Here is a 56,620-nt window from a genome sequence, read left to right on the forward strand (position 1 = left end):
GACACCTCGGTGGAGACCATCGAGCTGACCCGTACCCTCGGCGCGATCCCGATCTTCTACGGCGACCCGATGCGCCCGGAGATCCTTCGCGCGGCCCAGGTAGAGAAGGCCGAGTTCTTCGTCATCGCCACCGATGACCCGGAGACCAACATCGAGACGGCCAAGCGCGTGCGCAAGCTGTATCCGCACCTGAAGATCATCGCCCGCGCGCGTAACCGCCAGCACGTCCACCTGCTGCTCGACGCCGGGGTCGAGCCGGTGCGCGAGACCTTCTTCTCCAGCCTGGAGATGAGCCGCATGGTGCTCTGCGGCCTGGGTCTGAGCGAGGAACAGGCGGACGCGCGGATCCGTCGTTTCCGTCGGCACGACGAAGAGGTCCTGGCCTCCCAGCACCTGTTCTACAACGACCGCGACGCGCTGATCAAAAGCGCTCGCGAGGCGCGGGTCGAGCTGGAGACGCTGTTCCAGACCGACCAGTTGGAAGACCGTGGCGCAGTAGCGGCGGAGACCCCGGAGAAACCTTCCCGCGCGTCCTAGCGCCCGACCCATGCCGGTACGCCGGCATGGGTGATTCCCACGCCTGGGTCCATACTTTGCGGATATCGCAGTACGAAGGTTGGGATACCCGCGCGGCATCCCCTCTGTAGGGTGGAGGGCATCAGCCCAGCAGACGGCTGGACGCTTCCGCCGATCGAGGAACCTTATGCCTGTCGAACACCTGGACGTACTCATCGTCGGCGCCGGATTGTCCGGCGTCGGCGCCGCCTACCACCTGATGAAGCATTGCCCCGGCAAGAGCTTCGCCCTGCTCGAAGGGCGCGCGGCGATGGGCGGTACCTGGGACCTGTTCCGCTACCCCGGCATCCGTTCCGACTCGGACATGTTCACCCTCGGCTACAACTTCAAGCCATGGAGCGATCCCAAGGCCATCGCCGACGGTCCGTCGATCCGCCGCTACATCGAGGAGACCGCGCGGGAGAACGGCATCGACCGGAAGATCCGCTACCGCCACCGGGTGCTCAGGGCCGACTGGGACTCCGCCAATGCGCGCTGGAACCTCGACGTGCAACGCGGCGACGAGCCCGAGCCGCTGCGCATGACCGCGCAGTTCCTGCTGATGTGCACCGGCTACTACCGCTACGAGGCCGGCTATACCCCGGAATTCGTCGGTCGCGAGGACTTCGCCGGGCAGGTCGTCCATCCGCAGCTGTGGCCCGAGGACCTCGACTACAGCGGCAAGAAGGTGGTGGTGATCGGCAGCGGCGCGACCGCCGTGACCCTGGTGCCGTCGCTGACCGACAAGGCCGCCCACGTCACCATGCTGCAGCGCTCGCCGTCCTACGTGATCACCCTGCCGCAGAAGGACGCGATCTCCAATTTCCTCCGCCGCTTCCTTCCGGAAACCTGGATCTACCGCCAGGCGCGGGCGCGCAACGTGGCCATGCAGATGGTCTTCTTCATGCTCGCCAGGACCTTCCCCGGCCTGGTCCGCAAGGTCCTGCTCAAGCTGGCCAGCCTGCAACTGGGCAAGCGCTTCGACATGCGTCACTTCAGCCCGCGCTACAAGCCGTGGGACGAGCGGGTCTGCGCGGTGCCGGACGGCGACCTGTTCAAGGTGCTGCGCCAGGGCAAGGCGTCGGTGGTCACCGAGCACATCGACCGCTTCGTCGAGCGGGGCATTCGCCTGAAGACCGGCGAGGTGCTGGAGGCGGACATCATCGTCACCGCCACCGGTCTCGACCTGGTGATGTTCGGCGGCGCCGAGCTGGCGGTCGACGGCAAGCCGTTCCAGGTCAACCAGAGCATGGGCTACCGCGGCATCATGCTGCGCGACCTGCCGAACCTGGCGGCGGTGGTCGGCTATACCAACGCCAGCTGGACGCTCAAGGCGGACCTCTCCAGCGAATACTTCTGCCGCCTGATCAATCACATGGACGCCACCGGCATGCGCCAGGTGACCGCCCGCGACAGCACCGGCGACGTGCGCGAGGAGCCCTTCCTCAACCTCGACTCCGGCTACATCCAGCGCGCCGCCGAGCGCATGCCCAAGCAGGGCGACCGGATGCCCTGGAAGCTTTACCAGAACTACGTCCTCGACCTGGCGCTGCTGCGCTACGGCAAGGTCGAGGACGGCTACCTGGTGTTCTCCTCGCCGGCGCCGCAGCGGCAAGCCGGCGGCGCGGCGGTGCAGGCCCTGGGCTGAACCCGGCGGGCACCGCTCAGGCGTTCGCCGCGACCTGCCCGTAGGCCTTGCGCCAGGCGTCCAGGCCGCCGGCCAGCGCCCAGGTGCGGGTGAAGCCGGAGGCGTTGAGGCGCTGGGCGAGCATCGCGGCGGAAAGTTCGTGGGGACAGGCGCAATAGATGACGATGCTGGCGTCCCTGAGGTCGCCGGGCAGGTCCTTCAGCGACACGTTCAGCTCCACCGGGATGGCTCCCGGAATGCCGCTCGGCTCGTCTTCGTGATGGGCGCGGACATCGAGGATCACCGGCAATTGCCCCTGTTCGCGAAGGCTTTCCAGTTCCTCCACGCTGATTCGCGGAATCCGCCGGCTGCGCGACAGCAGGCGCTGGCGTTGCCAGAGCTTCCAGGCGATGAAGGCGGCGAAGGCGCCGGCGATCAGCAGCGCGCCGATGGCCGCGTAGTCGCTGAGCAGGGCCAGCAGGTGGTCCACCGCATCGCTGAAGATCACCCCCAGCAGCAGCGCGGAACCGGCCCAGAGTGCCGAGCCGGCGGCGTCGTAGGCGAGGAAGCGGCGCAGGCGGGTGCGGGTCATGCCGGCCAGGGTGGTGGACAACGCACTGGCGCCGGGCAGGAACTTCGACATCAGCAGCGCCCTCGGACCGACCCGCAGGTACATGTTCTGGCTCTGGCGGATGCAACTGTCCTGGGACAGCGAGACCTTGCAGATGCTGCGCAGGAGGAAGCCGCCGTAGCGGCGCCCGGCCAGGTACCAGGCGACGTCCGCCAGCAGGCAGGCGAGCACCACCACCAGCAGCACCACGCCCAGCGGCGCGCCGACGCCCTGCATGGCCAGCGCGCCGGCGACGATCAGCGCCGGGTAGGCGGGGATCGGCAGCCCGGCCTGTTCGCAGAGCACGTTGAGGAACAGCAGGAGCAGCCCGTGGTTCTCCAGCAGGGGTTGCAGTTCACGCATGGCGGAGCCTCTCGAATTCTTCTGCGGGTAGTGTGAGCGCGAAGCGTGAAGCTGGGAAGAACCAAGTCGGCAGGGCCGGAGGCGTTGCGGCGGATAACGCCGCTGCGTCGAGAGAGGCGGCCCTGGGCTGGGGCGAAACGAAAGCAGCCCCTCGCCCGTGGGGGGCGAGGGGCTGTCGGGTCAGGCCACTTCCACCAGCAGCACTTCGCTGTCTTCCAGGGCCGTGACCTTCAGGGTCGGTTCGTCGCGTACCGCCAGGCCATCGCGGGCCTCGGCGCGCACGCCGTTGACCTCGATGCTGCCGGTGGCCGGCACCAGGTAGGCGCGGCGACCGTTTTCCAGGGCGTACTCGGCGCTCTGGCCGGCCTTCAGGGTCACCGCGGCGACCTCGGCGTCGGCGCGGATGTGCAGCGCTTCGCTGTCCTGCTCGTCGCCGCTGGCGAGAGTGACGAAACGACCGTCGCGCTCGGCCTTCGGGAACGGTTTGGAGCCCCAGCGCGGCTGGTCGCCGCGGCGGTCCGGGATGATCCAGATCTGGAAGATCCGGGTGGTCTCGGCTTCCAGGTTGTACTCCGAATGGACGATGCCGGTGCCGGCGCTCATCACCTGCACGTCGCCGGCCTCGGTGCGGCCCTTGTTGCCCAGGCTGTCCTGGTGGGTGATCGCGCCTTCGCGGACATAGGTGATGATCTCCATGTCGCGGTGCGGGTGCGGCGGGAAGCCGCTGCCGGCGGCGATCTCGTCATCGTTCCAGACCCGCAGGCGGCCCCAGTCCTCGCGCTCCGGGTCATAGTAGTCGGCGAAGGAAAAATGATGACGCGCGTTCAGCCAGCCGTGGTCGGCATGGCCCAGACGGTCGAAGGGACGACGTTCGATCATGATCGGATCTCCATTGGGCCCGTCGCCGCTCGTTTGCGCGAGGGGGCGGGCGGTTGATGGGGTCATCATCCGTCAGATCGTTACGATAAAAAAGTGCGTATTTTCGGATTTATCTATCTAATTATTAGATTCGATAAGGGCGCGAAGGAAGCGCGGGTCCGCCAGTGCGGCGAGGTGCCCGCCCGGGTATTCCCGCACCCGAGCGTCCAGGCGACGGGCGAAGGAACGTTGCAGCGACGGCGGGCTGAGCCGGTCGGCGGCCGCCACCACGTAGGTGACCGGGCAGGCTGGACGAACCTGCCGCGGTGGGTCGACCAGCAATTGCGCGGGTTCGCTGGCGCTGGTCGGCACCTCGGCGCCGAGCAGTTCGAGGAAGCCGGCGCGGTCTTCCAGGCGGACCCGCCCTCCGAGCGGGTCGAGGCGGCATAGCCCGAGGAGATTGTCCTGGCCGCTGTCCTGGTAGCTTTCCAGCGCGCCGCCGCCCTCGCTGACCAGCGCGCTGAACAGGTACAGGTGCGCGGCGCGCTCGCCCAGGCGGGCCGCCAGGCATTGCGCCAGGTAGCCGCCGAAGCTGTGGCCGCAGAGTATCACCCGCTCCTCGCCGGCCAGCGTGGCGGCGGCCTGGTCCAGCCAATGCGCCAGGTCGCATCCGGGTGCGTCGCGCAGATGGTCGCAGCTTCGCCAGCCGGCGCCTTCCACGGACCAGGCGGAGCGGCGCAGGAAAAATCCCGAGACCAGCAGCGCGCCGCTCATCCGCCGGCCCGCTCGGCCTGGCGCAGGCCGACCGCGCCGACCTGCAGCAGCATGATCACCCCGCACAGCGCGGCCAGGCCGAGGTACAGCGCCTGGCTGCCGGCATGGTCGAGCATGATCCCGCCGTACAGCGGCGCCAGCGCGGTGCCGAGGCTGTAGAGATTGGCCGCGCCGAAATAGCTGCCGCGGAGGTCGTCGGGGGTCAGTTGGTCGACCTCCACGCTGAAGGTCGGGAACACGATCAGTTCGCCGAGGCTGAGCACCACCGTGGCCAGCGCCAGGCCGGCGAACAGGGTCACCGGGGTCCAGGCGAAGCCTAGCTGGGCCAGGAGCATGAGCAGCATGCCGAGCATCAGGCGGCCGCCGGTGCCGGTGTTTTCCAGCAGGCGGAGGAGGGGAAACTGGGCGACCACTATGGTCAGCGCGTTGATGGTCACCAGCAGGGCGATGCTGTTGACCACGTCGGGCAAACCGCTGCGGGTGAGGTACTGCACGAGGGTCGAATCGAAGGTGGCGTAGATCAGCGCGGCCAGCATGTTGCACAGCAACAGCAGGGTGAAGGCGCGATGCCGGGCCATGCTCAGGCAGGCTTCGAGGAACCCCGTCGAGGATCGCGGGGCAAGGCTGCGCCGCTTCAGTTCGAGGTGGTGCAGCAGGCGCCAGAGCAGCAGGCCGTAGCAGAAGTAGACCAGCGCGGTGACCAGGAAGGTGCCGGCCTGGGCGGCGACGCCGAGGGTCAGGCCGATCAGCGGGCCGAGGGCGGCGCCCAGGTTGATCAGGAAGTACCGGCAGTAGAGCGCCAGTTCCCGCGAGCGGCGATCCTCGACGCGGTCGCCGATCAGCGCCTTGCAACTGGATTCGAGCAGGGCGCAGCCGATGCTCACCCCGGAGATCGCCAGTCCGTAGGACAGCGGCTGGCCGCTGAAGCCCAGCAGCACGAAGGAAAGCCCGCTGAGGCTGGTGCCGAAGAAGATCAGGCGCTTGCGCCCGAAACGGTCCGACAGCCAGCCGGTATAGATGCCGCTGAGCGCGCCGCAGACGGTCGCCAGCGCCAGCAGCAGGCCGATGGCACTGGCGGACAGCCGGAACTCGCGCCACAGCAGCAATGCCAGGAACGGCCAGACCATGAAGTAGGCGCCGCGGGTCAGCAGCGTACCGACGAGCATCACGTGGATTTCCGTCGGCAGGGCGCGGAAGCGTTGTACGCTGAAGGTGTTGTCGCTCACGGGCGGGGCTCCTGGGCGAGGGGACGGATGCCGCCGCGCAGGCTGCCGGCGGCTACCTGGTGGAACAGCGGCAGGAAGCTTTCCGGCAGTTCGCGGGTGAATTCGCTGCTCAGCCAGCAGCGCAGCAGGCAGCGGCGCTGCTGCTCGTCGTCGCTGAACTCGGTGCGCGCGTGCAGGGTGGTGTGGTTGTTCACCAGCACCAGCATGCCCTTGCTGAAGTCCAGTTCGGCATAGCCGTCGGCGCGTTCGATCGCCTCGTCCAGCGCGTCGAGCATGCTTCGCACCTGCGGGGCGAGGCTTAGCCCGTGGCGCGTCACCGATTCGTTGAACTTGCGGATATAGCGCAAGACGAAGGTCCGTGGGTTTTCCGTGAGCAGTGGCACCAGCGCGTAGTCGGCGTCGCCTTCGTCGCGCAGGTCGTGGGGGATCGGCTGGCCGAGCAGGGGCAGCCAGGCCGGATTGGCGGCTTCCAGGGTGGCGAGGACGTCGGCCGAGGAACGGATGCGGAAGGCGCCGCCCCGACGCGCCGGCGACCAGCAGGCGAGCACGGTGAGGTCGGCGCGATCGGAGTGGAAGGCCAGTTCCTGACTGGTCAGGTGGCCGCGCTGCGGCGCGTCGCGGGCGTCGCGCAGGCCGAGGTCGCGCACTTCCTTGAGGTACTCGCCGTTGCGGTTGATCGCCACGGTGCGTCCCAGCCATTGGCAGAATGCGCGGAACACCCGCTGGAATTCGTCCTCGGCGAGTCCGCGCAGCAGCGCGGAATCGTGCAGCAGCACGCCGCTGCCATGCTCCAGTTCGTGATGCAGGCGCTGGCGCAGGAGAGCCTCCGCGCTATCCGCGGGACGCCGCTCCAGCAGGCGCGCGAACAGCGTTTCCAGGCCGGCGGCGAAAGCGGCCGAAGCGCAGAACACCGCGTTGCCCCGCCAGGGCGCGGGGCGACGATGGATGGTTGTCATAGCGAGGCTCCGTATTCCTGCTGCCAGAGCGACAGGGTGGTGAGGGTGAACAACTGGTCGCCGGGCAGCGCCGCGACGCTCGGTGCGTCCAGGCCTTCCAGGCCGAGGTCGTGGAGCGCCGGCAGGCGTTCGGCGAGGTGCCGGCGCATTTCCCCGAGGGCCTGCGGCCACCGTTCGAACGGCAGGCGGAAATGCCGTTTCGGCTGCGCCTGCCAGCGTTTCTCGCGCTGCTCCAGGAGCGCCACCAGCGGTGCCTTGGCGGTGTCGCCGACGATCCGCTGGAGGCGCCCGGCGCGCTGCGCCAGGGCGCCATGCAGGTAGGGGGTGCGCGCTTCGATGGTGCGCGACATCAGCAGATGGTCGGCGCGTCGCAGCAGCGGCTCCAGCGAGTAGTGCAGGTCGAACTGGCCGATCGCCGCCTCGAGGCCCTGGCCGAGGGCCTCGTGGGCGAGTTCCTCGATCCGCTCGGCGACCCGTCGGCCCGCCGGCTCCGCCAGCAGCGCGGCCTTGCGCCGGTACTCGCCGAACCAGGCGGCGGCGAAGCGCCGCGGTTCCGGTGCGTCGCGCCGGCGCCAGAGTTCGAGATGGCGCGGGTAGCCCCAGAACAGTTCGTCGGCGCCTTCGCCGAGAAGCACGCAGTGATAGCCCTGCTCGCCGATACCGTCGGCCAGGCGCTGGTACATCAGTAGGCTGGACATCCGTGTCGCCCCGCCGAAGTTGCCGACCGCGCGACGCAGCAGCGGCATGAAGGCTTCCTGGCGCAGCTCGAAGCGTTGCAGCCGAGGGTGTGGCAGCAGGCTTTCCTCGTCGCCTTCCAGGCACAGGTGGAAGCGTTGCAACTGCGGGTCCAGGTAGCTGCCGAGCAGGTTGGAATCGACCCCGCCGCTGACCAGCAGGGCGCAGGGGCGGAAGGTCTGGCGGCAGCGTTCGAGGGTTTCGCCGAGCTGCTCGTCGAGGCTGTCCGCCTCGCTGGCCGGGGCGGTGGCCAGCCGCTGGCGCTGGCAGAGGCGCGGACGCTCCTGGGAGAGATCGAAGCGCAACACCTCGCCGGGCAGCAGCAGACGGACCTGCTGGAACAGGGTCTGGCCTTCCAGCGGCACGCCGGCGGCGACCACCTGGGCGATCGCCTCGGCGTCGGCGCGGGCGCCGCCGAGCAGGTGCAGCAGCGCCCGCGGCTCGGAGGCGAAGGCCAGCAGGCCGCGCTCGGGCTGGTAGCTGTAGTACAGCGGCTTGATGCCGAACTCGTCGCGCAGCAGGGTCAATTGCCGGGTCTGCGGGTCCCAGCTGGCGAGGGCGTACATGCCGTCCGGCAGTACCCCGCGCTGCAAGCCGTCGAGCAGCAGGCGGATCTCGCCATGGATTTCGCAGCCGGCCTGGTAGACCTCGCCGTTGTAGGCGACCCGCCGCTGGCCCTCCTGCGGCGGCAGCGGTACCGCCGCGGCGCCGGACATCGGCAGGCGGGTCATGCCGATGGCGCCGTTCGGCAGGGCCGCGATGCCCTCGCCGAACGGACCCCGATGGGCCAGCAGGCGTAGCGCTCCGGCGAAGCGCGAGACACTGAAACCGGTGCCGACGTAACCGAGGATGCCGCACATCACGAGGCTTCCCGTTGCAGCAGGGCGGCGAGCGCACGGCGGTCGTGCTTGCCGGCGCCGTTCAGCGGCAGGGCCTGGTGCGACAGCACCACGCGCTGTGGCGCGCGGAGGGTGCCGAGCTGCTGCTGGAGCCAGGGCAGGAAGGCGAACTCGACCTGCGGCGCGGTGTGGATCACGGCGACATAGTCTTCGCCATAGAGCGGGCAGTCGACCTTCAGGCAGCAGACGTCGATCACCTCGTCCAGGCCGTTGAGCGCCCGTTCGCATTCATTCAGGTGGAACAGGTTGCCGCCCTTGTTGATGGTGCCGTCGCAACGGCCGAGGACGTGCACGCAGCGGTCCTCGTCGAAGTAGGCGAGGTCCTGGGTGTTCAGCCAGCCGTCCTCGAGCACCTGGGCGGTCAGGTCGGGGCGGTTGACGTAGCCGGAGAACAGGCTCGGCGTGCGCACCCACAGGCGCCCGCGTTCGCCGCTGCCCTCCAGCGGGCGGCCGTCGGGGTCGGTCAGCTTGAGTTCCAGGCCGACGGCCGGTCCCACCGAGTTGTCGAACGCGTCGCCGCGACGCTTGCCGAAGAGGAAGGCGAAGCCGCACTCGCTGAGGCCGTAGATGTTCGCCAGCGCCGCGTAGTCGCGCTGGAAGGCCGCCTGCAGGTCGGCGTCCAGGCGCGCCGAGCCGGCGACGCAGAGCAGGCGCTGCAACGGCAAGCGGCGCGGCGGCGGGGAGCCTTCCTTGACCATGTGGTTGACCACCGGCGGCACCAGGTAGAGGAAACTGATGCCGAAGCGTTCCACGTATTCCCAGAAGCCTTCGCTGTCGGCCCAGCAGTGCAGCGGCAGGAGCACCGCGCTGCCGCCGTACAGCAGCGGGAAGAGGAAATTGATGCCGAGGATGCCCAGGCCGCTGATCCGGTAGAAGCAACCGGAGCGCGTGTGCTCGCCGATGCCCAGGCAGTCGCGGCCGATGCGGTAGGCATGGAGCATGGCCTGCTGGCTGAGTTCGATGCCTTTCGGCTGGCCGGTGGTGCCCGAGGTGAACAGGATCATGTGGCTGTGCGCGGCGCGGTCGAGCCGGCGCGTCGCGCGGCGCTCGAAGTCCAGCGCCAGGCGCAGCCCGGCCAGCGCGCCCTCGAGCGGATGTTCGCTGGCCAGCGCTTCCAGGCGCATCTCGTCGACGATGGCCTGCTTCGCGGCCTCCCCCCACTCGGGATCGATCAGCACCAGATGCTTGCCCGCGCGCATGACCGCATAGATCAGGCAGAGGTTGCGGTAGCTGTTGTCGAGCAGCACGCCGACACTGCGGCAGGCATGCGCGGCGATCTGCTCGGCGAGGGCATCGACCTGGCGGTCGGCGTCGCCCCAGGTGTATTCCAGCGGGCGCTCCGGCTCGCGGGCGTCGATCAGGAACGGCCGCCGCGGGTCGGCGCTGCCGAGATGGCGGAGGGTGCTGTCGAGCGATACGGGTACGGGGAGGCTGCTCATGCCGGCTCCTCAGCGATTCAGCGCGGTGAAGGCGTGGATGTCGAAGTTCACCGCCACCTGCGGCGCGCTCTCGATCTCGCGCACCGCGGCGATGAAGCGGTCGGCGTAGTCTTCGCCGCCTTCCTGCTCGATGTAGCGGGTCACGTAGCTGGTGGAGAGGAAGAACAGCGCGACCTCCTCCGGGCTGAGGAAGATGATGTTGGCGAACACTTCGCGGCGGCAGTCGCGCAGGTGCGGGCAACTGCCCATGATCTCCAGGGTGTCGTCATAGCGGGTCAGGCGCGGGTCGCGGTGTTTGGCCCACTTGTTCACCAGTTCGTGCTCGATGAAGTCGCGCAGCGGCCCGTAGGCGATCGGGAAGTCGTACTTGTAGGCGCAGAACAACCCGCCGGGGGTCAGCCAGTCGGCCATGCGCGTCAGCACCTGCTTGCGGTCCATCCAGTAGAAGGAGGTGGCGCTGGTGACCAGGTCGAAGCGGCGTTGCGGCGCGAAGGTTTCCGCCGGCGACACGCTGAAGCGGATCTCCGGGTAGTTCTCGCGGGCCTTGGCGATCAGCGCCTCGCCCAGGTCGCTGCCTTCCACGTAGCGGAACCAGGGTTGCAGGCGGACGGTCGAGACGCCGTTGCCGCAGCCGATGTCCAGCGCCGCTTCGCGTGCCGGGGCGCGTTCGGCGAGGTTGCGGTAGAGCGAATCCGGATAGGCGATCTTGCCGCGGACCACGTTGTAGGCGTCTGCGTGCTTGTCGAACTGCTTCATTGGGTAATCTCCAGTAGGCTCTCGTGGTAATCGCCCTTGTGGACGAAATTGATGTAGGTGCCGCTGCCGCCGAGGTAGCGGTAGCTGTGCTCGACGCCGGCGGGGATGAACACGCTGGCCGGGCTCTGCAAACGGCGCAGCTGGCCGCCGAGCAGGACTTCCACCTCCAGGCCGCGGTAGTCCTCGTCGCTGCCGAGGAACAGGAACACCGAGTCGCAGTTGTGTACGTGGCTGTCGACGTGGCCCGGCCCGCCGTCGCCGACGTCGTGGAACTGGCGGGCGATGAAGTAGAACGGCGAGCCGTCGAGCAGGCGCCGGTCGAGCATGACGAAGCGCTTGCCGGGGCCGTGGCGGTGGTACTTCAGTTCGCTGGCGGACTTCTCGAAAGGCGTGAGGAACAGGGATTGGCGGTGCATCGGCGTGTAGCGTTGCAGCGAGACGCGGCCGTTGATCAGTTCCGGATCGAAGGCGCTGTAGGCGTCCTGGTTTTCCTGCATGGCCAGCTGGTGCAGGCGGGCGACATGGACGAAGGCGTTCTCGCCGACCACCGGGTGCATCGGCGAACGCTTGATCCGGCTGTGCGCCTCGACCAGTTCGGAGACCGCGAGGACGTTCTTCAGGTTGAAGCGGTCGGCGGCGAACTTGGTGTGCAGCAGGGTCAGCAACTGGAAGGTGTCGGTGATCCCGGCGCGTTCGCCGATCCCGTTGCAGCTCGCCGAGTGCCACTGGACCCCGGCCTGGATCGCCGCCAGGGTGTTGCCCAGGGCCAGGCCGCGGTCGTTGTGCACGTGGTACTCGAAGACCACGTCGGGGAACTCGTGGCGCAGCAGAGAGAGCACGTCGAAGGTCTCGTCCGGCAGCAGGATGCCCACGCTGTCGGCGAAGCAGATGCGATCGGCGCCGGCGTCGCGCGCGGTGGCGATCATGCTGACCAGGTCGCTGACCGAGGTGCGCGCGGCGTCTTCCACCGTGGCCCGGACCCGCAGGCCGCGTTCGCGGGCGTAGCGGATCGCGTCGTGGAACAGTTCGAGCACCTCCTCGCGGTTCATGCCCTTGAACTTGGTTTCCAGCGAGATCGCGTTGATCGAGGCGAACAGCCCGACCCACTGGGCACCGGTTTCCAGCACCGCGTCGATATCCTCCCGGCGCGCCCGGGCGTGGGCCAGCACCGGCGTGGAAACCGCCGCCACCACGGCGCGTACCCGCTCGCGTTCGTCCGCGGAAATCCGCGGGTGGCCGCACTCGATCATATCCACCCCCAGCGCCGCGATTTCCCTCGCCAGCTGGACCGACTGCGCGCTGTCGAAGCTGCACTGGCGGGCCTGGCACCCCTCGCGCAGGGTGCAGTCGATGACCCGGATCATCGTCTCGCTCCCGCGTCCGAGGCCGACAGCGTCGCCAGCCGCGGCTCCCTGATGAAGTCGTGGATCTTCGGCGCATGGCCGAACTGGCGGGAGAAACGGGCGAGGAAGGTGACCATCTTCAGCGAGTAGTCGCACAGCTGCGGGAGATAGTGGTCGAGGTTGTCCTCGGTGATTGCTTCGTCCGGGAACACGCTTTTCAGGTTGGAAGCGATCCAGGTTTTCATGCTGTCCTCTCGATTCAGTTGGTGGAATTCGTCGTCGTCGACGAAGACGATCGGCATGCCGATGCGCAGCTGGCCGCTGCGGTTGTTGTGGCTGCCATGTGCGGTGCGGGCGGGCCAGACCAGGACGTCGCCGGCGTCCAGCTCGGCATCCACCAGTTGCTCGCGGGAAATGCCGTTGGCCTGGAGGTCGATGCACTTGAACATCGGGTAGGCGAGGTCGAACTCGTGGGGGAAGATGGTGCGGTCGTCGGGGTAATAGAACATCCCTCCGTTGTCGTTCCGCGATGGGGTCAGGGCGACCCAGAAGGTCTGCGCGCTTTCGTAGCGCTTCTCCCACAGCGCGATGTCCTGGTGCAGCGGGATGTAGGACTCGTCGGCATGGCGCTTGATGAACGCCGCGTGGCGCAGCAGGCGCGGCTTGCGCAGATGGTCGCGGACCAGCGCGTCGAGCCCGGAACGGGCGAACCAGTCGTCCCAGAAGAGCGGATCGTGGCGGTGCAGGTTGCGCACCTTCTTCGCCTCGCGGCGCTCGTCGTCGGCGATGTCGAATTCCGGTTCCAGCGCCGGGTCTGGCCGCTGCGCCGCGGCGAGGATCCAGTCCAGCGCCTGTTGGCGCAATTGCGGGGATACCACCTGCCGATAGTGTTTCATTGGACGGACTCCTTGCTGACGGTGTGGACGATGAAATCGATCACCGCCGGGTCCTGCAGGGCCAGGTGGTGCGGACGCTCGCAGGGGAAGGTGTCGAGCCGCTCGATCAGGTCGCACCAGCGTTCGGCGGCCGGGTCGCGGCCGGCGTCGTCCCGGCAGCGCACCCAACTGGCGCGGGCGAGGCGATGGCGGGGCTGCCAGCGGCCGAACAGCTCGACATTGCGCAGCAGGACCTCTTCGCGCAGTTCGCCAAGCTCGCTCATCAGGGCGATCCACTCGCGCATCTCGGCGCTCAGCCAGCGCTGGTATTGCTCGCTTGGCGGCATCCGCCGCAGGGCCGGCCAGGGCAGGTGGCTGTCGATCATCAGCAGGCGGCTGGCCGGCAACTGGCGGGCCATCTCGTAGCCGACCAGGCCGCCGAAGGAATAGCCGATCAGCCAGTCCGGTTCTTCCGCCAGGCCGTCGAGTACCTGGCTGGCGAGGGCTTCGATGCTGGCGTAGGCATCCAGCCGGTGGTAGTCGACCGGCCGGCAGTCCGTTGCGCCGAGGCGTGCCAGCAGCCCGCGGAAGCAGCTCGGGTGGCCGATGAAGTCAGGCAGCAGGATCAGCATGGGCGCAGCGCCTCGGCCATGGCCGCCGCCAGCGCCTGGGTCCGTTCGCGGCCGAAGCGGCTGGCCAGGCTGGCGTCCCAGCCGCCGTCGTCGCGCCGGACCAGGGTCAGGGTCAGCGGCAGGCGGCTCTTCAGCGTCGGCCGGTGGATGAACCCGGCGCTGCGGAATGGCTGGTCGATGACATTGATCATCACCTGGGCGTCGGCATAGCGCAGCCCGGCCCGTTCGGCGATGGCCTCTGCCGGCAGCAGGCTGTGCTCGAAGGCCTCGAGCCTGTGTCGTTCGAAGGTGTCCTCGGCGATCGCGGCGTCCAGCAACAGCGGCACCAGGTTCAGCCAGCAACCGGAAACCGCCGTGCCTCGGCGACTGCGCAGGCTGACCGGGGTCAGCGCCAGGACCTTGCCGGTGGCGCCCTGGCTGGCCAGGGCGAGAGCCAGGGCGCAGGCGAGCCGGGTCAGCAGGGCGGCTTCGCCGTCTCCTGGCGTGGCGGCCAAGCGGAAATCCTCGCAATGGCTGGCGCGCTCCGCCCAGGGCAGGCTCGCCAGTTCACGGAACGCCTCGCCGCGCTCGCTCCAGTAGTCTTCCAGCCTGGTCCTGCGCTCCCGCAGCTGGCGCTCCAGGCGCCATTGCTGCTGGAGGAAGCCGAACTCGGGGGCCGCCGCTTCGGTCGTGGGGTCGGCGTTGAGCACGGCCAGGCGGGCCAGCAGCACGCTGGCGAAGTCGGCGTCGGCGACCAGGTGATGCAGCCAGACGCCCCAGCGCGCACGTCCTCCGCAGCGCCCGTGGAACAGTCGCAGCAGGCCGCGCTCGAACAGGGAATGCGGGTGTTGCAGCAGCGCTGCGATGAGCGCGTCTTCGTCGGCGAAGGGGCCGACTTCCAGCGCCGGGCTCTCCTCGGGCCGCCCGTGGACGACCAGTTCGAAACCTTCCGCGCCGCTGTCCACCTGGCTGTCGAGCAACGGGAACTCTTCGCGCAGGCGCCGACCCAGGCGCGTCAGGTCGGATGCCGGCACCTCGGCCGGAGCCAGGTAGCAGAGGCCGAAGCGGGTCAGGTCGGCGCCGAGCAGCTCGCTGAAGACCATCCCGCAGGACCAGGGCGACAGGTCGACGCGCAAGGACTGCGCGGCCTCATCCGGCATCGGTTGGTGCCGCAGGCGGTCGCGCTCGGAGGGGGACAGGCGGTGCCAATCGCCGACCACCACCAGGTGCTCGCGGAACCAGTGGTAGCGCACCTCCGCGGAGAGACCGACGTTCATGCCGCGCTCCTCGACAGCACCAGCGGCTGCTCCGGCGTCGCCGCCCGTTCCAGCAGACGCTCCGGCGCCAGGCCGTGGCTGCGCAGGAGACGGCTGAACTGGTCGAGGCGCGAGTTTGCCTGCAAGTCGGCGAGTCCCAGGTTTGCTCCCGCACCTGCCGATTGACAGAGGGCGACCAGTTGCAGGGCGAGCAACGAGTTGCCGCCGCAGAGGAAGAAATCCTGGTCGGCGGCGCCGACCTCGCAACCCAGCAATTCGCTCCACAGCTGCGCGCAGCCGCGTTGGTCGGGATCGAGCGCGCTGGCGCAGCGCTCCAGCGGTTCTTCCAGGCGGCGCAGCAGGGCGGCGCGGTCCAGCTTGCCGTGCGCCGTCAAGGGCAAGGCCTCGACCCGGACGCAGGCATGCGGGCGCTGCCAGGTGGGCAGTTGGCGGAGCAGGGCCTGCGGGCTGGCGTCGGCTTTTCCCGTCCAGGCGCAGAGCAGTTGCTTGACGCCGTTGCGCTCGCGGACCAGCAGGGCGCAGTCGAGGATGCCCGGCTGGCGGCGGAAGCGCTGTTCCAGGGCGGGGAGGTCGAGGCGATAGCCGTTCAGCTTGACCTGGCCATCGCCGCGGCCGATGAAGCGCAGCCGACCCTGCTCGTCGTAGCGAGCGCGGTCGCCGGTACGGTAGGCACGCAGCAGGCGGCCGCGATAGGGCAACTCGACGAAGCTGGCGCGGGTGCGCGCCGCATCGTTCCGATAACCCTGCGCCAGGCCGGCGCCGAAGGCGACGATCTCCCCGGCCCGGTCGGGCTCGGCGATCTCCTGTCCGTGCTCGTCGAGCAGGAGCACCGCGGTGCCGGCGATGGCCTTGCCGATGGGGATGTCGTCTTCCTCGAGGTCGTCGTCGGTGACGACATGGCAGCAGGTGAAGGTGGTGTTCTCCGTCGGTCCGTAGCCATTCACCAGGTGCAGTCGCGGATGCCGCAGCAGCGCCCGGCGCACGTGCGGCACCGAGAGGATGTCGCCGCCGGTGAGCAACTGGCGAAGGCCGCCGAGGCAGTCCGGGTCGAGGTCCACCAGGGTGTTGAACAGCGAGGCGGTGAGCCAGGCGCTGTCGGCTCCGCGCTCGTCGATCAGCCGGCGCAGCACGCCCGGGTCGAGGGGGCCGAGGTCGTTCAGCACGCAGCAGCCGCCGTTGAGCAGCGCGCCCCAGATCTCCAGGGTCGCCGCATCGAAGGACAGCGGCGAGTTCACCAGGAAGCGCATCTGCGGAGCGAACGCGAGGAACGACTGGCCCAGGCACAGACGGGTAATGCCGGCGTGGATGCAGGCGATGGCTTTCGGGCGGCCGGTGGTGCCCGAGGAGAAGTTGATGTAGGCGATCTGGTCCGCCGCGAAGCATGGCCGGGCGACCGAGGCTGGAGCGGCAGGCAGGTGCCTGACCGGGACGCAGGGAAGACCGTTGGCGGGCGTCGGCGTGGTCGAGCAGTCGAGGATCAGGCGGCAGTCGACCTGCCGGCACAACTCTGCATTCCAGGCCGCCGGTTGTTTCAGGTCTATATATAAGTAGTGATGGCCGGATAATAGTATGGCGAGCAGGCAGACAATGCTTTCACGAGAATATTCGCCGTACACTCCAAGACAAACTCCCGGCTGCGGATAATGCTCGAGAAGATAGTCTGAAAGTTGTTCGGCGCTATGCAGGAGTTGCCGATAGTCGACACTTCCGAAACGGTCCCTGATGGCTTCGCGATGGGGATGAAGCGCTGCCATTTCGCTGAAGCGGGCCACCACCGTTGGGTGCGCGTACAGGTCGAGCAGGGAGTTCTGGGACATTCTGGCGATCGCCTTTTTTCGAAAAAATGAGTCCATCTGCCGGCTTCTTCGGCTAAATGAAGGGTTTTTGGTTTTTCGTGAGGACGGCGGCCGAGTCTTCCCGGGAACTGCCAGTCGTCCGCCGCCCACCGGCTCACTCACGCGAGCGGCAAGCGTCGAGGCGCCTTGCCCGGAAAAACGTTATGGAAATACGGAGTGCCGTCGACTCAAGGGCAGTCAACTGCTGCCATGCAGACTTATCGTCAGGAAAGAGAGAAAAGCGATGAGAATGGATTCACGGTCACGCATTGCACTTCCACCTTGCGTTGGGTTTCCGAAGTGTTTCGCTGTGTGTGTTTTTATATGTTTCGTGGGTATTTAAAATAAGATACAAATTTCCCCTCACAACTATGAGAATTGGTAGTTGGCGAAAGGGCGGTATGAGGGGCGTCGAAGCGCGCCGGCTGATGGCTTTTTGCCGAGGCAGGCGGCCGCGGCTACGCCTGCCGGGGGTAGCACGGACAGGTGGTGTCGGGGGGCCTGGCCGCTGCGGCGAGGCGCGGAGGTCCGGCTGGTGCGGCGATCATCACAGAAGATTCTGCGGCGTCATTCATCGCTTGAATGGTTGCTGCCGCAAGCGCGCCCGGCGCCGTCGATGCTGGTCGGCGGTGTCGGGCGCTCGCTGGCGTTGCGTTGGCCAGCCGTCCCGGCCGGGTGCGTAGGCACCGGCCGGAGGTTTTCAGGAGGCGGGCAGCGGCGCGCCCTTGGGCCATAACAGCCAGAGCCGGCCCGGCTGCTTCATGTGTCCGGCGAGTTCGCCGGCGGCGTCGCCGGTGCCCCAGAACAGATCGGCGCGGACCTCGCCGACGATGGCCCCGCCGGTATCCTGGGCCGCCACCGGACGGACCACCGCGCTGCCGTCGTCAGGGCGGGTGGTGGACAGCCACATCAGGCTGCCCAGCGGAATCACCTTGCGGTCGATGGCTACGCTGTAGCCGTCGGTCAGCGGTACGTTCAGCGAGCCGCGCGGACCTTCGTCGCTGTCCGGGCGCAGGCTGAAGAACACGAAGCTGGGATTGCTCGCCAGCAGTTCGGAGACCCGCTGCGGATTGGCCTCGGCCCAGTCGCGGATGCGCTTCATGCTGATCTCTTCCTTCGGCACCAGGCCCTGCTCGACCAGCCAGCGGCCGACCGGCTTGTACGGGTGGCCATTCTGGTCGCCGTAGCCGATGCGCAGTTGCCGGCCGTCTTCCAGCTGGATGCGCCCGGAACCCTGGATCTGCAGGAACTGCAGGTCCATCGGGTCGCCCAGCCAGGCGAGCACCGGCGCGCTGGAGCCGTTGTCGCGGATCGTCGCGGCGTCGTCGTAGGGTTTCAGCACCCGGCCTTCCAGGCGTCCGCGCAGGCGCTTGCCCTTGAGTTCCGGGTAGACGCTTTCCAGCGCGACCACCACCAGGTCGTCCGGTACGCCGTAGACCGGCACCGGGGTTTTTTCGCCCTGGCTCAGGCTGCCGTGGTAGACCGGTTCGTAGTAGCCGGTGATCAGGCCCTGGTCGCCGTTGCTGGAGGAGCGCAGGCTATAGACCTGCATCCGCTCCTGGAGGAACGCGCGTACCGCCGTCGGATCGGCGGCGACCGTCGTGGCGCTCGCACAGGGCTCGCCCCATACCGGGTCCTTGGCCAGCCGCGCGCAGGCCGAGCGCCAGGCATTGAAGCCGGCGAGCAGGTCGGCGTCGCTGGTAGCCGGCAGGGCGTCCCAGGGCACGCTGTTGTAGGTGGTGACTTCGGCGGGTTTGGGCGGGGGCTCTTTCTTGCCGTCGTCGCATGCCGTCAGCAGGGCGGCGAAAGGGAGCGCGCAGAGCAGCAGGCGGCGCCAGGGATGGAACGGAAACTTCACGCCAAGGACTTCCTGGTGGTGGATCGAAGCCCGCTAGCTTGGGCAAAGCGCGACGGTGCGTCAAACCGCGGCGACGACCGAAGCGTATCGCCGCGTTACACCGAGGCGGCGATGAGTTCGCGCAGCCAGCGATGGGCCGGATCGCGGTGCGAGCGCTCGTGCCAGAGCATGGCCAGGTCGTAGCCGGGCACCTCCAGAGGCGCCTCGACCACCCGCAACCTGTCGCGCTCGCGTACCAGTCGCGACGGCAGCAGCGCCACCAGGTCGGTGCTTTCCAGCACCGCGCGGAGGAACAGGAAGTGCGGCACCGACAACGCCACCCGGCGTTCCGCGCCGAGTTCGGCGAGCGCCTGGTCGGTGGGACCTAGGAAGCCGCCGCCGTCGGGCGAGACGATCGCCTGCTCGAGGCGGCAGAACTGCTTCAGCGTCGGTCGCCGACGCAGCCCCGGATGCCCGGCGCGCCCGGCCAGCACATAGCGCTCGCTGAACAGCCGGCGACAGCGCAGTCCCGGCGGCGCTTCTTCGAGGGTGTGGAAGGCCAGGTCGATCTCGCCGCGTTCCGCCTGCCTGACGATTCGCGTCGGCGCCAGCTCCAGCACCGCCAGGCGGCTGCCCGGCGCCTGGCGGCGAAGACTGGCGAGGATCGGCAGGAGTATCGCCGACTCGGCGTAGTCGGTGGCGGCGACGCGCCAGGTATGCCGTGACTGCGTCGGATCGAACGGCGCGGCCGGTGCCACCGCCTGCTCCAGGGCTTCCAGGGCCAGGCGTAACGGCTCGCGCAGCTCCTCCGCCCGCGCCGTCGGGCGCATCCCGCGCGGGCCGGGAAGCAGCAAGGGATCGTCGAAGATCGCCCGCAGCTTGGCCAGGTGCACGCTCACCGAGGGTTGGGAAAAATTCAGGCGTTCCGCCGCGCGCGTCACATTGTGTTCGGTGAGCAGCACGTCGAGGGTCACCAGCAGGTTCAGGTCCAGTCGCCGGAGATTAATCATCCATATACCTGGAATTTCGGATATTCATTTCAACTATATCCGGCGATGGCCGATCCTGCGCCCACCTTTTGCCGGAGACCCGCCATGAACGTACTCATCGTCTATGCCCATCCCGAGCCGCGCTCCCTCAACGGTGCGCTCAAGGACTTCGCGGTCGCCCGCCTCGAGGCGGCCGGCCATGCGGTGCAGGTTTCGGACCTCTACGCGATGGGCTGGAAGGCCGTGCTCGATGCCGGCGACAGCCTCGAGCGCGAGGCCAGCGAACGCTTCGATCCTTCCGCAACTTCCCTGCGCGCCTTCGAGAACGGTTGGCAGAGCGTCGACATCGCCGGTGAGCAGGACAAGCTGCGCTGGGCCGATACGCTGATCCTGCAATTCCCGCTCTGGTGGTTCAGCATGCCGGCGATCCTCAAGGGTTGGATCGATCGCGTCTATGCCTGCGGCTTCGCCTACGGGGTCGGCGAACATTCCGACAGCCACTGGGGCGACCGCTACGGCGAGGGCCGGATGCAGGGCAAGCGGGCGATGCTGGTAGTCACCGCCGGCGGCTGGGAGTCGCACTACGCCGCGCGCGGTATCAACGGACCGATGGACGACCTGCTGTTCCCCATCCACCACGGCATCCTGCATTACCCCGGCTTCGAGGTATTGCCGCCTTTCGTCGTCTATCGCAGCAGCCGGATCGACGCGGAGCGTTTCGCCGCGCTGAGCGAGCAGTTGGGCCGGCGCCTCGATGACCTGCAGCGCACTGCGCCGATCCCGTTCCGCCGGCAGAACGGCGGCGACTACCTGATCCCGGCGCTGACCCTGCGCGACGAACTTGCCCCGCAGCGGGCCGGTTTCGCCATGCACCTGGCCGAATGACCTGGGGTCAGGCCTCCAGCGGCTGCGCCTGGGCGGCCCCCTGCGCGCCGCGTGCGGCGAAGAGCTGGCTGCCGATGTGCAGGGCCTGGTCCAGATGCCGGATCGGATCGGCGCTCTCCGACTCCAGCAACAGTTCGGAACGGACCACCCGTGCGCCGCAGTAATCGAAGATGCCATGGTCGATCTGGGTGCGCATCGCCCCGGCGTAGCCGTGCCGCTCGAAGGTGCCGGCATCGGCGCCGCCGACACCGACCAGCACCACGCGCAGGCGCTGCAGCTTTTTCCGCAGGTCGCCGCCGATGCTGTAGTCGAAGGCCCAGCCATTGGAGAACACGCGATCGATCCAGCCCTTGAGCAGGGCCGGCATCGACCACCAGTAGATCGGGTAGACCAGCACCAGGGTATCGGCGCGATCGATGCGCGCCTGCTCGGCGAGGACGTCGGCGGGAGGCGACGCCTGGCCGCGATGCACGGCGTGGTCGGCCAGGCCGAAGCGCGGCTCGAAGCCTTCCGCCGCCAGATCGGCGGTTTCCGCGGAATGGCCGGCGCGGACTACGCCTTCGGCGATGTGGGCGGCGAGGGCATGTGTGAGAGAGCGAGGATGGTGATGGGCGACGACGATCAGGGCATGCATGGGCGAATTCCTCCGGGAATTGCGGGAAGGGGGGCAAGTCGATAGTCTGGGTAAAACCTACCTTTTGTAGGTTACCTTTAGTAAGTTACTTTTAGTAGGTTATCTATGTCAATGCACTCCCCAGACGACCCGTCGCCACGCCGCCGCCTGTCCCGCGACGAGCGCCAGCGCCAGTTGCTCGAGGTGGCCTGGCGGCTGGTCCGCGAAGAAGGCACCGAGGCGCTGACCCTCGGTCGCCTGGCCGAGCAGGCCGGGGTGACCAAGCCGGTGGTCTATGACCACTTCGGCACCCGCGCCGGCCTGCTGGCGGCGCTCTACCAGGATTACGACCTGCGCCAGACGGCGCTGATGGAGGCTGCCCTGGAAGCGAGCGAGGCGACCCTGGAGGGGCGCGCTGACGTCATCGCCCGCGCCTATGTCGACTGCGTGATGCAACAAGGCCGTGAGATTCCCGGGGTGGTCGCGGCCCTCGCCAGCTCGCCGGAGCTGGAGCGGATCAAGCGCGACTACGAGGTTCTCTTCATGGACAAGTGCCGCGCCGTGCTGGAGCCCTTCGCCGGCGGCGGACGGCTGACCGTCGCCGCTCTGCGCGCAATGATCGGCGCCGCCGAAGCGCTGTCGCACGCGGCCGCCACCGAAGAGATCGCCCCGGAAGAGGCGCGGCGGGAACTGTACGAGGCGATCGTGGCGATGGTCGCGCGGAGTCGTCGGTGAAGGAACCGCGTGCCCTGGAGGAATATCGCCGGGCGATAGTGGCGGCCTGTCCGGAGCTGGTGGACGCCACGTTCGCCATCTTGGCCTCGGGCTGGCATTCCACGGCGGTGGAGGTCGGAGGGCGCTGGGTGTTCAAGTTTCCGCGCGGCGCGGAGGCCGAGGCGGCGCTGCTGCGCGAGGCCGCCGTGCTACGCCTGGTGCGTCCGGCGGTGAGCCTGGCGGTGCCGGCGCCGCAGGTGTTTGCGGGACCGCCGCTGTTTTCCCGCCACGAGAAACTGCCTGGCGGTTACCTCCTGGGCGAGGACTATCGGCGCCTGGACGAACCCGCACGGCAGGCGGTCGGCGATGCGTTGGGGCGCTTCTACGCCGAGCTGCATCGGCTGCCACCGGCGCGCATGCAGGCGGTTGGAGCCTTGCCGGTGCGTCCCTGGGAGTCGCCCACGGCGATGCGCAGGCGCGCCTTGCCGCTGCTGCCTGCGGCCTGGCGCGAACGCGCGGAACGCTTGGTGCGGGAATACGCCAAGCTGCCTGCCGATCCGCTGGGTTCGATCTTCGGCTTCTTCGACGGCCATGGCTGGAACATGGCATTCGATAGCGAGGCCGGGCGGCTGAACGGTGTGTACGACTTCGCCGACGCGGGCATCGGTCCGCTGCACCAGGAATTCATCTATTCCGCGTTCATCGATGCCGACCTCACCGAGCGCATCGTCGCCGCCTACGAGCGCTTCAGCGGTCGGCGCCTGGAGCGTCGGCGGATCGCCTTGCTGACGGCGGCGCATCGGTTGTCGGAGCTGGCCGAGCTGGCCGACGAGCCGCGCCATCTGCCGGACATGCTCGCCGGCGCCCTCGACGGCCTGGCCCTGGCGGAGGCGCAGGGCCTGGCCTGATGAGGGGACGCGCGGTCGTGCTGGGCAGGACGGATATGACCGCGTGCGGACATCCGCCGCGAAGTACCGCTACCGCTCAGAGATAGGCTTGCGCGCGGCGCCGCGAGCGCGGCATGCGGTTCTTCCCGGATAATTCGTTGAGACGCGCCTGCCAGGCCTTGCGGGCGGCATCGCGGTCCTGGCGCTGCGCGGCGGCGGGCCTGGCCTCGGCTTTCGGCCGCGGCGCGGCCTTGTCGATCACTGGCGCAGCGGCGGTGGGGGTGACAGGGGCACTGGCCGGAGCGGCGTTTTCCTGGGCCTGGGCGAAGGCGTTGGTGCGCCGGCAGGTCTTGCAACTGACCTGGCCGACGTCGCTCGAGCCGTTCACGTTGCTGTCGCCGCGCCCGCAGGCTGCCTGGCCGGATTCGCTCAAGAAGTGCGTAACCATCTGATCCTCCTGGAGAAAAAAGGGCGGCATTATTCCCAGAAGTGCCTTCGAGTGCCAGTCTCGGGGGAGAACAGCTGACGAACTGCAAGGCCGTTCCGTCGACCTCCGTTCAGTCGGCTGGCCGCCGCATGCTGTCGCGCACGTAGCGGGCCGGGGGGCTGCCGAGCGCCTTGCGGAACATGCCGATGAACGAGCTGACCGACTCGTAGCCGAGGATCTCGGCGGTGCGTTGCACCGAAACTCCGGCGGACAGTTGCTGCAGGGCGATGATGATCTGCAATTGCTGGCGCCACTGGCCGAAGGTCATGCCGGTCTCCCGGCGCACCATCCGCGCCAGGGACCGCTCGCTCATCGCTACTCGCCTGGCCCATTCGGCCATGCTGGCGCGGTCGCCGGGGGCGCGGGTCAGTTCGTCGGCGATGCGGCGCAGGCCGCGGTTGTCCGGCAGCGGCAGGTAGAGCTGTTCGGTCGGCGCCTGTTCCAGGAGTTCCAGCAGCACCCCGGCGAGACGTGCGAGCGGGCCGTCGTGCGGATAGTCCTGCAGTTGCGCGCTCAGGTGCAGGATCAGTTCGAGGACCAGCGGCGACAGGGCCAGGGTGCAGCAGTCGCTCGGCAGGCGTGCCGCCCCCGGCTCGACGAAGAGGAAGCAGACCTTGCCGTTGGCGGTGACCCGGTTGCTATGGGCGATGCCGCCGGGAATCCACACACCGAACCCGGCCGGCACCATCCACAGGCCATCGGGCACCGTGCAGGTGATGCCGCCGCGGCAGGCCACCACCAGCTGGCCCTTGCGATGCCGGTGCACCGGCACCTCGGTGTCGTTGTGCCGGGCCTCCAGCTGCAGGGCCAGGGCCGGCTGGCCGAGCGCGTCGGGATCGAAGCGTTGGGCGAGGTAGGTCTGCGGTTCACGGCTCACGGCAGGTCCTGCGGGTTGTCCGAATTCGATTATTTTCTGGCTGAGTAGTCGATATTTGCAAATCGCCACGACCCGTAGCCTGTGCTCGTCAACCCGACAGGAGCGGCCGACCGCTCCGCGCCCTCGATACCCTGGTGCCCTGCATGCTGAGCGAAGTCTCCGTTTCCGGCCTCTACGTGCCGCCATTGTTCCTCTACCTGTGCCTGGCGATGCCGCTCTACCTGCTGCTGGAGCGCCTCGCCTGGCGCTGGCTGGAATGCGCCTGGCATCCCGGCCTGCTGCGTTTCTTCCTGTCGTTCATCGTGCTGTCCGCGCTGGTGCTGAAGTTCTGAGCCGAGGTCCCCATGTCCATCGTTCGTCTTTCCAAGGTGGCTGCGACCTTCGCCTGCGGCCTGCTCGCCCTGTGCCTGGCGTTGCAGTTGTGGCAAGCCTACGTGCTGGCGCCCTGGACCCGCGACGGGCGGGTCAGCGCGCAGGTGATCCGCATCGCGCCGGAAGTCTCCGGCAGCGTCGAGGCGGTGTTCGTCGCAGATAACCAGCGCGTGGCCCGCGGCGATCCGCTGTACCGCATCGATCCGCGCAGCTATCGCCTGGCCGTGCGTCAGCGCGAGGCGGAGCTGGAGCAGGCGCGGGAAACCCTGCGCCAACGTGACGAGCAATGGCGCCGACGCATGCAGTTGGCCGGCGCGGTTTCGCGCGAGGAGGTCGCCAACGCCGGTCGCGCCCTGCGTATCGCCCGCGCCCGCGCCGAGGCCGCTGGGGCGGCGCTCGACCAGGCGCGGCTGGACCTGCGGCGCAGCGAGTTGCGCTCGCCGGTGGACGGCTATGTGACGCAGTTGCGCGTGCAGCCCGGCGATTACGCGGCGGCGGGCCGGACCAACATCTTCATCGTCGATCGGCGAAGCTTCTGGGTCACCGGCTATTTCGAGGAAACCAAGCTGCGCAATGTACAGGTCGGCGCGCCGGCGTCGATCAAGCTGATGGGGTTCGATCCGCTGCTCGACGGCCATGTCGCGAGCATCGGTCGCGGTGTCGCCGACCTCAACGAAAGCCGTGCCGACAGCGGCCTGCCGCAGGTCAGCCCGAACTTCAGCTGGATACGCCTGGCGCAGCGCGTGCCGGTGCGCATCGAACTCGACCGGGTACCGGCGGGCGTGGTGCTTGCCGCCGGCATGACCGGCAGTGTCGAGGTGCTGCAGGCGGGGACCGCGCGGCACTGGCGGCTGACCCGCTGGTTGCAGGAGTACCTTTGATGGCGGCGTCGGCGTCCGGCGGGCGCGATTGGTACGCGGCGTTGCCGTTGCCCTGGCGGACCGACAGCCTGGGCTACGTGCTGCGCAGCATCGGCGCTGCCGCTCTGGCGCTCGGCCTGGGACTCTACCTGCAACTGGATTCGCCGTTTTCCGCGGCGTCCACTGTGCTGTTGCTGATCAATCCGGTGCAGGGGGCGGTGGTCGGCAAGGGCTGGTGGCGCGCCGTGGGTACCCTGGTCGGCACGCTCGCTGCCTTCGTCCTGACCGCGCTGTTCGCCCAGAAGATGCTGCTGTTCGTCGTCGCCCTGGGTTTCTGGCTGGGTCTCTGCGTCGGCGTCATGAGCCTGGTCCGGCACTTCTACGCCACCGCCGCGGTGGTCGCCGGCTACACCGTGTGCCTGGCGCTGGGACCGGCCATGGTCGAGCCCGAGGCGGCCTTCGAGCACATCGTCACCCGCGCCTCGGCGGTAATCGTCGGGGTCTGCTGCCTGAGCCTGGTGACCGTGCTCTTCAGCCGCAGGACCGTGTCCGGGCGGGTGCGCCAGCGTCTCGTCTCGCTCTGCGCGGCGACGCTGGCGCTGGTCGCTGCGCGGCACGCCGGTGCGGCTGACGGGGGACTGGAGCGCCGTCGCCGGACGCTGGCCGGCGAGGTCTACGCGGTAGACGACCTGCTGGGCGTCGGTCGCGCCGAGTCGCGGGTGCTGAGCGCTGCGCTCCCGGCGATCCGCGGTGGCCTGGCGGCGCTGTTTTCCACGCTGATGGAGTTCCGCTTCGCCGGCGAGACGCATTGGGCCCGGCGCTTGGCGGAGCGCGGACTGGCGCTGCCGATGGCCGACGACCTGCGCCTGCTGGGCGGCCAACTGGAGCGCGGCGAGCTCGACTTCGCCGGCGCCGCGCGACGGCTCGCGAGCTTGCGCGGTCGCCTGGCGGCGATTCGGCGCGGACTTCCGACAGACCAAGCGGATGCCTGTCGCGAAGGGCTGTTCATGGAGCGTCTCGACGAGCAACTGGATGACCTGCAGGCCGCCCTGCGGGGGTTCGCCCGGCTCGACGGCCGGGCCCGCGCCGACGTCCGCCCAGCGGCCTTCCATCGACATTACCGCGAGGCCTTGCGCAACGGCGCGCGAGCCTGGCTGGCGATGCTGGTCGGCGGCGCCCTGTGGTTCCTCAGCGGGTGGGACCAGGGGCCGACCCTGCTGGCGGTGCTCGGCCCCTACTGCACGCTGCTGGCAGCCTCGCCCTTTCCCGCCGAGGGCACGCGCAATTTCATTCGCGGCACGCTCTGCGCGATACCTGCCGCATTGCTCTGCAAATTCCTTCTGCTACCGCTGATCAACGGCTTTCCATTGCTGCTGCTGTGCCTCGCCTTCTTCTGGTCGTTCGGTATCCAGGCCACCACAGTGCCCAGGCGGGCGTTGCAGGGAATCGCCTACCTGATCGCCTTCAACACCCTGGTCGCCACCGGCAATCTCGCCCGCTTCGATTTCGGCGACTTCGTCAACCAGTCCTGCGCCTGGGTGCTGGCGCTCTGCATCAGCCTGCTGGTCTACCGCCTGCTGCCGAAGGACCTGGAACGGCATTCGGCGTCGCTGCTCGACCATCTGCGCCGCGAGACCCTCGCCTTGCTGCGTCGTCGCGCCGGTTTCGACGCGCATGCCTGGCAGGCCCGCCAGCAGCATCGCATCGCCCAGCTGGGCGCGTTGCATGGCATGGAACATCCGCGCAGCGCGCTGGCCCTGCGCCTGGGCTTCGTATCCCTGCAACTCGGCCGCGAGTCGCGGCGCCTGTGGCGCGCCCTGGCCGGGCTCGACCCGGCCGCCGCGGAGGCGCGGTGGATCGAGCGCGCACTGCGAGCCATCGCCGTCCGCCATCGCGATCCGCCGCTCGCCGCGCGGCACGCACGCCGTGCCGGCGCCCGCCTGGCGGCCGCCGGCGAATGGCGCCTGGCCGCGATCCTCACCGACCTCGCCTGGTTGCTCCGGGCCTATTCGCAAAGCGTCTCGTCCGACGGGGCGCAGCATGGAGAAAAGACCTCATGAAAACCTCGTTCTTGCTGGCCTTGCTGCTGTCCTGCTGGTCCCAGGTCCAGGCGGCGGACGACGACGGGAAAGAGTTGCCGCCGATCGAGCGCTACGACTACGGCATGCCGCTGGACATCGAGCGGGTGCTTTCCGTCACGCCGGTGCCGGCCACCTGTGGCGTGGTGCCGCTGGTGATGCTCTATCGCGACAGCGCCGGACGCCTACATCGCTTGTAGTACCGAGGCCTTGGCGCGGGCTGTTCGCGGCACTGAGAAGCGGGCGCAGGCGCTGTCTCAGCGCGCCGCGCCTTCGATGATCGCCAGGACGTCGCCGATGGCGTGCTCCAGGTAGTCGCCCGCCTTGTACGCCGCAAGCGCCTGCGGACCGCCGTCGAGCACCGCCTGCGGCCGTTCGACGAAGCGTCCGAGCAGGTTGAACTCCTCGTCCAGCACCAGTACCAGCGGAATCGGGATTCGCTCCAGCGCCAGGCGCTGGCGCAGGTCGTCCTCGGCGCGGCCCTTGGAAATGATTGCCAGCTCGATATTCGGTTGCAGGCGCTGCGCGAAGTCCAGCGCGGCCAGGTTGATCTGGCAGTCCGGGCACCACATTTCCCCGGCGACCAGCAGGCGATAGCGCCGTTCGATGCGTTGCAGGCGTTCCGTCAGCGCGCTCGGCAGCCCGTTGCTTTCCAGCTTCTGCCGGAACCGCGCGACCGCGCCCTGTTCCGTGGCCAGGCCATGGCCGACGAAGGCGGCGAAGTCTTCTCCGATATCGAACAGTTCCGCGTAAGAGGCCATGCTGGTTTCGCTCCTGTGCTTGGGGAGGGATGGCGCGGCGGATATGCCAGGCAGTCGCGCCACGCCGGGGCGGCCAGGGTAGCGCGCTCGCCGCGTCGCGGCGAGCGCCGGCGTGCTTCGCCGGGTCTGGTCGTTAGCATGGCGCGGCTGGTAAAAAGACAGCGCCCCCACTGCCCGCCAAGGCCCGCCCGATGCTGATCGACCTGCCTTCCACCCGTCCGGTCTTCGCCTATGCCCAGGATTATCTCCACGGCGAGCGCGTCGAGCTGCACCGGCATTCGCGCGCGCAATTGATCCATGCGCTCAGCGGGGTGGTCACGGTCGGCACCGCCGAGGGCACCTGGGTGGTGCCGCCGGGACGCGGTGTCTGGTTGCCGGCCGGTATCGAGCATGCCCTGCGTTTCGCCGGCCAGGTGCGCATGCGCACCTTGTTCATCGCCCCGCAGGCGCGCCACGACCTGCCGCAGGATTGCCGGGTGGTGGACGTGCCGCCGTTGCTGCGGCAATTGATCGTCGCGGCGATGCGGATCGCCCCGGACTACCCGCCGGGCGGCCGCGACGAGCGGGTGATGGAGCTGATCCTCGATGAACTGCGGGTGCTGCCGATCCTCGCCCTGCACGTGCCGCAGCCGGTCGATCCGCGACTGGCGGCGCTGTGCCGCAGCCTGCGCGCCGAGCCGGCCGCCGACTGGAGCCTGGGCGATGCCGCGCGTCGCCTGGGCGTCAGCCCGCGGACCCTGACCCGCGCCTTCCAGCGCGAAACCGGTCTCAGCTTCGTCCAGTGGCTGCGGCGCATGCGCCTGCTCGCCAGCCTCGATGCGCTGGCGGCAGGGCATTCGATCCTCGAGGTCGCACTGGACCTCGGCTACGACAGCCAGAGCGCCTTCAGCGCCATGTTCCGCCGGACCCTGGGCGTTTCGCCGAGCCTCTACTTCGGCCGCGGCGCCGCCTACGGGGTGGCCGAGGGCGACTGAGTTCAGTCCTTCTGGCGCAGCATCAGCGAGGCCAGGGCGCAGGCCAGGAGCGCCACGCAGGAAAGGTAGAAGGCGTCGGAGTAGGCCATCAGGTAGGCCTGCTGGCGCACCCCGTGGTCGAGCAGGGCCAGCGCCTGCTGCTGCTCCGGCAGTTGTATCCGCACCTGGCCACCGCCCAGGCGCTGCTGCAGGGCGCCGTCGAAGATCGTCAGGGTCTCGCCGATCCGCTCGGAGTGGAAGCGCTCGCGCAGCGAGACCAGTTGCGTCAGCAGCGCGGTGCCGATCGCGCCGCCGAGGTTGCGCAGCATCGAGATCAGCGCCGAGGCCGAGCCGGCCTGGGCCTTGTCCAGGCCCTTCACCGCCAGTACCGAGAGCGCGACCATGATCAGCGGCTGGCCGATGCCGCGCACGATGATGGAGGGGATGATCACGTTGCGTCCCGCGTCGGCGTTCAGGTGCGCGCCCATCCAGCAGCCCAGGGCCATGATCGCGAAGCCGCCGGCCACCAGCAGCTTGGGGTTCAGCCAGCGCATCAGGCGCGGCAGCAGCGGCGCCAGGAGCAGTTGCACGAGGCCGTAGAGGATCAGGCTGTCGCCGATCTGCCGGGCGTTGAAACCCTGCAACTGGGACAGGTAGTTGGGCACCAGGAACACCAGGCCGAAGGTCGCCGCGCCGAACACCGCCATCGCCAGGCTGGACACGCCGAAGTTGTAGCTGCCCAGCAGGCGCAGGTTGATGAACGGCCGCGCGCCCCACAGTTGGCGCTGTACGAAGAGCAGCAGGGCGAGCACGGCGAGGACGGCGAAGGCGCGGATGAAGCCGGACTCGAACCAGTCGCGGCGGCCACCTTCCTCCAGCACGATCTGCAGCGCGCCGAGGCCGGCGACCATCGCGCCGATGCCGAGCCAGTCGGCCTGGCGCAGGCGTTCGCGGTCGCCGTCGCGGGGGCGGATCGACCAGGCCACCGCGGCCAGCAGGGCGATCCCCGGCAACAGTTGCAGGAGAAAGATCCAGCGCCAGGAATAGGCATCCGCCAGCCAGCCGCCGATCGACGGGCCGGCGGCCTGGGCCACGCTGTTGGAAAGGCTGAACAGCGCCATGCCGAGGGGTATCCGGCTGGACGGCAGCTCGGTGAGGATCAGTTGCATCGACAGCGGGATCAGCACCGCCCCCGAAGCCCCCTGGATCACCCGGATCAGGATTAGCGTCGACAGGTTCGGCGCCAGCGCGCAGCTCAGCGAACTGAGCAGGAACACCAGCGAGCCGAGGAGCATCACCCGGCGCAAGGAGAACACTTCCACCAGCCAGGCGGTGAGCGGGATCATGCTGATTTCCGCGACCAGGTAGGCGGTGGAGATCCACGAGCCCTCCTCGAAGGTGGCTCCCAGCGCGCCTTCTATCTCCGGCAGCGCCGCGCTGGTGACGTGCACGTTCATGCCGGCCATGAAGCAGCCGAACAGGCCGCCGGTGACGGCGACCCAGGCACGCAGCGATACCTTGTCGTCAGCGCTCATCGGCGGAGGCTCCGTCCGGTTCGCGAGTGTCCACGGTGGCGATCACCGACATCCCCGGAAGCAGCCGGCCCCGCTCGGCGGCGTCGGCGTCCAGGCGGATACGCACCGGGAAGCGCTGGACGATCTTGGTGAAGTTGCCGGTGGCGTTGTCCGGCGGCAGCAGCGCGAATACCGCGCCGGAGGCCGGCGCCACGCTGTCGACGCGGCCGCGCCAGCGGCGGCCGAACGTGTCCACCTCCAGTTCCACCGGTTGCCCGGGGCGGATGCGTTCGAGCTGGGTCTCCTTGTAGTTGGCCACCACGTAGGCCTGCTCCAGCGGCACCACCGCCAGCAGCGGCAGCCCCGGCGTGACGTACTGGCGCAGGCGCACCTTGCGCTGGCCGACGCGGCCGGCGAATGGGGCGCGGATCTCGGTATCGGCCAGGGCGTGGCGCGCCAGTTCGCGCGCCGCCGCGGCTTCCTCCAGCTCCGCCTGGCGCTGGGCGAGCGCCGCCTCCGCCTCGCGTCGCCGGCTCTTCAGCACGTCCCTGGCGGCGCGTTGGCGGCCTTCCTCGGCGCTTGCCCGCCGCGCCGCCGCCCGCGCTCGCTGGTGCACCGCGTCGGCATTCTCCAGGCGCTGGCGACTGGTGGCATGCTCGTCGGCCAGTTGCCGGTAGCGTCGCCAGTCGGTCTCGGCGCGGCGCCATTCGGCTCGCGCCGCTTCGCCATCGGCGCGGGCGCGGCTGATCGTCTGCGCCTGCTCCAGCCGTTGCCGGTCGAGGGTCTCCAGCTTCGCGCGCTGGGCTTCCAGCGCCGCCTGCGCCGCCGCTTCGCGGGCCTCGGCGGCGCGCAGGCGCTGGCGGAAGTCGCGCGGGTCCAGGCGCAGCAGCAGGTCGCCGGCCTGGACGTCGGCGTCGTCGGCCACCAGCACCTCGGCGACGTAGCCGGAGACCTGCGCGCTGACCGCCACCCAGTCGGCGCGTACATAGGCATCGTCGGTGCCCTCCAGGAAGCGTCCGCTGCTCCACCACCAGGCCAGCAGGGCGGCGAGCGCGATGGTGCCGGCGAGGGCGCCCAGCAGCCAGGTTCGGCGTCGGCGCGTGGCTGCTGGCATGGTTTCGCCAGTGGTGTGTTCGATGGGTTCCCTGATTGCCTGGTTCATTGTCCGTTTTCCTGGTGGGAGGGGCTGGGAGCGGCTTGCCAGCCGCCGCCGAGGGCCCGGAACAGTTCGACCTGGCGCTCGGCGACGCGCATCTCGGCGTCGACCAGGCGCGCCCGGTCGGCGACCAGGCTGCGTTGGCTGTCGAGCAGCTCGAGGGCATCGAGGGCGCCGGCGCGATAGTTGCTGCGCGCCAACCGGTAGGCGTGGCGCTGTTCGTCGAGGGCGCGCTGGAGGTCGGCACGCCGCTGGCGCTCGCCGGCATACAGCGCCAGGGCACGCTCGACCTCGCGCAGGGCGCCGAGCACCGCTCCGTCGAAGCGCGCCAGGGCGGCGTCGCGCTCTGCTGCGGCGCTGTCCAGGCGGCCTCGCGCGCTTTCCCGGTTGGGGAAGCGCCAGCTCAGTAGCGGGCCGGCCGCGTAGGCCAGCGCGCCGCTGGCGCCGAGGCCGGCGAGGGTCGCTGCGGAGGTTTCGGCGCCGACGGCGAAGCTGATGCGCGGGTACAGCTCGGCTTCGGCCAGCGCGCGCCGGGCATCGGCGGCGGCGAGCCGGCGCTCGGCCGCGCGGATGTCCGGGCGGCGCGCCAGCAGGCTCCAGCCGTCGCCGGTGGGCAGGGCACGGCGCAGTTGCGGTATGCCGGCGCAGGTCGCGGCAGGAGCGTCCAACTGGCGCGGCGAGCGCCCGCTGAGCAGCGCCAGTTCGTAGAGTGCCGCGCGCCGCCGCGCCTCGAGCATCGGCAGCGCGGCGCGGGTCCGCTCGCGCAAGGCCAGCAGCCGGCGTCGCTGCAGCTCGCTGGAAAGGCCGGCGGCGAGCTGGCGTTCGCTCAGCGCCAGGCTCGCGTCGAGCAGGCCGACCGATCGGCGTTGTACCTCTGCCCGTCGCGCCAGGGCGCAGGCGCGGACGTAGGCGAGGGTGGTCTGGCTGGCCACGCTGACCCTGAGCAGGTCGCGCGCCGCTTGCGCCGCTTCGGCATCCGCCTTCGCCGCGGCGATGCGGGCGCGGACTTCGCCCCACAGGTCCAGCTGGTAGGACAGGTCGAGGCGGGCGGTGTGTTTCCACTGGCTGCGTACGTCCTCGTCGGTGGCTTCGGCGAGGGTCTGGTCGTCGCCGTCGCGCCCATACTGGTAGCCATAGCCGACCTCGGTCCGTGGCCAGCGTTCGCCCTGTGCGCCGCGCAGATGGCCGAGGAGCGCGCGGGCATGGGCATCGGCTGCGGCCAGGTCGCGGTTGTGGCGCAGCGCGGCGGCCACCAGGTGGTTCAGCCCAGGGTCCTGGTAGAGCGTCCACCACTGGGCGGGCAGCGCGTCGCCGCGGGTTCCCGCCACCCTCGACAGGCCAGGGTCGAGGCTTTCCGCGCGTGGCGCGGGTTGGTTGCGGTTCGCGCAGCCCAGCGCGGTGGAGATCCCCAGCGCCAGCGCCACGCAACGCAGATGACTGGCAAGCGGCATTGCCCTGCTCCCGTGTCTGAAAGAGCGGGGAACGGTAAGGCAGGCGCGGGCGGCCTGCGCCGGCAAAAGCGCCAGTCATCGTCGCGAAATGGACAGTCGGCGGATCTTCAACGTTGCCGCATCAGGTACGGGCCAGCAGCCCGGCCGGGAGGGCCAGCAGGGAGATGCGGTGGATCTGCCGGGAGCAGCGGTTCACCCCGCCTTCGGCGAGGCGCAGGCGCTGGAACAACTGGCGGACTAGCCTGCGCCTCGGCGTGGCCGGGGCCCGCCTTCAACCTGAACGAAGCGTTTCGCCAGGCGGTCGGAACAACAGGTCCCCGTTCCGGAAGCCGAGTCCATGCCGCTGCGCCGTGCCGTTTTCGCCATCCTTTTCGCGTCCCTGGGCAGTCCTTTGGTAGCCGCCGAAACACCCCTGCGCCTGGAGCGCCTGGAGCGCTGCGGCGATCTCCTGGCCAGCGAGCGGCAGGAGTGGTGCCTGCGCGTGCGCGGCCTGGGCGCCGGCCTGCCGCGCCTGTTGCTGGACGGCCGCGAACTGCCGGCCACCGCCCTGCGGCGCGAGGGCGACGGCCTGCGGCTCCGCCTGGACCGCCGTGGCCACGCCAGCGGTCCGCTTTGGCTGGAGCAGGGCGGGCGCAGCAGCAATCCGGTATGGCTGACCCTGAACGGCAGCCATGTGCTCGCCGCCGGTCCCGACGAGGTGGCGAAGAACATGGATGGCCTGACCACCTACGTCGACCTGGTCAGCCTGTTGATCGAGGAGAACCACGACGGTCGCCGGGAGGCCGAACGCCTGGCCGATAAATATGGCGCGCGGGTGGTCGGCGCGATCCCGCCGTTGAACCTCTACCAGTTGCGCCTGCCGGCGCGCGACCTCGTCCAGCGCGACGCGCTGGTCCTCCGCATCGGCAGCGAGACCAGCGTGGACGCCGTGGTGGTGGAGGAGTCCGCGCCGGAGAAGGGCGAGGAAACCGAGGCGGCGCGCCGGCCCGTGGACAAGCCGGACAGCGACTCCGACGAGTGGGCGGCCAATCGTTTCATGGACGCGGTGAACTATTACCAGCGTCGGGTCCGCGCCCGCCAGGCCCCGCTGGAGACCCGCCCGGTGCGCATCGGGGTGATCGAGCGCGACGTCGACTTCGACGCCCCCGACTTCGCCGACTACCTCGGTCCCTGCAAGGCGCCCGCGCCGCGTACCTGCCTCTACGCGCGCGATGCCGAACGTCCCGACAACCACGGTTCGACGGTCGCCGGCATCCTCGCCGCGCGCTGGGACCAGGGCGGCAACAGTGGCTTCCTGCGTGGGCTGGACCGCGCCAGCCAGGGTTTCGAAGTGATCGTCGAGCGCAATTCGGACGCTGGCATCACGGCCAACGTCGCCGCCTCGGTGAACCTGGTGGAGGATGGCGTGCGGGTGCTCAACTGGAGCTGGGGCATCCACCGCGTCGGCGCTCGCGACGTCGACGGCGACGAGGTGGATTCGCTGGTGCGCTCGGGGATCGCCATGAGCGGCTACGAGGAGTTGCTCGAGGAATTCTTCCTCTGGCTGCGCAAGGAGCATCCGGACGTGCTGGTGGTCAACTCCGCCGGCAACGGCTCGTCCTACTCCGGTACCGACGAATACCGCCTGCCGTCCTCCTTCGTCACCGAGCAGTTGCTGGTGGTGGGCGGCCACCAGCGCAGCGAGCGCCAAGGCCTGGCGGTGGACGACCCGGCCTACGCGGTCAAGCGCAGCACCTCGAACGTCGACATGCGGGTGGATGTCACCGCCGCCGCCTGTACCCATGCCTCGACCCTGGAGCGGGACGCGCGGGGCGAGGTGCACTGCGGCACCTCCTATGCCACGCCGATGGTCGCCGGCACGGTCGCCGCCATGCTTTCCCTCAACCCGCGGCTGCGACCCGAGGAGATCCGCATGCTGCTCCGGCGCAGCGCCATGACCATCGGCGGCGACTACGATTTCGAGCCGGCCGATGCCGAGGACCTCACCGCACCGATCCTGCCCTCGGAGCGCGGCTACCGCCTGGACCACCGCGACGTCGGCCGCTCGGCGCGGCTGGACATGCAGAAAGCCCTGGACCTGGCGGTGAAGAGCCGCGAGCGGGTGCGCTGAGGCGTTCCGCCGGCCCGGGGCCTCACGGCGAGGCTTCCAGCAGCCGGGCGAGGCGTTCGGCGAGTTCGTTGTGGCGGAACGGCTTGGTCAACACCTCGAAGCCGTTGAGTTGCTCGGGCCTGAGGTTGGCGTAGCCGGTGATGACCAGCACCGGCAATTGTGGGAAGCGCTGGCGCAGTTCCTCGGCAAGCTGCACGCCGGTCTTGTCGGCCATGAGATGGTCGGTGACCAGCAGGTCGGGCGCCAGGCCGCGCTCGACCTCGCCCAGGGCTTCCTCCGCCGACGCCGCCTCGCTGACCTGGTAGCCGAGATCGCCGAGCAGCAGCGCGGTGGTGTAGCGCACCATCCTGTCGTCGTCGACCAGCAGCACGTGGGTCGGCCGCAACGCTTCCGGTGCGTCCGGGCAGCTTTCTGCGGTGGATTGCGTCTGCTCCGCGGTGATCGGCAGCCAGATGCTCACCCGGGTCCCCTTGCCGATCTCCGAGTGGATCCCCAGGCCGCCGCCGGACTGGGCGACCAGGCCCTGGACCATCGACAGGCCGAGGCCGGTGCCCTTGCCCACGCCCTTGGTGGAAAAGAACGGCTCCATGCAGCGGGCCAGCACCTCGGCGGGCATGCCTCCGCCGTTGTCGGCGACTTCCAGGCACACGTAGCGGCCGGCGCCGAGACCGTCCACCGCGCCGTCGATCACCAGGTCGGTCCGCGCGCCTATTTCCAGGCGGCCGCCTTCGCCCATGGCGTCGCGGGCGTTCACCGCGAGGTTGAGGATGGCCAGTTCGAACTGGTGCGGATCCACCACCACCGCCGGCAGGCGTTCCGGGATCTCGATGCGGACCTCGATGGTCGGGCCGAGCGAGCGCTCGATCAGGTCGTGCATGCCTTCGACCAGCTCGCGCAGGGCCACCGCCTGCGGCTTGAGGGTTTGCCGGCGGGCGAAGGTGAGCAGGCGACCGACGAGGTTCCGCGCCCGTTCGGCGGACTGTAGCGCGCCGTCGATGAGGTCGGTGGAGCGGGCGTCGTCGAGCCGCCGGCGGATCAGTTCCAGCGAGGCCATGATCGGCGTCAGCAGGTTGTTGAAGTCATGGGCGATGCCGCCGGTCAACTGGCCGACCATCTCCATCTTGCGTGCCTCGTGAAGCTGCGCCAGGGCGCTTTCGCGCTGGGCGAGCATGGTCGCGACACGTTCTTCCAGGCTTTCGTTGAGTTCGCGCAGCTCGTTCTCGGCGCGTACCCGCGCGCTGATGTCCATGCACACGCAGAGCAGGCCGCTGGCGGCATGCTGCTCGTCCACCAGCGGCGTGACCTGGTTCTGCACCCACACCGTATCGCCGTCGGGGCGAACGTAGCGGCCGCTCATCTCGAACGCCGCGCCGGTCGCTCCGCCTGGCGCCGCGGGGAGGGCGAAGTCGGCGGGGTCGAGGATGTCCTGCATGCGCAGGCCGAGCAGGGTCTCGCGCGAACGGCCGGCGATCTCGCAGTAGCGATCGTTGACCCGGGTGAAGCGCCAGTTCCGGTCGCATACCGCGATGCCCGCGCTGGCCTGGTCGAACATCGCCGCCAGTTGCGCGGAACTGGTGCGCAGCGCCAGCTCCGCGCGGGCATGGGTGAGCGAGGTCCAGGCCAGCTTGGCGGCTTCCTCCGCCAGGCGGCGCGAATCTTCGCCGAGGGCCTGCGGATGGGCGAAGTGGATCGCCAGCAGCGCCTCCAGCCGGCCGTGGCGCAGCACCGGGACGTGCAGCGTGGCGCCCAGCCCCAGGCGCGCGCGGCTCGCCGCCTCGTCGAGACTCATGCCGCGCTCCCCGGCGAGGTCTTCCCGCGCCACGCTGCGTCCGGCATGCAGTTCGCCGGACAGGGTGGCGCCGAACGCCAGGTAGCGATGCCGACCGACCGCCGAGCGGCCGTCGTGGAGATAGTCGCGATGGACCTGGAAGGTCATGCCGTCGCCGTTGTCCTCGCCGAAGAATATCCGCGACGCGCCCAGCTCCTCGCCGAGCCGGCGCAGGGCGGTGGCTTCGATCTCCAGGGGATCGGCCAGGGACGGCAGGGTCTGGCCCAGTTCCAGGAGGAACGCCTGGCGGCGTTCGAAACGCACCCGCTCGGTGGTCTCGGTGACGATGCACAGCACGCCGCCGACGGAACCGTCGGTTTCCCGCACCGCCGAATAGGACACGTCGAAATAGACCGTCTCGCCGCGCCCGTGGCGTTCGATGTAGAAGGGCCGATCCTTTGCCGCGAAGGTCTCGCCGGTCTCGTACACCCCGCGCAGCAGCGGTTCGAGGTCATCCCACAGCTCCCGCCAGTTCTCTATCGCCGGCCGACCGAGGGCGCGCGGATGCTTGTCGCCGATGCTCGGCGCGTAGGCATCGTTGTACAGGGCGACGAATTCCGCGCCCCAGAACAGCACGATCTGCGCCTTGGCCGGCAGCAGCGTGGCCATCGTCGTCTTCAGGCTCGCCGACCAGGCGTCCGGCGGGCCGAGGGGCGAACTGGCCGCGTCGAGGCTGAGCAACAGTTTCCCGACCGCTCCTCCGTTGGCCAGGAAGGCCGGTGGATGGTCGAGGGTGTTCGGGTCCGGTTCGATGGTGAAAGGCTGTGCCATGTCTGCGGAGTCTTGCTCGGTTCCGGTTGAGGTGGTGGGTTGCATGGAATATAGGAGGGCGGTGGGTGCGCTTGCGTTCAATCAGCTTGGGGGACCGCGGGATCCCGATGCGGGTAGGTTTCGAATGGTCCCGAGGGAGCTGCCGGATTAGGCTGTGGGATGAGTACGGCCCTCATTTCCAGGAGCGGCGCGAGGGCCGCTTGGCCCGGTGGAATTTTGCTGTTGTTTTTCTTTTTTTAAAACAATGGGATACGGTAAGGGTGTTCCCCACGGGTGTGGGGATGAACCGCGCGTCATCCCGCGGTTCAGAGCACCAACAAAAACGCCGGCGCGAGGGCCGGCGTTAGGGAGAATCTGCAGCAGTTGCTGCTCAGTGATAGGCATGCATGCTCCTTGTTCTGATCAATGACTGTTCACGAAAGGACCGCTATCATTCGCGCCTGTTTTACACCTAGAGAAGGATCCGCAATGCATAGCAAGAGCCTGAAATACAGGCCTGACATAGACGGACTACGCGCCATCGCAGTTATTCTTGTTCTCCTATTCCACTTCGACCTTGGCGTCGGCGGTGGATTTATAGGGGTTGACGTATTCTTTGTAATATCCGGATATTTGATAACAGAAGTAATACGGAAAGGCGTTTTACAAGGTACATTCTCCTTCACATCTTTCTTTGCAAGACGATTGCTTAGGCTGCACCCCGCGCTAATAGTGACGGTGGCTGCTTGCCTAGCCATTGGATATCTTCTATTTGACCCGGCGTCATTTTCAAACCTTGCAAAGTCAGGGCAGTACGCGCTATTTTCAGCATCGAACATTTATTTCTGGATTAATCAGGATTATTTTGACCCGTCAGCTCATACGCAACCCTTATTGCACACATGGTCCCTAGCTGCTGAATGGCAATTTTATTTGGTGTGGCCATTCGTCGTATGGGCCTCCCTGAAAGTATCAGAGCGTTTCTTTGTTGCCGTTCTTTCATTACTTACAGCAGGATCCCTAGTAGCATCGCAGATTTGGCTAAGTCACGACTCTTCGGCAGCATATTTTCTAATCCCTTTTAGGGTTTTCGAACTTTCCGCAGGGGCGCTTGTCGTCTACTTGGAGCACCATAAAAAAACCGGATCGCAAGCATCTGTTATATTCTTCATTGGACTCGCTTTAATAATAATGCCGGCGCTGTTGCTCGACTCTTCCTCACCATTCCCTGGGTTCAGGGCTGCTCTGCCGTGCCTTGGAGCTATTATCTGCATATATTCAGGAGAGTCGACGGCTGCCGCAATTCTGCGCATGCGACCTGTAGTATACGTAGGGCTAATATCTTACTCTGTATACCTAGTCCACTGGCCTTTAAACGTTTTCTATAAATATTACATGTTCAGAGGCATAGTGGTTTCTGAAAAAATCTCCCTTCTTGTAACTTCGTTAATACTTGGTGCGCTTCTTCATCATTTGATAGAGAAGAGGTTCATCACAAAGGTCAGATCACTTAGAGTTGCGGGATATGGAGCAATAGCTTTTACAGTTGTCGGGTGTTTCTATAGTGCAAAAGCGGTAATCAATAATAACGGACTTCCTCAGAGAATACCAGAATCATACAGGTCGCTTGTGGAAAACCCGGCTGAATACCACAAGTTAAACTATGGTGGATACGGATTTCCGCTAGAGGCTTTTCTGGGTGACAAAAAAGGTGAAGCATTAGCGATAATAACTGGGGATAGCTTCGCCCTTCAGTACGCTACTGGTCTAGACAAAGCTCTTCGTAAAGACGGCTCATACATGCTTGGATTCTTTAGGCATGGATGCGTGATCTCTGGGGAGTACACACGTATCCTCAATGGAGTCCCTAGAAACGACTGCAAAGCCACATACAATAACGTGATTAACGCTCTTCAAGGAAACAATCTACCACTAATTATTTCTCAATCCTGGGGTGGATATAGTGGTCAGATATCAAATAGAAATGGGGAGAATGTCGAATTAAAAGGAGCCTCGAGAAGAGACATAATAATCGATTGGCTTGAAAAAATCAGAGAGGACATAGGGGGTCGAGACTTATACATCGTTGGCGGTCAGCCATTTAAGTCAAACAGCTTAGACACAGCTTCATGCCTAATGCGCCCGTCCTACATACATCAGAGATGCGAAAGCATTATCTCGTATAGAAAGTCAGACTCGAAATCAGAAGAAACAAATTCAATATTGATTGAGTTTGCAAGAAAACACAAAAAAACGCACTTCATAGATGTATCACCCTCTCTCTGCAGCAACGGTTCATGCACTCCGTTCAGGGACGGGAAAATACTATACTCAGACCCTACCCACTTATCGAAGGAAGGGTCTGACATAGCGAGTTTAGAGATAGTAAAAAGCCTAAACAAGAAAACATGGCCGCGATAGCGGCCATGCTCTACCTAACATCATAAGCAAAGCGCATCCATATGATATCCCCGGCAGCTCAAGCCATCGGGAATCCGTTCCTTACCTACTGACCACCACCCACAAACAGAGTAATATATTTAAGGCCTGCACCAATTTTCCCCCACGCTGCGAAGTCAACACCGGAACTAACATCAGAAACTCTCACCGGGAACCCCGACTGCGTATACTCAATATGACCAGGAAATGGTAAGGAAGATCATATGCAGACGATCCGTCTCCATATGTTGTTGTCGAGCCAGAAACGAACTGAATGTTTACGAAACGCTCATGTCCAGCGCGAGTATAGTTCCCAGTGATGGTTCCATTCCCGATCGATGGTGCAGTTGTAGCCTGAGTCCACACTGGTGTATATATTCTCCACTGAACATGCACAGAGTTGTATCTACTGTTATTCTGATTTTCAACCAGACTGGGAACAGTACACGACGATCCAATATTGATTCCCTGAGCATTCTCCAAGGCTACCGGTCCAGCGAACGCGACACCATCGAGGGTGTGATCGAAGCCTCGGAGTGTTGTTGTCTCTCCTAAATTCGCACATCGTCCACTCGAGAGATGGAATAGCGTTGACGTCGGATCAAATCGCAGTTCACGTATATAGAAGCGAGTCATTGAACTGCCATTTCCTGCGTCTGGCCCGAGCGCGAAATTAGCTCCGGAGAGCCAGATTCCACGGAGAAATCTCGGGTGTGGAGCAGTATCGCCGGCGATCGCAATACCAGCATATAGGGACGTATCAGTAGGTATCTCTCGAACGTGTGTATATGTTCGCTCCACAGCCGGCGTTCTGCTCAAAATACGTGGGTTCGCCGCCCATATTGATCGCTCGGCAGCGCTCGATCGTTTGGCTGAAGCCCGCGGGGATGTGGAATCCCTTACCACCGAAATTTTGGCCATCCCCCTCTAGGTTGGTGTGAATGACCGTTTCGAGAGAGGCGACATCGATCATATCAATGTCCGCTCCCTTACGAATCGCCGTCCCTCGCTGCCCTCCGCGCCCATACCACTTCTGGTTCGAAAGCTGCACCAGCTTTCGGGTGATTATGAAGTCAGGGACGTCAAAGAACACCTCTCCAACGAGCGGTCGACCTGGGCAACCAGCAGACTCTGGTCGGTGGTCCAGTTCCCGCTCGGCTCGAAAGGGAAATCTGCTGGCCGCTTAACGCTGTAGAGATTCCCGTCGCGCTGGATCAGTTGGGTCGGGCGATCAACAATCAGCGGAGAGCCGTCGACATACTCAAGGAAGCCTGGTTCGAATCCTTGAGCATCCAGCCAGTCTTAGAACTGTTCCGCATATCCTTTCATCGTTGGGCGCATAACGCCGAAACGATCACTCCACGTGGTGTTTACTCGGTCGTTCATCGCCGCGTCGAAGTTCTCGGCGTTATCGTACAGATCAGGCGGGTCTTTGGAGCCAAGCGGGTTACCGGTGGCGTATGTAGTCATGCAAGTTCTCCGGGCATGAGAAAGCCCACTCTATGGCGGGTTATGGTTTTCGTGTGGTGTTCCCCACATGCGTGGGGATGAACCGTAGAAGTACGCTCGCGCAGCGGCATGGATAGAGCAGTCCCATAGGGCGAACGACGCCACCGGCGTCATTCGCCATGGCCGGGTCAACCGGAACGTCGAGCGGCTACCAGGCGCTGCTGCAGGCGCGTCAGGAAGGCCACTTCGAAGGCGGTCTTCTGCATCGGTGTGGGCAGGCTGTCGCGGCCGAACGCGAAGGCGGTCCAGAGCTGGCCTTCGATCTGGTCGGCAAGCCAGTTCTCGGCCTGGCGGACGCCCTTGTCGATGGCGGGCTGGGCGGGAACCGGCCAGAGCAGGGAGAGACCGGGTTGCCGGTCGGCGGGGGGAATCTCGACCATCAGGTCCTTGTAGCGTTCGATGATTGCGTCGACGTGGGTCTTTTCCTTTTCATCCTTCGTCATGCTGGGTACTCCGTTTCTGAGAGTCACATGACCTGCCGCCTTCGCTGTCAATCGATGGAGGCAGGATCGCGCAGGGTTGACAGACCGGGAAACGGAACCGGCAGACCACGAGGGTCTCCCCACGCGATCCGCCATGAAGGCCCGCAGTTGGAAAACTGCGGTCGAGCCGATGCCTGCAAAAGCATTCGCTGCTTTCGCATGCACCGCTCGGCGCATCGCGCCGTCTCTTCGGGCTGTCAAACCCGGTCACGGATTTGGCCGTGACGGGCGCAGGATAGGGGCAGGCAAGGCGGGGAGCAAGGGCGGGAACGGGTGACGGCAGAGGCTATCGGCAGGCAAGGCGTTGGCTGAAGCGATTCATGGAAATAACCCGGCGTTGGGAGCGCGCCGTTAATCATCGTTTACCAGGAGAAAACAATCCGCCTGGACTGTTCGATTCAATATTTTGTGATGCGCTTCACGTAATAAGAGTATTCCTTATAAGCCACGCAAAAGTGTCATTCGTTTCTTCGAAGAGGGCGCTGCCGAAGTTGCACGCTAGTTGGGCACGCCGCGAGGACGGCTCGGCATTTTGGTGCATAAGGATATAACCCTTTCTTCATTTCTGATTTTCGTCGGAGTTCGTGCCGGGACGACCGTCCGTCATTCGATATTAATTAAAGGCGTAAATAAACCGTTTAGGAATCAGGGGGTTGGAAAACTACCTGGCAGAACTGACAGGTCGGTATGCCCAACCAAAGTATTGAACTGATTTAAGTGGTGGTACAAATTTGCCTTTCCCATGTTAGTCCTACTTAACAGGCGAAGCGGTGGAGAGCGCTCTGTCGCGGGCTGCTCGGGATTAAATGGGTTTCGCCCTCGGGGGGGCTCCTGTCTTCCAATAAAAACAAGTTGTCGCCAGGCCTGATGAACTTTCAGGTACCCGCGTTCCGTTTTCTCGCGGAACTCACTGACTGCGCTTGACCGCGTGACCGGTTCGGTCGGTAAACAGCGACCTGCGCCGGAAACGCGATAACCGAGACAACTCAATCGAGGAACAGAAGATGGGATTATTCAATGCAGCCGCGAACCTGTTCGGCCAGGTCTACGAGCGCGCGACGCAGGTGGCCGCCACCGCCGTCACGGCGGTGGCGGACGTGGCCAGGACATTGGTGGGCTCCACCGTCGACGCCGTGGAGCAGCAGGTGCACGAAGCGCTGACATCGGTGCATGACGCCGTTGCCAGCGTGGAGCAGGCGCTGGAGGGTACGGTCGGCGCGGTGGCCGGCACGCTCGGCGAGATCGCCGGCGACGCCCTCGACACCGTAGGCTCCGCGGTCGGCACGCTGGGCGGGCTGGCCGGCAACTCCCTGGCGATCGCCGACGACCTGTTGCACGGGCGCGTCGAGCCGGAGGATTACCTGAAGCTGGTCGGCGACCTGGGGCAGGGCGTCGGTGCCACCGTCGGCCACGCCTGGGAGTTCGGCAGCGACAGCCTGAAGGCCGCCAACGACCTCTACAACACCGCCTACCAGGGCGGCTCGCTGAGCCTCGGCAACAGCGACGGCCTGCTCGGGGTCAATGTGATCGGCTCGCTGCTCGGCGGCAATCACGACCAGGGCGTGATTCCCGATAGCCGCGGCATCCTCGGCCCGCTGCCGATCAACGTCTCCTTCACCGAGCAGGGCCTGACCTTCGGCGGCGAGACGCCGCTGACTCCGCTGGTCACCGCAGCCCTGGCGCTGAATCCGATCACCGCGCCGCTGGTGCCGGTGCTGGCGCCGCTCAACCTCGGCGGCCTGGGAGTGGTCGGCTCGGTCGACAAGGAAGGCTTCAGCGCCAAGTTCTACGGTATCGCCGGACCCAGCTACAACCTCGGCGTGGCCAATCTCGGCGGCACCCTGGAGCTGGGTAGCTACAACGAGGTCAAGCTGCTGAGCTGGAACGAGGTGACCCTCAAGGACCTGCCCATCGTCGGCGGCATCCTCGGCTACGTGCCGGTGGTCAAGGACATCGGTGTCTCGCTGCCGACGCTGGACCTGCACTTCGACAGCAAGCTGTATGCGCAAACGATTGCCGGCGTCGATGTCGCCGGGGTCGGGCCGAAGGGCCAGATCGAGCTGGTGCATGACCTCGACAATGACCTGTCGATCGTCGCCGGGATCGCCGGGGATACCGCGCACAGCGCCCTGGACGGTGCCGGCAAGGTGCTCGCGGCGCTGCTCGGCCACGGCGGCGAAGCGGCGCCGCCGACAATCCAGCTGATCGGCGCCGACCCGGCGCCGGAGCATCAGGCCCTGGCCGCCTGACGGCGAGGGAACGCCCGGCACAGGGAGGTGCCATCCGGGCTCATTCGGGATTCCAGCGGCAGTCGTGGCAGAAGTGAGCGCGCTCGATGGCAAGGCTCGGTTCCAGCGTTACCAACGAAATCAAACAGGCCCTGGCGGCCAGCCGCGGCGCGTTGCGCAGCGTGGCGGCGTTCTCCGGGGTGATCAACCTGCTGATGCTGGTGCCCTCGCTGTACATGCTGCAGGTGTACGACCGCGTGCTGTCCTCGGCCAACGAAGTCACCCTGTTGATGCTGACCCTGATGGCGCTCGGCGTGTTCGTCTTCATGGGCGCGCTGGAGGCGCTGCGCAGCTTCGTCCTGGTGCGGGTCAGCGAACGCTTCGACGGCCAGTTGCACGGGCGGGTCTACGCCGCCGCCTTCGAACGCAACCTGCGCGCCGGCGGCCAGGAGGCCAGCCAGGCGCTGCACGACCTGACCACCCTGCGCCAGTTCATCACCGGCCAGGCGCTGTTCGCCTTCTTCGACGCGCCCTGGTTCCCGGTCTACCTGCTGGTGATCTTCCTCTTCGACCCCTGGCTCGGCCTGCTCTCGCTGGTCGGCGCGCTGGCCCTGATGGCCCTGGCCTGGTTCAACGAACGCGCCACCCGTGCGCCGCTGGCCAAGGCCGGCGAGTTGTCGATCAAGTCCGGCCAACTGGCCAGCAACAACCTGCGCAACGCCGAGGTGATCGAGGCGATGGGCATGCTCGGCAGCATGCGCGGGCGCTGGGAACGGCTGCACCAGGCGTTCCTCGACCAGCAGAGCCTGGCCAGCGAGCGCGCGGCGCGGATCAACGCGCTGAGCAAATACCTGCGCATCGCCCTGCAATCCCTGGTGCTCGGCCTCGGCGCCTGGCTGGCGGTGGAGGGACGCATCACCCCGGGGATGATGATCGCCGGCTCGATCCTGATGGGCCGTGCGCTGGGGCCCATCGACCAACTGATCGGCGTGTGGAAGCAGTGGGGCGCGGCGCGCGATGCCTATCGCCGGCTGAGCGGCCTGCTCGACGAATTCCCCGCCCGCGAGCGGCGCATGGAATTGCCCGAGCCGCGTGGCCACCTGCTGCTGGAATCGCTGGACGCGGCGCCGCCCGGCAGCGAGGCGCGCACCCTGCGTGGCCTGACCCTGGCGATCCCGGCCGGCTCGGTGGTCGGCGTGATCGGTCCGTCCGGCTCCGGCAAGTCGAGCCTGGCGCGGGTAGTGCTGGGCATCTGGCCGACCCTGCACGGCAGCGTGCGCCTGGACGGCGCCGAGATCCGCCAGTACGAGCGCGAGACCCTCGGCCCGCGCATCGGCTACCTGCCGCAGGACATCGAACTGTTCGCCGGCACGGTGGCGGAAAACATCGCCCGCTTCGGCGAGGTGCAGGCCGACAAGGTGGTGGAGGCGGCGCGCCTGGCCGGGGTCCATGAACTGGTCCTGCGCCTGCCGCAGGGCTACGACACCGTGCTCGGCGTCGGCGGCGCCGGGCTTTCCGGCGGCCAGCGCCAGCGCATCGCCCTGGCCCGGGCGCTGTACGGCGCGCCGACCCTGGTGGTGCTCGACGAACCCAACTCGAACCTCGACGACAGCGGCGAGCAGGCGCTGCTGGCGGCGATCCAGGCGCTCAAGGCGCGTGGCTGCACGGTGCTGCTGATCACTCACCGGGCCGGCGTGCTGGGTTGCGCCGACCGCCTGCTGGCGCTGAACGCCGGCCAGTTGCACCTGTACGGCGAGCGCGACCAGGTGCTCGCCGCCTTGAACAACCAGCGCGCCGCGTCGGCGTCGCAGCAGCGCGCGGACTACCGGGTGGCCGGCTATGGCGCGCCGCAGGTGGTGGCCGCGCCGCGCCAGGGAGGTGTGGAATGACCCGCACGGTGAAACGCGACGAGAACGCCTATGCGCGACTGGGCTGGCTGCTGGTCCTGTTCGGCTTCGGCGGCGCGCTGCTCTGGGCCGCCTTCGCGCCGCTCGACCAGGGCGTGGCGGTGCCGGCCACGGTGATCATCTCCGGCCAGCGCAAGTCGGTGCAGCATCCGCTGGGCGGGGTGGTCAAGCACATCCTGGTGCGCGACGGCCAGCATGTGGAGGCGGGCGAGCCGCTGATCCGCATGGAACCGACCCAGGCCCGGGCCAACGTCGATTCGCTGCTCAACCGGTACGCCAACGCGCGGCTCAACCAGGCGCGCCTGCAGGCCGAATACGACGGCCGGCGGACCCTGGAGATGCCCGCGGGACTGGCCGAGCAGGCCCCGCTGCCGACCCTCGGCGAGCGCCTGGAGTTGCAGCGGCAGTTGCTGCGCAGCCGCCAGACCGCGCTGGCCAACGAACTCTCCGCATTGCGGGCGAACATCGAGGGCCTGCGCGCCCAGCTCGAAGGGTTGCGCCAGACCGAGGGCAACCAGCGCCTGCAACAACGCCTGTTGAACAGCCAGTTGAGCGGCGCGCGCGACCTTGCCGAGGAAGGCTACATGCCGCGCAACCAGTTGCTCGAACAGGAGCGCCAACTGGCCGAGGTGAACGCCCGGCTATCGGAGAGCAGCGGTCGCTTCGGGCAGATCCGCCAGAGCATCGCCGAGGCGCAGATGCGCATCGCCCAACGCGAGGAGGAGTACCGCAAGGAAGTCAACGGGCAGCTGGCGGAAACCCAGGTCAATGCGCGGACCCTCTGGGAGGAGCTGTCCTCGGCGCGCTACGAGCTGCGCCACGCCGAGATCCGCGCGCCGGTCAGCGGCTACGTGGCCGGCTTGAAGGTGTTCACCGATGGCGGGGTGATCGGCCCCGGCGAATTGCTGATGTACATCGTGCCCAACAGCGACAGCCTGGAAGTGGAGGGCCAGCTCGCGGTGAACCTGGTCGACCGGATCCACAGCGGGCTGCCGGTGGAGATGCTGTTCACCGCCTTCAACCAGAGCAAGACCCCGCGGGTCACCGGCGAAGTGACCATGGTCAGCGCCGACCGCCTGCTCGACGAGCAGAACAAGCAGCCCTACTACGCGCTGCGCGCCCAGGTCGACGCGGCCGCGATGGGCAAGCTGAAGGGCCTGCAGATCCGCCCGGGAATGGCGGTGCAGGTGTTCGTCCGCACCGGCGAGCGCTCGCTGCTCAACTACCTGTTCAAGCCCCTGTTCGACCGCGCCCACGTGGCGCTGGCGGAGAACTGACCGATGACCATGCGCCGCCTGATGACCTGGCTGTTCGGCGCCTTCCTGTTGCTGCTGCGCGAGGATGCCTTCGCCCTCGGCCTGCTGGACGGCTATCACCTGGCCCTGGAGAACGACCCGCAGTTCCAGGCCGCGATCCAGGAGCACGAGGCCGGCAGGCAATACCGTGCGCTCGGCCGCGCGGCGCTGCTGCCGCGCCTGGTGTACAGCTACAACCGTGGGCGCAGTTGGTCCGATGTGACCCAGGCCACCACCCGCGGCGATTTCAAGGAAGACCGCGACTACGACAGCTACGTCTCCACCCTCAGCCTGCAACAGCCGTTGTTCGACTACGAGGCCTTCAGCCGCTACCGCAAGGGCGTGGCCCAGGCGCTGCTGTCCGACGAGCGCTTCCGCAGCCAGAGCCAGGAACTGCTGGTCCGGGTCCTGGAAGCCTATACCGGCGCGCTGCTGGCCCAGGACCAGATCGAACTGGCGCGGGCGCAGAAACGCTCCTACCGCGAGCAGTTCCAGCTCAACCAGCGCCAGTTCGAGCGCGGCAACGGCACCCGCACCGACACCCTGGAGACCCAGGCCCGCTTCAACCTGGCCCAGGCCCAGGAAATCGAGGCGCGGGACAGCCAGGATGCCGCCCTGCGCGAGCTGGAGCGACTGGTCGGGGCGCCGCTGGAAATCGCCGACCTGGCGCCGCTCGGCGAACGCTTCCAGGTGCGCCCGCTGAGCCCCGCCAGCTACACCGCCTGGCGCGACCTGGCGCTGGCCGAGAATCCCGAGCTGGCCTCGCTGCGCCACGCGGTGGACGTGGCCCGCTACGAGGTCGAGCAGAACCGCGCCGACTTCCTGCCGCGCCTGGGCCTGTACGCCAGCACCGGCAAGTCCAAGTCCGGTTCGGAGAACACCTACAACCAGCGCTACGAGACCGACAGCGTCGGCATCCAGTTGAGCGTTCCGCTGTTCTCCGGCGGCGAGACCCTGGCGGCGACGCGCCAGGCCACGCATCGCATGGAGAAGAGCCATTACGACCTGGACGACAAGGTCCGCGAGACCCTCAACCAGGTGCGCAAGATGTACAACCAGAGCAGCAGCAGTGCGGCGAAGATCCGTGCCTACGAGATGACCGTGGAGTCGGCGCGGACGCTGGTGATGGCCACGCGCAAGAGCATCGCCGCCGGGGTGCGGGTCAACCTCGACCTGCTGAACGCCGAGCAGGCGCTGTACAGCGCGATGAACGAGCTGTCCAAGGCCAAGTACGACTACCTCACGGCCTGGGCACGCCTGCGTTTCTATGCGGGCGTGCTGGACGAAGCCGACCTGGAACTGGTGGCGGCGAACTTCGTTTCCGGCGAGACGCCGGCGCGCCGCCGCGACTGCGCGACGACGGATTGCCCGGCGCCGCTGCACACCCTGTCGAAGACCGATACGGAGGAAAACCGGAGCGCGCTCAATTGAGACCGCGAGGGACGTGCAGGCAATTGTTCGCCTGGCGTGAAGTCGATGTCCCGGGCGGGTCGACAGAGGTCGAACAATACGCATGGAATTGTTTTTCCAATAAGGCTCTATTTATATGAAACGGTTTTTATAATATTCCAGTGTCTTCGGTAGTTTATCTTTCCTGCATGATTTCATATATGCGGAATTCGTTCGTGCATATGCTTTAAGTGCAGTTTAATTTTTTTCATGAAATCTGTGGACATTGGAAAATAAGCTGTGTCAGTTTGGACTTCGGCCTGATCTGGCCGATAACTGCAATTATCCATCCGATAATTGTATCCGAGTTATTTCCTTTACAACTTAAAGGGATATGACAATGTCCAGCAATTCTCTTGCATTGAAAGGTCGTAGCGATGCGTATACCCAGGTAGACAACTTCCTGCATGCCTATGCGCGGGGCGGGGACGAATTGGTCAATGGCCATCCGTCCTATACCGTCGACCAGGCGGCGGAGCAGATCCTCCGCGAACAGGCGTCGTGGCAGAAAGCGCCGGGCGACTCGGTGCTGACCCTGTCCTATTCGTTCCTGACCAAACCGAACGACTTCTTCAATACGCCGTGGAAGTATGTCAGCGATATCTACTCGCTGGGCAAGTTCAGCGCCTTTTCCGCGCAGCAGCAGGCCCAGGCCAAGTTGTCGCTGCAATCCTGGTCGGACGTCACCAATATCCACTTCGTCGACGCCGGCCAGGGCGATCAGGGCGACCTGACCTTCGGCAACTTCAGCAGTAGTGTCGGCGGTGCGGCGTTCGCCTTCCTGCCGGATGTACCGGATGCGCTCAAGGGGCAATCCTGGTACCTGATCAACAGCAGCTACAGCGCCAACGTCAATCCGGCCAACGGCAACTACGGACGCCAGACCCTGACCCACGAGATCGGCCATACCCTGGGCCTGAGCCACCCCGGCGACTACAACGCCGGCGAGGGCGATCCCACCTACGCCGACGCTACCTACGCCGAGGACACCCGCGCCTATTCGGTGATGAGCTACTGGGAAGAGCAGAACACCGGCCAGGACTTCAAGGGCGCCTATTCCTCGGCACCGCTGCTGGACGACATCGCGGCGATCCAGAAGCTCTACGGGGCCAACCTGACCACCCGCACCGGCGACACGGTGTACGGCTTCAACTCCAACACCGAGCGCGACTTCTACAGCGCCACCTCGTCCAGTTCCAAGCTGGTGTTCTCGGTGTGGGACGCCGGCGGCAACGACACCCTGGACTTCTCCGGCTTCAGCCAGAACCAGAAGATCAACCTCAACGAGAAGGCGCTGTCCGATGTCGGCGGGTTGAAGGGTAACGTGTCGATCGCTGCCGGGGTCACCGTGGAAAACGCCATCGGCGGCTCGGGTAGCGACCTGTTGATCGGCAACGACGTGGCCAACGTGCTCAAGGGCGGCGCCGGCAACGACATCCTCTACGGCGGCCTCGGCGCGGACCAGCTGTGGGGCGGCGCGGGAGCCGACACCTTCGTCTACGGCGATATCGCCGAGTCCTCCGCGGCGGCGCCGGATACCCTGCGCGACTTCGTCAGCGGCCAGGACAAGATCGACCTGTCCGGGCTGGACGCCTTCGTCAACGGCGGGCTGGTGCTGCAATACGTCGACGCCTTCGCCGGCCAGGCCGGCCAGGCGATCCTGTCCTACGACGCGGCGAGCAAGGCCGGCAGCCTGGCGATCGACCTCAGCGGGGACGCCCATGCCGATTTCGCGATCAATCTGATCGGCCAGGCGACCCAGGCCGACATCGTCGTCTGACGCGCTGAAGCGGGCGCGGTTCGGTGCGGCGGTACGAACCGCGGCCCTTCGGCCGGCCGGGCACTGTTCGAATTGATAGGTGTCTTCCACAGGAGCGAAGTTGTGAACTGTGGCGCGCCCGTGGGCCGGCGGCCCGGCGGACGAACGGAGGCCCGCGGCGCCTGGCGCGCGCTGGCGTTCGAAGCGAGGATGGCGGGCGGCGTTCGCCGCGTTCTCCGATGTTCCAGGCTTGAAGGAGATCTCTCGATGTCGGCAAGCGCGAAGCTCTCCAGGATGGTTTGCTTGCTCTGCGGTTTTTTCAGCACAGGTATCAGTATGGCCAGCAGTCTGATTCTTCTCAGCGCTTCCGATCTCGCCGGGCAATGGACCCTGCAGCAGGACGAGGCGCCCGCGATCTGCCACCTGGAGCTGCGCGACAGCGAAGTGGCGGAAGCCAGTGGCTACGACCTGGGCGGCGATACCGCCTGCCTGACGCGCTGGCTGCCCAGCGAGCCGCGCGCCTGGAGGCCTACCCCGGCCGGGATCGCACTGCTCGAACGCGGCGGCCTGACCCTGATGCTCCTCGGTCGCCAGGGCGAGGGCGACTACCGGGTGCAGAAGGGCGACGGCGGGCAGTTGGTGCTGCGCCGCGCGACGCCCTAGCTCGCCTGCGGGTCAGACCACGAAGCGACCGATCATGCCCTTGAGGTCGTTGGCCAGGCGCGACAGCTCGTGGCTGGCGCCGCGGGTCTGCTCGGCGCCCTGGGTGGTCTGCACGGCAACGTCGCGGATGTTCACCAGGTTGCGATCGACCTCGCGGGCGACGTGGGCCTGCTCCTCGGCAGCGCTGGCGATCACCAGGGTGCGCTCGTTGATCCGCGTGGCGTGCTCGGCGATCTCGCCCAGGGCGTGGTCGGCGGCCTCGGCCTCGTCGAGCATCTGCCGGGCGCGCTGGTCGTTCTCGCGCATCGCGGACACCGCGGTGTCGGTGCCCTCGCGGACGCTGGCGATCATGCCTTCGATCTCATGGGTCGATTGCTGGGTGCGGTGGGCGAGGGCGCGCACTTCGTCGGCGACCACCGCGAATCCGCGGCCCTGCTCGCCGGCGCGGGCGGCCTCGATGGCGGCATTGAGGGCGAGGAGGTTGGTCTGCTCGGCGATGGCGCGGATCACGTCGAGCACCTTGCCGATGTCCTGCGCCTGGCTGGCCAGGCCCTCCACCAGGCGCGCAGTCTGGCCGATCTCGGTGTTCATCTGGCGGATCGAGCGGACGGTCTGTCCGACCCGTGCGCGGCCGTTGCCGGCGGCCCGTTCCGAGAGACTGGAGGCCTCGGCGGTGGAGCTGGCGTTGCGCGCGACCTCCTCGACCGCCGCGCTCATTTCGTTGACCGCGGTGGCGGCCATCTCGATCTCATCGTTCTGCCGGGCCAGCGACCGGTTGCCTTCCTCGGTCACCGCGTTCAGTTGCTCGGCAGCGGCGGCCAGCAGCGCGGCGGAATCGCCGATCTGCTCGATGGTGTCGTGCAGGCTGGCCTGCATGCTGCGCATGGCCTTCATCAGTTGCGCCGGCTCGTCGTCGCCGTCGCTGGCGATCTCGCCAGTCAGGTCGCGGGCCGCGATGCGGTCGGCGCAGGACACCGCCTGGCGGATCGGCACGACGATGCTGCGGGTCAGCAGCCAGGCGATCGTCACGCTGGCCGCCAGGGCCACCAGCAGCACCGCGAGGATCGCGGTGGAGGCCCGGGAGTAGACATCGGCGGCTTCGGCGGTGGAGGCGCGGGCGGCCTCGCGGTCGAGGGCGATGAGTTGCTTCAGGGTCCGCTGCACCTGCTCGTAGCGCTGCAACTGGGCCCCGCCCATCAGCACGCTGGCTTCGTCGGTACGGTTGTCACGGGACAGCGCGAGCAGGGCGGCGTGTCCTTCGAGGTATTCCTGCTGGCGCTGGACGAACTGGTCGAGCAACGCGCGCTCCTCGTCCAGGACCAGCAAGGGGCGGTATTCCCTTTCCACCCTGGCGAGGGTAGCGATGACCTCGTCCATCCGTTGTTCCTGCTGGCGCATGCGCGTGGCGTCGTGCAGCAGCACGTGGTTCATCTCGCCGAGGCGCAGTTCGCTCATCAGGCCGCTAAGCTGGGCCGAGGCTTCGACGCTGGGCAGCCAGACCTCGCCGATATCCTTGGCGGCGCGGTTCAGCGAACCCATGCGGTTGTGCGCGAAGAGGCCGAGCGCCACCAGCAGCGAGGCGAGGATGGCGAAGCCGATGACGGCGCGTGGGGTGATGGCGATACGACGAAGAAGCATGGGGTGGTCTCCGACCGGGCTGTGGGAAGGTGCTTGGCCCTGTAGCGGGGCGCGGAGGGGTTTCTTGAGGGGCTGCGGGGCTATTTGGAATTGCCCTACATGATTGCTAGGAATTTTCTGTAAGTTTTCGATGTGCTCGAGCCGGTTGTGCCGTTTTCGGCATGCTCCGGGTCGATTGAGGTCAAGAGAAGGCTGTCGCGGCAGGCCACCCTAGGGATTGGTTGAACAAGGAGAAGCCCGTGATCCGAATGACGCTGGACGAGGTCCGCGAGCTGGCCGTGCGCATCCTGCGCCGGCACGCTTTCAGCGAAGCCCATGTACAGGCGGTGGCCGATACCCTGGTGGCGGGGGAGCGTGACGAATGCGCGTCCCACGGTATCTGGCGGTTGCTCGGCTGCATCGCCACCCTGAAGGCCGGCAAGGTATCCGCCGACGCCGAGCCGGAACTGCACGACATCGCTCCCGGCCTGCTGCGGGTCGACGCCCATGGCGGGTTCTCCCAGTGCGCATTCCGGCTGGGGCTGCCGCATCTGCTGGAGAAGGCCCGCAGCCAGGGCATCGCGGCGATGGCGGTGAACCGCTGTGTGCATTTCTCCGCGCTATGGGTTGAGGTCGAGGCACTCACCGAGGCGGGCCTGGTGGCCCTGGCGACCACGCCGAGTCATGCCTGGGTGGCGCCGGCGGGCGGACGCAAGCCGATCTTCGGCACCAACCCGATCGCCTTTGGCTGGCCGCGTCCGGACGGCCCGCCGTTCGTCTTCGACTTCGCCACCAGCGCCGTGGCGCGTGGCGAGATCCAGTTGCACGAACGCGCCGGCAAGCCGATCCCGCTGGGCTGGGGGGTGGACGAGCAGGGCGAGCCGACCACCGATGCCAGCGCCGCGTTGCGAGGCGCCATGCTTACTTTCGGCGGGCACAAGGGCTCGGCCCTGGCGGCGATGGTCGAACTGCTCGCCGGTCCGCTGATCGGCGACCTGACCAGTGCCGAGTCGCTGGCCTACGACGAGGGCAGCCGTTCTTCTCCCTACGGTGGCGAACTGCTGATCGCCATCGATCCGCGGCGCATGCTCGGCGCCTCGGCGGAGGAGCACCTGGCGCGCGCCGAGACGCTGTTCGAAGGCATCGTCGAACAGGGCGCGCGCTTGCCCTCGCAGCGACGCTTCGAAGCGCGCGAACGCAGCGCCAGGGACGGAGTGACGATTCCCGAGGCGTTGCACCGGGAGCTGCTGGCGTTGCTGGAGTGAGCGCAAGGCGAGGGGCCGACCGGACAGCGTGGCGCAGCGAGGACGACTGCGTAGGGCGGATAGCGCCAACGGCGTTATCCGCCATCCAGGCTTCCAGGCGTGCTCAATCCAGGGCCTCGCGCGTGCTCCGGCCATCGACCAGGCGCAGCAGGCCCAGCGGGTTGGCGTTCTTCAGGGCGTCCGGGAGCAGGCTGTCGGGGTAGTCCTGGTAGCACAGCGGGCGCAGGAAACGCTCGATGGCCAGGGTTCCCACCGAGGTGCCGCGAGCGTCGGAGGTGGCCGGGTAGGGGCCGCCGTGGACCATGGCGTCGCACACCTCGACGCCGGTCGGATAGCCGTTGAATAGCAGGCGCCCGGCCTTGCCTTCGAGCAGCGGGACCAGCCCGGCGAACGCCGCGAGGTCGTCCGCTTCGCCGATCAGGGTCGCCGTCAACTGGCCGTGCAGGTTGTCCAGCGCGCGGGCAAGTTGTTCCTCGTCGGCCGCCTCGACGACCACGGTGGCCGGGCCGAACACCTCTTCCTGGAGCAGTTCGTCGCCTTCCAGCAACAGGCCCACGTCGGCCTTGAACAACTGCGGATGGGCCTGCCGTCCTTCCTGTGGCGCGCCGGCCAGGCGCCGGATGCCGGGGTGGCGCTCCAGGCGTTGCAGCCCTTCGACATAGCTGCGCAAGGTGCCGGCGTTGAGCATGCTCTGTGCCGGCCTGGCGGCCAGTGCCTCGCCCAGGGCCGCGACGAAGGCGTCGAAGCCGGGGGAGCGCAGGCCAAGCACCAGACCCGGCTTGGTGCAGAACTGGCCGCAGCCGAGCGTCACCGAGGCGGCCAGCTCCTCCGCCACCTGCCGGCCGCGCCGGCGCAGGGCTTCGGGGAGCACCACCAGCGGATTGATGCTGCTCATCTCGGCGAACACCGGGATCGGCTGCGGCCGCGCCGCTGCCAGGTCGCACAGTGCGCGCCCGCCCTTGAGCGAACCGGTGAAGCCGACCGCGCGGATGGCCGGATGGCGCACCAGCGTCTCGCCGATGCCGCTGCCGTAGACCATGTTGAATACCCCGGCCGGCATGCCGCTGTCGGCCGCCGCCTGGAGGATCGCGTCGGCCACGCATTCGGCTGTGGCCATGTGTCCGCCGTGGGCCTTGACCACCACCGGACAGCCGGCGGCCAGGGCGGCGGCGCTGTCGCCGCCGGCGGTGGAAAAGGCCAGCGGGAAGTTGCTGGCACCGAACACCGCCACCGGGCCGAGACCGATTCGCCACTGGCGCAGGTCGGGGCGCGGCGGGGTACGCCCGGGTTGTCCGCGATCGATGCGCGCGCCGTGGAAGTCGCCACGCCGCAGGACTTCGGCGAACAGCCGCAACTGGTTGGCGGTACGTGTCCGTTCGCCCTGGATGCGTACGGCGGGCAGCGCGGTCTCGCGACGGACCAGGGCGACGAAGTCGTCGCCCAGGGCGTCGAGGCGCGAGGCGATCGCCTCGAGGAATCCGGCGCGGCGCGTGGCGGACAGTTGCCGGTAGTGTGGATAGGCGCGTTCGGCGGCGCGGGCGGCGGCGTCGACCTCCGCCTCGGTGGCCTGGACGAAGGCGTAGGGCAGCGCTTCGCCGCTGTCGGCGTCGAGGCTGCGCAGGATGAGGTTGCCGGCGGCGCTGCGAGCGCCGCCGACGTAGTTGTGACCGAGGATACTGGGCATGGGGCCTCCCTGGGGACGGTGGACGGAATGCTCTGCCGCTGGCTCTCGCCGGCCGCTCCCTGGGGAGCGAGGCGGCGAGGGCGCGGCGCCGGCTACAAGCCGACGTCCGGCAGCACCGGCCGGCTGGCCAGGGCCTTGGCCATGATCCGCTCGACGTGCTCGCGATCGGCGCCGCGCAGGGCCAGGCGCGGTGGACGGGTGAGGGCGCTGCCGCGACCGGCGAGTTCCTCGCAGAGCTTGATGCACTGCACCAGGTCGGGACGGGCGTCGAGATGGAGGATCGGCATCAGCCACTCGTAGATCGGCATCGCCTCGGCGAAGCGCCCGGCCCTGGCCAGGCGGAAGATGGTCTCGCCTTCCTTCGGGAACACGTTGGACATTCCCGAGATCCAGCCCTGGGCACCCACCGCCACGCTTTCCAGGACCACGTCGTCGAGGCCGGCGAAGAGGATGAAGCGCTCG

Annotated in this window: 48 protein-coding genes and 1 pseudogene (2 of these 49 only partly in view); 19 read left to right on the top strand and 30 right to left on the bottom strand. The window is 67.3% G+C overall.

What is annotated here, in order from left to right:
* Window positions 1-537, top strand: the 3' portion of a protein-coding gene (kefB, locus tag AC4OR5_RS12895; protein ID WP_003086638.1) for a glutathione-regulated potassium-efflux system protein KefB. The gene continues 1,305 nt to the left of window position 1, outside the view; the window shows 537 of its 1,842 coding nt (coding positions 1,306-1,842); its start codon lies beyond the left edge, outside the window; its stop codon occupies window positions 535-537.
* A 166-nt stretch (window positions 538-703) separates the two neighbouring features.
* On the top strand, window positions 704-2,203 hold the full coding sequence (locus AC4OR5_RS12900) for a flavin-containing monooxygenase (protein ID WP_031693391.1): 1,500 nt from the start codon (window positions 704-706) through the stop codon (window positions 2,201-2,203).
* A 16-nt stretch (window positions 2,204-2,219) separates the two neighbouring features.
* On the opposite strand, the gene AC4OR5_RS12905 is transcribed toward AC4OR5_RS12900, so the two are convergent.
* The 15 genes from AC4OR5_RS12905 to AC4OR5_RS12975 all read right to left on the bottom strand — a co-directional run bounded on the left by AC4OR5_RS12905 (window position 2,220) and on the right by AC4OR5_RS12975 (window position 19,586).
* The gene (locus tag AC4OR5_RS12905; RefSeq protein WP_009315493.1) at window positions 2,220-3,155 is read right to left on the bottom strand and encodes a DedA family protein/thiosulfate sulfurtransferase GlpE; all 936 of its coding nucleotides are present in this window, start codon (window positions 3,153-3,155) and stop codon (window positions 2,220-2,222) included.
* 180 nt (window positions 3,156-3,335) lie between these two features.
* A complete protein-coding gene (locus AC4OR5_RS12910; RefSeq protein WP_003133679.1) occupies window positions 3,336-4,034 on the bottom strand; it encodes a pirin family protein in 699 nt (232 codons plus the stop codon).
* Window positions 4,035-4,151: 117 nt separating this feature from the next.
* Window positions 4,152-4,787, bottom strand: coding sequence for an alpha/beta fold hydrolase (locus AC4OR5_RS12915; protein ID WP_031693390.1), 636 nt, complete (start codon window positions 4,785-4,787; stop codon window positions 4,152-4,154).
* Entirely contained in the window at window positions 4,784-6,013 is a 1,230-nt protein-coding gene (locus AC4OR5_RS12920) for an MDR family MFS transporter (protein ID WP_003082502.1), read from the bottom strand. The genes AC4OR5_RS12915 and AC4OR5_RS12920 overlap by 4 nt, the downstream gene beginning before the upstream one ends.
* A complete protein-coding gene (locus AC4OR5_RS12925; RefSeq protein WP_058152475.1) occupies window positions 6,010-6,969 on the bottom strand; it encodes a clavaminate synthase family protein in 960 nt (319 codons plus the stop codon). The genes AC4OR5_RS12920 and AC4OR5_RS12925 overlap by 4 nt, the downstream gene beginning before the upstream one ends.
* On the bottom strand, window positions 6,966-8,564 hold the full coding sequence (locus AC4OR5_RS12930) for an asparagine synthetase B family protein (protein ID WP_003116355.1): 1,599 nt from the start codon (window positions 8,562-8,564) through the stop codon (window positions 6,966-6,968). Before AC4OR5_RS12930 ends, AC4OR5_RS12925 begins: the two co-directional genes overlap by 4 nt.
* Window positions 8,564-10,042: an ANL family adenylate-forming protein gene (locus AC4OR5_RS12935; protein WP_003116356.1), complete on the bottom strand. Its 1,479-nt coding sequence runs from the start codon at window positions 10,040-10,042 to the stop codon at window positions 8,564-8,566. Before AC4OR5_RS12935 ends, AC4OR5_RS12930 begins: the two co-directional genes overlap by 1 nt.
* 9 nt (window positions 10,043-10,051) lie before the next feature.
* Window positions 10,052-10,798 carry a class I SAM-dependent methyltransferase gene (locus AC4OR5_RS12940; RefSeq protein ID WP_003112447.1) on the bottom strand — a complete coding sequence of 249 codons (747 nt, stop codon included), beginning with the start codon at window positions 10,796-10,798 and terminating at the stop codon, window positions 10,052-10,054.
* Entirely contained in the window at window positions 10,795-12,162 is a 1,368-nt protein-coding gene (locus AC4OR5_RS12945) for a hydroxymethylglutaryl-CoA lyase-like TIM-barrel protein (protein ID WP_003086676.1), read from the bottom strand. The genes AC4OR5_RS12940 and AC4OR5_RS12945 overlap by 4 nt, the downstream gene beginning before the upstream one ends.
* The gene (locus AC4OR5_RS12950) at window positions 12,159-13,037 is read right to left on the bottom strand and encodes a phytanoyl-CoA dioxygenase family protein (protein ID WP_003116358.1); all 879 of its coding nucleotides are present in this window, start codon (window positions 13,035-13,037) and stop codon (window positions 12,159-12,161) included. The genes AC4OR5_RS12945 and AC4OR5_RS12950 overlap by 4 nt, the downstream gene beginning before the upstream one ends.
* Complete coding sequence (locus tag AC4OR5_RS12955; protein WP_003086680.1) at window positions 13,034-13,648, bottom strand: alpha/beta fold hydrolase; 615 nt, start codon at window positions 13,646-13,648, stop codon at window positions 13,034-13,036. The genes AC4OR5_RS12950 and AC4OR5_RS12955 overlap by 4 nt, the downstream gene beginning before the upstream one ends.
* Window positions 13,642-14,904: a hypothetical protein gene (locus AC4OR5_RS12960; RefSeq protein ID WP_058160311.1), complete on the bottom strand. Its 1,263-nt coding sequence runs from the start codon at window positions 14,902-14,904 to the stop codon at window positions 13,642-13,644. Before AC4OR5_RS12960 ends, AC4OR5_RS12955 begins: the two co-directional genes overlap by 7 nt.
* On the bottom strand, window positions 14,901-16,721 hold the full coding sequence (locus AC4OR5_RS12965) for a non-ribosomal peptide synthetase (RefSeq protein WP_071536179.1): 1,821 nt from the start codon (window positions 16,719-16,721) through the stop codon (window positions 14,901-14,903). Before AC4OR5_RS12965 ends, AC4OR5_RS12960 begins: the two co-directional genes overlap by 4 nt.
* Before the next feature lie 718 nt (window positions 16,722-17,439).
* Complete coding sequence (mltA, locus tag AC4OR5_RS12970) at window positions 17,440-18,597, bottom strand: murein transglycosylase A (protein WP_003082509.1); 1,158 nt, start codon at window positions 18,595-18,597, stop codon at window positions 17,440-17,442.
* 95 nt (window positions 18,598-18,692) lie between these two features.
* Entirely contained in the window at window positions 18,693-19,586 is an 894-nt protein-coding gene (locus tag AC4OR5_RS12975) for a LysR family transcriptional regulator (protein WP_003116363.1), read from the bottom strand.
* Between the two features lie 84 nt (window positions 19,587-19,670).
* On the opposite strand from AC4OR5_RS12975, the gene AC4OR5_RS12980 reads away from it, so the two are divergent.
* Complete coding sequence (locus tag AC4OR5_RS12980; protein ID WP_058160313.1) at window positions 19,671-20,450, top strand: NAD(P)H-dependent oxidoreductase; 780 nt, start codon at window positions 19,671-19,673, stop codon at window positions 20,448-20,450.
* Between the two features lie 7 nt (window positions 20,451-20,457).
* On the opposite strand, the gene AC4OR5_RS12985 is transcribed toward AC4OR5_RS12980, so the two are convergent.
* Entirely contained in the window at window positions 20,458-21,084 is a 627-nt protein-coding gene (locus AC4OR5_RS12985; RefSeq protein ID WP_023088939.1) for an NAD(P)H-dependent oxidoreductase, read from the bottom strand.
* Between the two features lie 105 nt (window positions 21,085-21,189).
* On the opposite strand from AC4OR5_RS12985, the gene AC4OR5_RS12990 reads away from it, so the two are divergent.
* Together AC4OR5_RS12990 and AC4OR5_RS12995 are read left to right on the top strand one after the other, a co-directional pair.
* Window positions 21,190-21,798 (top strand): TetR/AcrR family transcriptional regulator, encoded by a 609-nt coding sequence (locus tag AC4OR5_RS12990; RefSeq protein ID WP_003133652.1) that lies wholly within the window; start codon window positions 21,190-21,192, stop codon window positions 21,796-21,798.
* Window positions 21,799-21,836: 38 nt separating this feature from the next.
* Window positions 21,837-22,685, top strand: coding sequence for an aminoglycoside phosphotransferase family protein (locus tag AC4OR5_RS12995; protein WP_079992426.1), 849 nt, complete (start codon window positions 21,837-21,839; stop codon window positions 22,683-22,685).
* Between the two features lie 76 nt (window positions 22,686-22,761).
* On the opposite strand, the gene AC4OR5_RS13000 is transcribed toward AC4OR5_RS12995, so the two are convergent.
* The gene (locus AC4OR5_RS13000) at window positions 22,762-23,112 is read right to left on the bottom strand and encodes a hypothetical protein (RefSeq protein ID WP_003120540.1); all 351 of its coding nucleotides are present in this window, start codon (window positions 23,110-23,112) and stop codon (window positions 22,762-22,764) included.
* Between the two features lie 109 nt (window positions 23,113-23,221).
* Window positions 23,222-24,028 carry an AraC family transcriptional regulator gene (locus AC4OR5_RS13005; protein WP_023087653.1) on the bottom strand — a complete coding sequence of 269 codons (807 nt, stop codon included), beginning with the start codon at window positions 24,026-24,028 and terminating at the stop codon, window positions 23,222-23,224.
* 134 nt (window positions 24,029-24,162) lie between these two features.
* Here AC4OR5_RS13005 and AC4OR5_RS13010 point away from each other — a divergent pair, with 134 nt between their 5' ends.
* From AC4OR5_RS13010 to AC4OR5_RS13025, 4 genes are read left to right on the top strand one after another with little or no spacing between them, the layout of a single operon-like run.
* Window positions 24,163-24,360, top strand: coding sequence for a DUF1656 domain-containing protein (locus AC4OR5_RS13010; protein ID WP_023436260.1), 198 nt, complete (start codon window positions 24,163-24,165; stop codon window positions 24,358-24,360).
* A 12-nt stretch (window positions 24,361-24,372) separates the two neighbouring features.
* On the top strand, window positions 24,373-25,281 hold the full coding sequence (locus AC4OR5_RS13015; protein ID WP_058160315.1) for an efflux RND transporter periplasmic adaptor subunit: 909 nt from the start codon (window positions 24,373-24,375) through the stop codon (window positions 25,279-25,281).
* Window positions 25,281-27,320 carry an FUSC family protein gene (locus AC4OR5_RS13020; protein ID WP_058160316.1) on the top strand — a complete coding sequence of 680 codons (2,040 nt, stop codon included), beginning with the start codon at window positions 25,281-25,283 and terminating at the stop codon, window positions 27,318-27,320. The genes AC4OR5_RS13015 and AC4OR5_RS13020 overlap by 1 nt, the downstream gene beginning before the upstream one ends.
* Window positions 27,317-27,538: a DUF2790 domain-containing protein gene (locus tag AC4OR5_RS13025; protein WP_058160317.1), complete on the top strand. Its 222-nt coding sequence runs from the start codon at window positions 27,317-27,319 to the stop codon at window positions 27,536-27,538. Before AC4OR5_RS13020 ends, AC4OR5_RS13025 begins: the two co-directional genes overlap by 4 nt.
* 57 nt (window positions 27,539-27,595) lie before the next feature.
* On the opposite strand, the gene AC4OR5_RS13030 is transcribed toward AC4OR5_RS13025, so the two are convergent.
* Complete coding sequence (locus tag AC4OR5_RS13030; protein ID WP_003086710.1) at window positions 27,596-28,099, bottom strand: thioredoxin family protein; 504 nt, start codon at window positions 28,097-28,099, stop codon at window positions 27,596-27,598.
* 191 nt (window positions 28,100-28,290) lie between these two features.
* Between AC4OR5_RS13030 and AC4OR5_RS13035 the strand changes: the two genes are divergently transcribed.
* A complete protein-coding gene (locus AC4OR5_RS13035; protein WP_003086711.1) occupies window positions 28,291-29,073 on the top strand; it encodes an AraC family transcriptional regulator in 783 nt (260 codons plus the stop codon).
* 2 nt (window positions 29,074-29,075) lie between these two features.
* On the opposite strand, the gene AC4OR5_RS13040 is transcribed toward AC4OR5_RS13035, so the two are convergent.
* From AC4OR5_RS13040 to AC4OR5_RS13050, 3 genes are read right to left on the bottom strand one after another with little or no spacing between them, the layout of a single operon-like run.
* The gene (locus AC4OR5_RS13040) at window positions 29,076-30,587 is read right to left on the bottom strand and encodes an MDR family MFS transporter (protein WP_058160318.1); all 1,512 of its coding nucleotides are present in this window, start codon (window positions 30,585-30,587) and stop codon (window positions 29,076-29,078) included.
* Window positions 30,577-31,728 (bottom strand): HlyD family secretion protein, encoded by a 1,152-nt coding sequence (locus AC4OR5_RS13045; protein WP_034024437.1) that lies wholly within the window; start codon window positions 31,726-31,728, stop codon window positions 30,577-30,579. The genes AC4OR5_RS13040 and AC4OR5_RS13045 overlap by 11 nt, the downstream gene beginning before the upstream one ends.
* Window positions 31,725-33,173 (bottom strand): efflux transporter outer membrane subunit, encoded by a 1,449-nt coding sequence (locus AC4OR5_RS13050; RefSeq protein ID WP_058160319.1) that lies wholly within the window; start codon window positions 33,171-33,173, stop codon window positions 31,725-31,727. Before AC4OR5_RS13050 ends, AC4OR5_RS13045 begins: the two co-directional genes overlap by 4 nt.
* Before the next feature lie 337 nt (window positions 33,174-33,510).
* Between AC4OR5_RS13050 and AC4OR5_RS13055 the strand changes: the two genes are divergently transcribed.
* A complete protein-coding gene (locus tag AC4OR5_RS13055; RefSeq protein ID WP_003086721.1) occupies window positions 33,511-35,283 on the top strand; it encodes a S8/S53 family peptidase in 1,773 nt (590 codons plus the stop codon).
* A gap of 22 nt (window positions 35,284-35,305) precedes the next feature.
* On the opposite strand, the gene AC4OR5_RS13060 is transcribed toward AC4OR5_RS13055, so the two are convergent.
* Both AC4OR5_RS13060 and AC4OR5_RS13065 read right to left on the bottom strand, forming a co-directional pair.
* The gene (locus AC4OR5_RS13060; protein WP_023109052.1) at window positions 35,306-37,882 is read right to left on the bottom strand and encodes a PAS domain-containing protein; all 2,577 of its coding nucleotides are present in this window, start codon (window positions 37,880-37,882) and stop codon (window positions 35,306-35,308) included.
* A 288-nt stretch (window positions 37,883-38,170) separates the two neighbouring features.
* A pseudogene (locus AC4OR5_RS13065) lies at window positions 38,171-38,266 on the bottom strand (glycoside hydrolase family 19 protein); the annotation flags it as partial.
* A gap of 84 nt (window positions 38,267-38,350) precedes the next feature.
* Between AC4OR5_RS13065 and AC4OR5_RS13070 the strand changes: the two are divergent.
* Complete coding sequence (locus AC4OR5_RS13070; protein ID WP_158147677.1) at window positions 38,351-40,282, top strand: acyltransferase family protein; 1,932 nt, start codon at window positions 38,351-38,353, stop codon at window positions 40,280-40,282.
* A 778-nt stretch (window positions 40,283-41,060) separates the two neighbouring features.
* Here AC4OR5_RS13070 and AC4OR5_RS13075 read toward each other — a convergent pair.
* From AC4OR5_RS13075 to AC4OR5_RS13085, 3 genes are all read right to left on the bottom strand, one after another.
* Entirely contained in the window at window positions 41,061-41,273 is a 213-nt protein-coding gene (locus AC4OR5_RS13075; protein WP_079992435.1) for a hypothetical protein, read from the bottom strand.
* A 329-nt stretch (window positions 41,274-41,602) separates the two neighbouring features.
* A complete protein-coding gene (locus AC4OR5_RS13080; protein ID WP_003449350.1) occupies window positions 41,603-41,770 on the bottom strand; it encodes a hypothetical protein in 168 nt (55 codons plus the stop codon).
* Between the two features lie 167 nt (window positions 41,771-41,937).
* On the bottom strand, window positions 41,938-42,252 hold the full coding sequence (locus AC4OR5_RS13085; RefSeq protein WP_003086723.1) for a LasR-specific antiactivator QslA: 315 nt from the start codon (window positions 42,250-42,252) through the stop codon (window positions 41,938-41,940).
* A gap of 1,043 nt (window positions 42,253-43,295) precedes the next feature.
* Between AC4OR5_RS13085 and aprX the strand changes: the two genes are divergently transcribed.
* The 6 genes from aprX to aprI all read left to right on the top strand — a co-directional run bounded on the left by aprX (window position 43,296) and on the right by aprI (window position 51,592).
* Window positions 43,296-44,540: a type I secretion system-dependent protein AprX gene (aprX, locus tag AC4OR5_RS13090; protein WP_058160513.1), complete on the top strand. Its 1,245-nt coding sequence runs from the start codon at window positions 43,296-43,298 to the stop codon at window positions 44,538-44,540.
* 86 nt (window positions 44,541-44,626) lie between these two features.
* A complete protein-coding gene (gene aprD, locus AC4OR5_RS13095; RefSeq protein ID WP_003133560.1) occupies window positions 44,627-46,408 on the top strand; it encodes an alkaline protease secretion ATP-binding protein AprD in 1,782 nt (593 codons plus the stop codon).
* Entirely contained in the window at window positions 46,405-47,703 is a 1,299-nt protein-coding gene (aprE, locus tag AC4OR5_RS13100) for an alkaline protease secretion protein AprE (protein ID WP_023092078.1), read from the top strand. Before aprD ends, aprE begins: the two co-directional genes overlap by 4 nt.
* Window positions 47,704-47,706: 3 nt before the next feature.
* Window positions 47,707-49,152: an alkaline protease secretion protein AprF gene (aprF, locus tag AC4OR5_RS13105; protein ID WP_058160512.1), complete on the top strand. Its 1,446-nt coding sequence runs from the start codon at window positions 47,707-47,709 to the stop codon at window positions 49,150-49,152.
* A gap of 358 nt (window positions 49,153-49,510) precedes the next feature.
* Window positions 49,511-50,950, top strand: coding sequence for a serralysin family metalloprotease AprA (gene aprA / locus AC4OR5_RS13110; RefSeq protein WP_058160511.1), 1,440 nt, complete (start codon window positions 49,511-49,513; stop codon window positions 50,948-50,950).
* A 246-nt stretch (window positions 50,951-51,196) separates the two neighbouring features.
* Window positions 51,197-51,592, top strand: a complete 396-nt coding sequence (gene aprI, locus AC4OR5_RS13115) for an alkaline proteinase inhibitor AprI (protein ID WP_003082543.1) — start codon at window positions 51,197-51,199, stop codon at window positions 51,590-51,592.
* Window positions 51,593-51,604: 12 nt separating this feature from the next.
* Here the strand turns inward: aprI and AC4OR5_RS13120 are convergent, their stop codons facing one another.
* On the bottom strand, window positions 51,605-53,230 hold the full coding sequence (locus tag AC4OR5_RS13120) for a methyl-accepting chemotaxis protein (protein WP_015503274.1): 1,626 nt from the start codon (window positions 53,228-53,230) through the stop codon (window positions 51,605-51,607).
* A gap of 239 nt (window positions 53,231-53,469) precedes the next feature.
* Between AC4OR5_RS13120 and lhpD the strand changes: the two genes are divergently transcribed.
* Window positions 53,470-54,474 (top strand): bifunctional delta(1)-pyrroline-2-carboxylate/delta(1)-piperideine-2-carboxylate reductase, encoded by a 1,005-nt coding sequence (lhpD, locus tag AC4OR5_RS13125; RefSeq protein WP_003082545.1) that lies wholly within the window; start codon window positions 53,470-53,472, stop codon window positions 54,472-54,474.
* Between the two features lie 103 nt (window positions 54,475-54,577).
* Here lhpD and AC4OR5_RS13130 read toward each other — a convergent pair whose 3' ends face one another.
* Both AC4OR5_RS13130 and AC4OR5_RS13135 read right to left on the bottom strand, forming a co-directional pair.
* Complete coding sequence (locus AC4OR5_RS13130) at window positions 54,578-56,158, bottom strand: aldehyde dehydrogenase (NADP(+)) (RefSeq protein WP_019484402.1); 1,581 nt, start codon at window positions 56,156-56,158, stop codon at window positions 54,578-54,580.
* 92 nt (window positions 56,159-56,250) lie between these two features.
* Window positions 56,251-56,620: the 3' portion of a dihydrodipicolinate synthase family protein gene (locus AC4OR5_RS13135; protein ID WP_003110831.1), read on the bottom strand. The gene runs 548 nt beyond the window's last position; only the last 370 of its 918 coding nucleotides appear in the window; its start codon lies off the right edge, out of view; its stop codon occupies window positions 56,251-56,253.

It is taken from the genome of Pseudomonas sp. YA1 (genome assembly GCF_058680555.1).

Coding starts and splice junctions, on each gene's coding strand:
- AC4OR5_RS13025 (WP_058160317.1), top strand. CDS start 27,317: ATGAAAACCTCGTTCTTGCTGGCCTTGCTGCTGTCCTGCTGGTCCCAG.
- AC4OR5_RS12960 (WP_058160311.1), bottom strand. CDS start 14,904: ATGAACGTCGGTCTCTCCGCGGAGGTGCGCTACCACTGGTTCCGCGAG.
- AC4OR5_RS12975 (WP_003116363.1), bottom strand. CDS start 19,586: ATGATTAATCTCCGGCGACTGGACCTGAACCTGCTGGTGACCCTCGAC.
- AC4OR5_RS13030 (WP_003086710.1), bottom strand. CDS start 28,099: ATGGCCTCTTACGCGGAACTGTTCGATATCGGAGAAGACTTCGCCGCC.
- AC4OR5_RS13055 (WP_003086721.1), top strand. CDS start 33,511: ATGCCGCTGCGCCGTGCCGTTTTCGCCATCCTTTTCGCGTCCCTGGGC.
- AC4OR5_RS13020 (WP_058160316.1), top strand. CDS start 25,281: ATGGCGGCGTCGGCGTCCGGCGGGCGCGATTGGTACGCGGCGTTGCCG.
- aprX (WP_058160513.1), top strand. CDS start 43,296: ATGGGATTATTCAATGCAGCCGCGAACCTGTTCGGCCAGGTCTACGAG.
- AC4OR5_RS12950 (WP_003116358.1), bottom strand. CDS start 13,037: ATGAAACACTATCGGCAGGTGGTATCCCCGCAATTGCGCCAACAGGCG.
- AC4OR5_RS12905 (WP_009315493.1), bottom strand. CDS start 3,155: ATGCGTGAACTGCAACCCCTGCTGGAGAACCACGGGCTGCTCCTGCTG.
- AC4OR5_RS12930 (WP_003116355.1), bottom strand. CDS start 8,564: ATGTGCGGCATCCTCGGTTACGTCGGCACCGGTTTCAGTGTCTCGCGC.
- AC4OR5_RS12910 (WP_003133679.1), bottom strand. CDS start 4,034: ATGATCGAACGTCGTCCCTTCGACCGTCTGGGCCATGCCGACCACGGC.
- AC4OR5_RS13050 (WP_058160319.1), bottom strand. CDS start 33,173: ATGCCGCTTGCCAGTCATCTGCGTTGCGTGGCGCTGGCGCTGGGGATC.
- AC4OR5_RS13045 (WP_034024437.1), bottom strand. CDS start 31,728: ATGAACCAGGCAATCAGGGAACCCATCGAACACACCACTGGCGAAACC.
- AC4OR5_RS13120 (WP_015503274.1), bottom strand. CDS start 53,230: ATGCTTCTTCGTCGTATCGCCATCACCCCACGCGCCGTCATCGGCTTC.
- AC4OR5_RS12940 (WP_003112447.1), bottom strand. CDS start 10,798: ATGAAGCAGTTCGACAAGCACGCAGACGCCTACAACGTGGTCCGCGGC.
- AC4OR5_RS13040 (WP_058160318.1), bottom strand. CDS start 30,587: ATGAGCGCTGACGACAAGGTATCGCTGCGTGCCTGGGTCGCCGTCACC.
- AC4OR5_RS12900 (WP_031693391.1), top strand. CDS start 704: ATGCCTGTCGAACACCTGGACGTACTCATCGTCGGCGCCGGATTGTCC.
- AC4OR5_RS12915 (WP_031693390.1), bottom strand. CDS start 4,787: ATGAGCGGCGCGCTGCTGGTCTCGGGATTTTTCCTGCGCCGCTCCGCC.
- AC4OR5_RS13085 (WP_003086723.1), bottom strand. CDS start 42,252: ATGACGAAGGATGAAAAGGAAAAGACCCACGTCGACGCAATCATCGAA.
- AC4OR5_RS12965 (WP_071536179.1), bottom strand. CDS start 16,721: ATGTCCCAGAACTCCCTGCTCGACCTGTACGCGCACCCAACGGTGGTG.
- AC4OR5_RS13080 (WP_003449350.1), bottom strand. CDS start 41,770: ATGACTACATACGCCACCGGTAACCCGCTTGGCTCCAAAGACCCGCCT.
- AC4OR5_RS12925 (WP_058152475.1), bottom strand. CDS start 6,969: ATGACAACCATCCATCGTCGCCCCGCGCCCTGGCGGGGCAACGCGGTG.
- aprD (WP_003133560.1), top strand. CDS start 44,627: ATGGCAAGGCTCGGTTCCAGCGTTACCAACGAAATCAAACAGGCCCTG.
- AC4OR5_RS12990 (WP_003133652.1), top strand. CDS start 21,190: ATGTCAATGCACTCCCCAGACGACCCGTCGCCACGCCGCCGCCTGTCC.
- AC4OR5_RS13015 (WP_058160315.1), top strand. CDS start 24,373: ATGTCCATCGTTCGTCTTTCCAAGGTGGCTGCGACCTTCGCCTGCGGC.
- AC4OR5_RS12980 (WP_058160313.1), top strand. CDS start 19,671: ATGAACGTACTCATCGTCTATGCCCATCCCGAGCCGCGCTCCCTCAAC.
- aprF (WP_058160512.1), top strand. CDS start 47,707: ATGACCATGCGCCGCCTGATGACCTGGCTGTTCGGCGCCTTCCTGTTG.
- aprA (WP_058160511.1), top strand. CDS start 49,511: ATGTCCAGCAATTCTCTTGCATTGAAAGGTCGTAGCGATGCGTATACC.
- AC4OR5_RS12955 (WP_003086680.1), bottom strand. CDS start 13,648: ATGCTGATCCTGCTGCCTGACTTCATCGGCCACCCGAGCTGCTTCCGC.
- AC4OR5_RS12945 (WP_003086676.1), bottom strand. CDS start 12,162: ATGATCCGGGTCATCGACTGCACCCTGCGCGAGGGGTGCCAGGCCCGC.
- AC4OR5_RS13130 (WP_019484402.1), bottom strand. CDS start 56,158: ATGCCCAGTATCCTCGGTCACAACTACGTCGGCGGCGCTCGCAGCGCC.
- aprE (WP_023092078.1), top strand. CDS start 46,405: ATGACCCGCACGGTGAAACGCGACGAGAACGCCTATGCGCGACTGGGC.
- aprI (WP_003082543.1), top strand. CDS start 51,197: ATGTCGGCAAGCGCGAAGCTCTCCAGGATGGTTTGCTTGCTCTGCGGT.
- AC4OR5_RS12935 (WP_003116356.1), bottom strand. CDS start 10,042: ATGAGCAGCCTCCCCGTACCCGTATCGCTCGACAGCACCCTCCGCCAT.
- AC4OR5_RS13075 (WP_079992435.1), bottom strand. CDS start 41,273: ATGATCGATGTCGCCTCTCTCGAAACGGTCATTCACACCAACCTAGAG.
- AC4OR5_RS12985 (WP_023088939.1), bottom strand. CDS start 21,084: ATGCATGCCCTGATCGTCGTCGCCCATCACCATCCTCGCTCTCTCACA.
- AC4OR5_RS13070 (WP_158147677.1), top strand. CDS start 38,351: ATGCATAGCAAGAGCCTGAAATACAGGCCTGACATAGACGGACTACGC.
- AC4OR5_RS13060 (WP_023109052.1), bottom strand. CDS start 37,882: ATGGCACAGCCTTTCACCATCGAACCGGACCCGAACACCCTCGACCAT.
- AC4OR5_RS13000 (WP_003120540.1), bottom strand. CDS start 23,112: ATGGTTACGCACTTCTTGAGCGAATCCGGCCAGGCAGCCTGCGGGCGC.
- AC4OR5_RS13035 (WP_003086711.1), top strand. CDS start 28,291: ATGCTGATCGACCTGCCTTCCACCCGTCCGGTCTTCGCCTATGCCCAG.